Annotated in this window: 49 protein-coding genes (1 of these 49 running past the window's edge); 29 read left to right on the top strand and 20 right to left on the bottom strand. The window is 70.7% G+C overall.

The window, feature by feature from the left end:
- Positions 1–3958: the 5' portion of an ATP-dependent helicase gene (locus M2283_RS47490; RefSeq protein ID WP_280882838.1), read on the bottom strand. It extends 1064 nt beyond the left edge of the window; only the first 3958 of its 5022 coding nucleotides appear in the window; its start codon is at positions 3956–3958; its stop codon lies beyond the left edge, outside the window.
- A 132-nt stretch (positions 3959–4090) separates the two neighbouring features.
- On the opposite strand from M2283_RS47490, the gene M2283_RS47485 reads away from it, so the two are divergent.
- Genes M2283_RS47485 through M2283_RS47475 form a run of 3 tightly spaced genes read left to right on the top strand, consistent with a single transcriptional unit; the run spans position 4091 to position 6017 of the window.
- On the top strand, positions 4091–5080 hold the full coding sequence (locus tag M2283_RS47485; RefSeq protein WP_280882855.1) for an AraC family transcriptional regulator: 990 nt from the start codon (positions 4091–4093) through the stop codon (positions 5078–5080).
- A complete protein-coding gene (locus M2283_RS47480) occupies positions 4993–5712 on the top strand; it encodes an AzlC family ABC transporter permease (RefSeq protein WP_280882837.1) in 720 nt (239 codons plus the stop codon). Before M2283_RS47485 ends, M2283_RS47480 begins: the two co-directional genes overlap by 88 nt.
- Entirely contained in the window at positions 5709–6017 is a 309-nt protein-coding gene (locus M2283_RS47475; RefSeq protein ID WP_280882836.1) for an AzlD domain-containing protein, read from the top strand. The genes M2283_RS47480 and M2283_RS47475 overlap by 4 nt, the downstream gene beginning before the upstream one ends.
- A gap of 11 nt (positions 6018–6028) precedes the next feature.
- On the opposite strand, the gene M2283_RS47470 is transcribed toward M2283_RS47475, so the two are convergent.
- A complete protein-coding gene (locus M2283_RS47470) occupies positions 6029–6973 on the bottom strand; it encodes a hypothetical protein (RefSeq protein WP_280882835.1) in 945 nt (314 codons plus the stop codon).
- A gap of 80 nt (positions 6974–7053) precedes the next feature.
- On the opposite strand from M2283_RS47470, the gene M2283_RS47465 reads away from it, so the two are divergent.
- Complete coding sequence (locus tag M2283_RS47465; RefSeq protein ID WP_280882834.1) at positions 7054–7248, top strand: DUF3046 domain-containing protein; 195 nt, start codon at positions 7054–7056, stop codon at positions 7246–7248.
- A gap of 60 nt (positions 7249–7308) precedes the next feature.
- Positions 7309–8592: an AI-2E family transporter gene (locus M2283_RS47460; protein WP_280882833.1), complete on the top strand. Its 1284-nt coding sequence runs from the start codon at positions 7309–7311 to the stop codon at positions 8590–8592.
- Positions 8593–8646: 54 nt separating this feature from the next.
- Here M2283_RS47460 and M2283_RS47455 read toward each other — a convergent pair whose 3' ends face one another.
- Both M2283_RS47455 and M2283_RS47450 read right to left on the bottom strand, forming a co-directional pair.
- Positions 8647–9483, bottom strand: a complete 837-nt coding sequence (locus M2283_RS47455; protein WP_280882832.1) for a hypothetical protein — start codon at positions 9481–9483, stop codon at positions 8647–8649.
- Complete coding sequence (locus M2283_RS47450) at positions 9480–9869, bottom strand: hypothetical protein (RefSeq protein ID WP_280882831.1); 390 nt, start codon at positions 9867–9869, stop codon at positions 9480–9482. Before M2283_RS47450 ends, M2283_RS47455 begins: the two co-directional genes overlap by 4 nt.
- A 409-nt stretch (positions 9870–10278) precedes the next feature.
- Between M2283_RS47450 and recA the strand changes: the two genes are divergently transcribed.
- The 3 genes from recA (at position 10279) to M2283_RS47435 (ending at position 14153) form a co-directional block, all read left to right on the top strand.
- On the top strand, positions 10279–11412 hold the full coding sequence (recA, locus tag M2283_RS47445; RefSeq protein WP_280882830.1) for a recombinase RecA: 1134 nt from the start codon (positions 10279–10281) through the stop codon (positions 11410–11412).
- Positions 11413–11591: 179 nt separating this feature from the next.
- Entirely contained in the window at positions 11592–12512 is a 921-nt protein-coding gene (gene recX, locus M2283_RS47440; protein WP_432423243.1) for a recombination regulator RecX, read from the top strand.
- Positions 12513–13178: 666 nt separating this feature from the next.
- Positions 13179–14153: a sugar ABC transporter substrate-binding protein gene (locus tag M2283_RS47435; RefSeq protein ID WP_280882828.1), complete on the top strand. Its 975-nt coding sequence runs from the start codon at positions 13179–13181 to the stop codon at positions 14151–14153.
- A gap of 63 nt (positions 14154–14216) precedes the next feature.
- On the opposite strand, the gene M2283_RS47430 is transcribed toward M2283_RS47435, so the two are convergent.
- The 8 genes from M2283_RS47430 to M2283_RS47400 all read right to left on the bottom strand — a co-directional run bounded on the left by M2283_RS47430 (position 14217) and on the right by M2283_RS47400 (position 20597).
- Complete coding sequence (locus tag M2283_RS47430; protein ID WP_280882854.1) at positions 14217–14624, bottom strand: rhodanese-like domain-containing protein; 408 nt, start codon at positions 14622–14624, stop codon at positions 14217–14219.
- The gene (locus M2283_RS47425) at positions 14615–15142 is read right to left on the bottom strand and encodes a cysteine dioxygenase (protein ID WP_280882827.1); all 528 of its coding nucleotides are present in this window, start codon (positions 15140–15142) and stop codon (positions 14615–14617) included. Before M2283_RS47425 ends, M2283_RS47430 begins: the two co-directional genes overlap by 10 nt.
- A gap of 77 nt (positions 15143–15219) precedes the next feature.
- The gene (locus tag M2283_RS51830; RefSeq protein ID WP_342781581.1) at positions 15220–15267 is read right to left on the bottom strand and encodes a hypothetical protein; all 48 of its coding nucleotides are present in this window, start codon (positions 15265–15267) and stop codon (positions 15220–15222) included.
- A 145-nt stretch (positions 15268–15412) separates the two neighbouring features.
- Positions 15413–17032, bottom strand: coding sequence for an FAD-dependent monooxygenase (locus M2283_RS47420; protein ID WP_280882826.1), 1620 nt, complete (start codon positions 17030–17032; stop codon positions 15413–15415).
- A 175-nt stretch (positions 17033–17207) separates the two neighbouring features.
- Positions 17208–18119, bottom strand: a complete 912-nt coding sequence (locus tag M2283_RS47415; protein WP_280882825.1) for an amino acid ABC transporter permease — start codon at positions 18117–18119, stop codon at positions 17208–17210.
- Entirely contained in the window at positions 18116–18784 is a 669-nt protein-coding gene (locus M2283_RS47410) for an amino acid ABC transporter permease (protein ID WP_280882824.1), read from the bottom strand. Before M2283_RS47410 ends, M2283_RS47415 begins: the two co-directional genes overlap by 4 nt.
- Before the next feature lie 113 nt (positions 18785–18897).
- Entirely contained in the window at positions 18898–19749 is an 852-nt protein-coding gene (locus M2283_RS47405; RefSeq protein WP_280882823.1) for a glutamate ABC transporter substrate-binding protein, read from the bottom strand.
- A gap of 71 nt (positions 19750–19820) precedes the next feature.
- Positions 19821–20597, bottom strand: a complete 777-nt coding sequence (locus M2283_RS47400) for an amino acid ABC transporter ATP-binding protein (protein WP_280882822.1) — start codon at positions 20595–20597, stop codon at positions 19821–19823.
- 299 nt (positions 20598–20896) lie between these two features.
- Here M2283_RS47400 and M2283_RS47395 point away from each other — a divergent pair, with 299 nt between their 5' ends.
- Together M2283_RS47395 and M2283_RS47390 are read left to right on the top strand one after the other, a co-directional pair.
- The gene (locus M2283_RS47395; protein ID WP_280882821.1) at positions 20897–21583 is read left to right on the top strand and encodes a response regulator transcription factor; all 687 of its coding nucleotides are present in this window, start codon (positions 20897–20899) and stop codon (positions 21581–21583) included.
- Positions 21584–21592: 9 nt separating this feature from the next.
- Positions 21593–22996: a sensor histidine kinase gene (locus M2283_RS47390; RefSeq protein ID WP_280882820.1), complete on the top strand. Its 1404-nt coding sequence runs from the start codon at positions 21593–21595 to the stop codon at positions 22994–22996.
- A 17-nt stretch (positions 22997–23013) separates the two neighbouring features.
- On the opposite strand, the gene M2283_RS47385 is transcribed toward M2283_RS47390, so the two are convergent.
- Positions 23014–24012: a TAXI family TRAP transporter solute-binding subunit gene (locus tag M2283_RS47385; protein ID WP_280882819.1), complete on the bottom strand. Its 999-nt coding sequence runs from the start codon at positions 24010–24012 to the stop codon at positions 23014–23016.
- Between the two features lie 190 nt (positions 24013–24202).
- Here M2283_RS47385 and M2283_RS47380 point away from each other — a divergent pair, with 190 nt between their 5' ends.
- Positions 24203–24607 (top strand): MazG nucleotide pyrophosphohydrolase domain-containing protein, encoded by a 405-nt coding sequence (locus tag M2283_RS47380; protein WP_280882818.1) that lies wholly within the window; start codon positions 24203–24205, stop codon positions 24605–24607.
- 18 nt (positions 24608–24625) lie between these two features.
- On the opposite strand, the gene M2283_RS47375 is transcribed toward M2283_RS47380, so the two are convergent.
- Both M2283_RS47375 and M2283_RS47370 read right to left on the bottom strand, forming a co-directional pair.
- The gene (locus tag M2283_RS47375; RefSeq protein WP_280882817.1) at positions 24626–25840 is read right to left on the bottom strand and encodes a cation:proton antiporter; all 1215 of its coding nucleotides are present in this window, start codon (positions 25838–25840) and stop codon (positions 24626–24628) included.
- 4 nt (positions 25841–25844) lie between these two features.
- Positions 25845–26330, bottom strand: coding sequence for a cation:proton antiporter regulatory subunit (locus M2283_RS47370; RefSeq protein ID WP_280882816.1), 486 nt, complete (start codon positions 26328–26330; stop codon positions 25845–25847).
- A gap of 252 nt (positions 26331–26582) precedes the next feature.
- Between M2283_RS47370 and M2283_RS47365 the strand changes: the two genes are divergently transcribed.
- Positions 26583–27536, top strand: a complete 954-nt coding sequence (locus tag M2283_RS47365) for a sensor histidine kinase (RefSeq protein WP_280882815.1) — start codon at positions 26583–26585, stop codon at positions 27534–27536.
- Positions 27536–28189, top strand: a complete 654-nt coding sequence (locus tag M2283_RS47360; protein ID WP_280882814.1) for a response regulator transcription factor — start codon at positions 27536–27538, stop codon at positions 28187–28189. Before M2283_RS47365 ends, M2283_RS47360 begins: the two co-directional genes overlap by 1 nt.
- A gap of 19 nt (positions 28190–28208) precedes the next feature.
- Here M2283_RS47360 and M2283_RS47355 read toward each other — a convergent pair whose 3' ends face one another.
- On the bottom strand, positions 28209–30167 hold the full coding sequence (locus tag M2283_RS47355; RefSeq protein WP_280882813.1) for a serine/threonine-protein kinase: 1959 nt from the start codon (positions 30165–30167) through the stop codon (positions 28209–28211).
- A gap of 213 nt (positions 30168–30380) precedes the next feature.
- Here M2283_RS47355 and miaB point away from each other — a divergent pair, with 213 nt between their 5' ends.
- Both miaB and M2283_RS47345 read left to right on the top strand, forming a co-directional pair.
- Positions 30381–31910, top strand: a complete 1530-nt coding sequence (miaB, locus tag M2283_RS47350) for a tRNA (N6-isopentenyl adenosine(37)-C2)-methylthiotransferase MiaB (protein WP_280882812.1) — start codon at positions 30381–30383, stop codon at positions 31908–31910.
- Between the two features lie 108 nt (positions 31911–32018).
- Entirely contained in the window at positions 32019–32735 is a 717-nt protein-coding gene (locus M2283_RS47345) for a class III extradiol dioxygenase subunit B-like domain-containing protein (protein ID WP_280882811.1), read from the top strand.
- A 96-nt stretch (positions 32736–32831) separates the two neighbouring features.
- On the opposite strand, the gene M2283_RS47340 is transcribed toward M2283_RS47345, so the two are convergent.
- Entirely contained in the window at positions 32832–33149 is a 318-nt protein-coding gene (locus M2283_RS47340) for an antitoxin (protein ID WP_280882810.1), read from the bottom strand.
- 73 nt (positions 33150–33222) lie between these two features.
- A complete protein-coding gene (locus M2283_RS47335) occupies positions 33223–33537 on the bottom strand; it encodes a hypothetical protein (RefSeq protein WP_280882809.1) in 315 nt (104 codons plus the stop codon).
- A gap of 182 nt (positions 33538–33719) precedes the next feature.
- Here M2283_RS47335 and miaA point away from each other — a divergent pair, with 182 nt between their 5' ends.
- The 6 genes from miaA (at position 33720) to hflX (ending at position 42069) form a co-directional block, all read left to right on the top strand.
- The gene (miaA, locus tag M2283_RS47330) at positions 33720–34658 is read left to right on the top strand and encodes a tRNA (adenosine(37)-N6)-dimethylallyltransferase MiaA (RefSeq protein ID WP_280882808.1); all 939 of its coding nucleotides are present in this window, start codon (positions 33720–33722) and stop codon (positions 34656–34658) included.
- 104 nt (positions 34659–34762) lie between these two features.
- Positions 34763–35272 (top strand): hypothetical protein, encoded by a 510-nt coding sequence (locus tag M2283_RS47325; RefSeq protein WP_280882807.1) that lies wholly within the window; start codon positions 34763–34765, stop codon positions 35270–35272.
- 137 nt (positions 35273–35409) lie between these two features.
- On the top strand, positions 35410–36285 hold the full coding sequence (gene dapF / locus M2283_RS47320; protein ID WP_280882806.1) for a diaminopimelate epimerase: 876 nt from the start codon (positions 35410–35412) through the stop codon (positions 36283–36285).
- A 298-nt stretch (positions 36286–36583) separates the two neighbouring features.
- Positions 36584–38686, top strand: a complete 2103-nt coding sequence (locus tag M2283_RS47315; RefSeq protein ID WP_280882805.1) for a RelA/SpoT family protein — start codon at positions 36584–36586, stop codon at positions 38684–38686.
- A gap of 158 nt (positions 38687–38844) precedes the next feature.
- Entirely contained in the window at positions 38845–40377 is a 1533-nt protein-coding gene (locus M2283_RS47310) for a M1 family metallopeptidase (RefSeq protein WP_280882804.1), read from the top strand.
- Between the two features lie 198 nt (positions 40378–40575).
- Positions 40576–42069 (top strand): GTPase HflX, encoded by a 1494-nt coding sequence (hflX, locus tag M2283_RS47305; RefSeq protein ID WP_280882803.1) that lies wholly within the window; start codon positions 40576–40578, stop codon positions 42067–42069.
- Positions 42070–42168: 99 nt separating this feature from the next.
- Here hflX and M2283_RS47300 read toward each other — a convergent pair whose 3' ends face one another.
- Both M2283_RS47300 and M2283_RS47295 read right to left on the bottom strand, forming a co-directional pair.
- Positions 42169–43374: a trypsin-like serine peptidase gene (locus M2283_RS47300; RefSeq protein ID WP_280882802.1), complete on the bottom strand. Its 1206-nt coding sequence runs from the start codon at positions 43372–43374 to the stop codon at positions 42169–42171.
- A 233-nt stretch (positions 43375–43607) separates the two neighbouring features.
- Positions 43608–44831 (bottom strand): trypsin-like serine peptidase, encoded by a 1224-nt coding sequence (locus M2283_RS47295; protein ID WP_280882801.1) that lies wholly within the window; start codon positions 44829–44831, stop codon positions 43608–43610.
- 225 nt (positions 44832–45056) lie between these two features.
- Between M2283_RS47295 and M2283_RS47290 the strand changes: the two genes are divergently transcribed.
- The 8 genes from M2283_RS47290 to M2283_RS47260 all read left to right on the top strand — a co-directional run bounded on the left by M2283_RS47290 (position 45057) and on the right by M2283_RS47260 (position 57552).
- A complete protein-coding gene (locus M2283_RS47290) occupies positions 45057–45689 on the top strand; it encodes a DUF1345 domain-containing protein (RefSeq protein WP_280882800.1) in 633 nt (210 codons plus the stop codon).
- Positions 45690–45800: 111 nt separating this feature from the next.
- A complete protein-coding gene (locus M2283_RS47285; protein ID WP_280882799.1) occupies positions 45801–46736 on the top strand; it encodes a Dyp-type peroxidase in 936 nt (311 codons plus the stop codon).
- A gap of 212 nt (positions 46737–46948) precedes the next feature.
- Complete coding sequence (locus M2283_RS52205) at positions 46949–47026, top strand: 50S ribosomal protein bL37 (RefSeq protein ID WP_432423242.1); 78 nt, start codon at positions 46949–46951, stop codon at positions 47024–47026.
- Positions 47027–47159: 133 nt separating this feature from the next.
- A complete protein-coding gene (locus M2283_RS47280) occupies positions 47160–49430 on the top strand; it encodes an FdhF/YdeP family oxidoreductase (protein WP_280882853.1) in 2271 nt (756 codons plus the stop codon).
- Positions 49431–49733: 303 nt separating this feature from the next.
- On the top strand, positions 49734–51116 hold the full coding sequence (locus M2283_RS47275) for a diaminobutyrate--2-oxoglutarate transaminase family protein (protein WP_280882798.1): 1383 nt from the start codon (positions 49734–49736) through the stop codon (positions 51114–51116).
- A gap of 329 nt (positions 51117–51445) precedes the next feature.
- The gene (locus M2283_RS47270) at positions 51446–53770 is read left to right on the top strand and encodes an IucA/IucC family protein (RefSeq protein WP_432423241.1); all 2325 of its coding nucleotides are present in this window, start codon (positions 51446–51448) and stop codon (positions 53768–53770) included.
- Positions 53771–53985: 215 nt separating this feature from the next.
- A complete protein-coding gene (locus tag M2283_RS47265) occupies positions 53986–54870 on the top strand; it encodes a GNAT family N-acetyltransferase (protein WP_432423240.1) in 885 nt (294 codons plus the stop codon).
- Positions 54871–55503: 633 nt separating this feature from the next.
- Positions 55504–57552, top strand: coding sequence for an ATP-dependent DNA helicase (locus tag M2283_RS47260; protein ID WP_280882797.1), 2049 nt, complete (start codon positions 55504–55506; stop codon positions 57550–57552).
- Positions 57553–57671 lie beyond the last annotated feature (119 nt).

The raw sequence follows: 57671 nt of genomic DNA, 5'->3' as shown, positions 1-57671 counted from the left end.
GGCCGCTGCGGGAGGCCGGGCGGGCGGCGGCGGTCAGCGAGCCGTAACGGCCGCGCGGGACCGTGCGCTTGGCGCGGTGCGCCGTGGAGCCCGCGGTGCGGCCCGAGCCCAGCAGGGAGCGCATGGGCGCCAGCGTGTCGTTCGTGAGCCGTCCGGACCAGGCCAGGTCCCAGACGGCGTCCGCCAGTTGGGGATCGGTGACGTCCGGGTGGGTCGTCGCGCGGACCTGGTCGGTGATCTGGCGGAAGAACAGGCCGTAGCCCCCGGAGAGGATGTCCAGGACGGACTGGTGCAGCGCCGTCAGCTCCAGGGGGTGGGGCGGCGGGAGGAGCAGCGGGGCCGCGTCCGCCACGTACAGGGAGACCCAGCCGTCCTTGCCGGGGAGGGCGCCGGCGCCGGCCCAGACGACCTCGCCCGCGGCGGTCAGCTCGTCCAGCATCGCGGGCGCGTAGTTCGCGACGCGGGACGGGAGGACCAGCTTCTCCAGGGCCGAGGCCGGCACGGAGGCGCCCTGCAACTGCTCGATCGCGCGCACCAGTCCGTCGATGCCGCGCAGCCCGTGCCCCTTGCCGATGTGCTGCCACTGCGGAAGGAACTGGGCGAGCGCGGCCGGTGCCACCGGCTCCAGCTCGTGCCGCAGCGCGGCCAGCGAGCGGCGGCGCAGTCGGCGCAGCACGGTCGCGTCGCACCACTCCTGGCCGATGCCGGCCGGATGGAACTCGCCCTGGACGACCCGGCCGGACGCCGCGAGCCGCTGGAGGGCGCCGTCGGTGACCGCCACGCCCAGGCCGAAGCGGGCCGCCGCGGTGGCCGACGTGAACGGGCCGTGGGTGCGCGCGTGCCGGGCGAGGAGGTCGCCGAGGGGGTCCTTGACCGGTTCCATGAAGGCTTCCGGTACGCCGACCGGCAGCGCCGTGCCGAGGGCGTCGCGCAGGCGGCCCGCGTCCTCGATCGCCGCCCAGTGGTCGGTGCCGGCGATCCGGACCCGGATGACTCGGCGGGCGCCGGTCAGGTCCTGGGCCCACTGCGGCTCGGCGCCCCGCTCGGCCAGTTCGGCGTCGGTCAGCGGCCCGAGCATCCGGAGCAGGTCCGCGACGCCCTCGGCGTCCTTGATGCGCCTGTCCTCGGTGAGCCACTGGAGTTCGCGCTCCAGCTCGGTCAGTACCTCGGCGTCCAGCAGCTCGCGCAGCTCCGCCTGGCCCAGCAGCTCGGCCAGCAGCCGGGAGTCCAGGGACAGGGCGGCGGCGCGGCGCTCGGCGAGCGGCGAGTCCCCCTCGTACAGGAACTGGGCGACGTATCCGAAGAGGAGGGAACGCGCGAAGGGGGACGGCTCGGGGGTGGTGACCTCGACCAGGCGCACCTTGCGGGACTCCAGGTCGCCCATCAGCTCGACCAGACCGGGGACGTCGAAGACGTCCTGGAGGCACTCGCGGACCGCTTCCAGGACGATCGGGAACGAGCCGAACTCGCTCGCCACCTGGAGCAGTTGGGAGGCGCGCTGGCGCTGCTGCCACAGCGGGGTGCGCTTGCCGGGGCTGCGGCGCGGGAGCAGCAACGCGCGCGCGGCGCACTCGCGGAAGCGGGCCGCGAACAGGGCCGAGCCGCCGACCTGGTCGGTGACGATCTGGTCGACCTCGCCTTTGTCGAAGACGACGTCCGCCGCGCCGACGGGGGCCTGTTCGGCGTCGTATTCCGTGCCCGCCTTCATGGGCTCTTGGTCGAGGAGGTCCAGGCTCATCAGGTCGGCGTCCGGCAGGCGCAGGACGATGCCGTCGTCGGCGTGCATGACCTGGGCGTCCATGCCGTAGCGCTCGGAGAGCTTGGCGCCCAGGGCGAGGGCCCAGGGGGCGTGGACCTGGGCGCCGAAGGGGGAGTGCACGACGACGCGCCAGTCGCCCAGCTCGTCGCGGAAGCGCTCGACGACGATCGTGCGGTCGTCCGGGATGTGGCCGCAGGCCTCGCGCTGCTCGTCGAGGTACGACAGGACGTTGTCCGACGCCCAGGTGTCCAGGCCCGCGGCGAGGAGGCGGAGGCGGGCGTCCTCCTTGGGCAGGGAGCCGACCTCGCGCAGGAACTGGCCCACCGCGCGGCCCAGTTCGAGGGGGCGGCCGAGTTGGTCGCCCTTCCAGAAGGGGAGGCGGCCGGGTACGCCGGGTGCGGGGGAGACAAGGACGCGGTCGCGGGTGATGTCCTCGATGCGCCAGGAACTGGTGCCGAGGGTGAAGACGTCGCCCACGCGCGACTCGTAGACCATCTCCTCGTCCAGCTCGCCCACACGGCCGCCGCCCTTCTTGGGGTCCGAGCCGGCCAGGAAGACGCCGAACAGGCCGCGGTCCGGGATCGTGCCCCCGGAGGTCACCGCGAGGCGCTGGGCGCCGGGGCGGCCGGTGACCGTGCCGGCGACGCGATCCCACACCACGCGCGGGCGCAGCTCGGCGAACGCGTCGGACGGGTAGCGGCCCGCGAGCATGTCCAGGACGGCCGTGAAGGCGGACTCGGGGAGCGAGGCGAAGGGGGCGGCGCGGCGGACCGTGGCGAGCAGGTCGTCGACCTGCCAGGTGTCCAGGGCGGTCATCGCCACGAGCTGCTGGGCCAGGACGTCGAGGGGGTTGGCGGGGACCCTGAGGGACTCGATGGAGCCGGTGCGCATGCGTTCGGTGACGACGGCGGCTTGGACCAGGTCGCCGCGGTACTTCGGGAAGACCACGCCTGTCGAGACCGCGCCCACCTGGTGGCCCGCTCGGCCCACGCGCTGGAGGCCGGAGGCGACCGAGGGCGGGGACTCGACCTGGATCACGAGGTCTACCGCGCCCATGTCGATGCCTAGTTCGAGGCTGGAGGTGGCGACGACTGCCGGGAGGCGGCCTGCCTTGAGGTCCTCCTCTACCAAGGCGCGTTGCTCTTTGGAGACCGAGCCGTGGTGGGCGCGTGCGATGACCGGTGGGGCACCTTGGGCTGCGCCCGAGCCGCCCATCAGTTCGGCGGGGGAGTGGTGCTCGTCCAGGGGCTCGCCTGTGGCGCGCTCGTACGCGATCTCGTTGAGGCGGTTGCACAGGCGTTCCGCCAGGCGGCGGGAGTTCGCGAAGACGATCGTTGAGCGGTGGGCCTGGACCAGGTCGGTGATGCGTTCCTCTACGTGGGGCCAGATCGAGGGGCGTTCCGCTGCCGCGGAATTGTCGGAGGCGTCGGTTACCGGGGAGCCGGCCAGTTCGCCCAGGTCCTCTACCGGGACGACCACCGAGAGGTCGAACTCCTTGCCCGACTTCGGTTGGACGATCTCCACCTTGCGGCGGGGGGAGAGGTAGCGGGCCACCTCGTCCACCGGGCGGACCGTTGCCGAGAGGCCGATGCGGCGGGCCGGCTTCGGGAGGATCTCGTCCAGGCGCTCCAGGGTGAGGGCGAGGTGGGCGCCTCGCTTGGTGCCGGCCACTGCGTGGACTTCGTCCAGGATGACCGTCTCGATGCCCGTCAGCGCGTCGCGTGTGGCCGACGTCAGCATCAGGAACAGGGATTCCGGGGTGGTGATCAGGATGTCCGGGGGGCGGGTGGCCAGGGAGCGGCGCTCGGCGGGTGGGGTGTCGCCTGAGCGGATGCCGACCTTGACCTCCGGTTCGGGTAGGCCCAGGCGTACGGATTCCTGGCGGATGCCGGTCAGGGGGCTGCGGAGGTTGCGCTCTACGTCTACCGCCAGGGCCTTGAGCGGGGAGACGTACAGGACGCGGCAGCGTTTTCTGGGGTCGGCGGGTGGGGGTGTGGAGGTCAGTTGGTCCAGGGCGGCCAGGAAGGCGGCGAGGGTCTTGCCGGAGCCGGTGGGGGCTACTACCAGCACGTCCGAGCCTTCTTGGATGGCCTGCCACGCGCCTGACTGGGCCGCGGTGGGGGCGTTGAAGGCGCCCGTGAACCAGCCGCGGGTTGCGGGGGAGAAGCCGTCCAGGGCTCGGTGCGCGGAGCTGACCATGTGTCCATCCTGCACCCGGGGACTGACAATGGCTCTGACCAGGGGAAATGCGTCCGCGCTGTGCTGTGCTGGGGTGGAGGGTGGGTGGTGGTGCTCGGCTCGGGGCTTGGTGGTGGGGCGGAGAATGGGGGTATGGCGGGATCGGGTGAGGTGGCGCGGCATTGGCGGTACGGGGAGCTGCCCGGGGTTGATTTGCTGCGGGCTCGGTATGTGCGGAAGACGTTTGTGCGCCATACGCATGAGCACTTTGTGATCGCTGCCATCGCTGATGGGGTGGAGGTTTTTCATCACGGTGGGGGTGATGTGTCGGCGGGGGCCGGGGCGCTGGCGTTGGTCAATCCTGATACCGCGCATACCGGGCGGGCGGGGGTGCCTGAGGGGTGGCGGTACGGGGCTGTCTATCCGTCGCCGGAGGTGGTGGGCGCGATTGCTGCTGAGACCACTTCGCTGCGTGGTACGCCCGGGTTTGTTCGGCCTGTGCTCGATGATCCGTATGCCGTGGGGCTGGTGCATCAGGTGCTGCGGGCCGCTGATGAGGGCAATGCGCTTGCCGCCGATACGTTGTTGCGGGTTGCTGTGACGCGGTTGTTGCGGTTGAACGGTGGGGTGCTGCCGCAGCGGGAGGTGCGGTCGGCGGGGGATCGGGTTGCTGCACGTGCGCGTGCCGTGTTGGAGGAGCGGATGGCCGAGCCGCCGTCCTTGGAGGGGCTCGCGGGGGAGCTGGGGGTCGGGCCGTTCGCCTTGTTGCGGGCGTTTCGGGATGCGTATGGGATGCCGCCTCATGCCTGGCTGACGGATGCCAGGGTGCGTCGGGCGCGGCGGCTGTTGGATGCGGGGACGGTGCCCTCGGAGGCAGCTGTCGCGGTGGGGTTCACGGATCAGCCGCACTTGAATCGGCATTTCGCGCGGATCGTCGGGGTGCCGCCCGGTGCCTATCAGCGTGAGCGCAAGAACGTACAAGACGTGCGGGGGCCGCTGCTTCTACGGTCTGGGGTGTGGCAGAAAAGACAACTTCCGAAGACACACGTGCCGGAGTGGGCGGGAAATCCGACGCCGCCGTTGTCCGGGACGCCCTCGGCGTCGGCGTCGCCGTCGGGCTCTCCGGGTTCGCCTTTGGGGTGACCTCGGCAGGTAGCGGGCTCAGCGTGTTGCAGAGCTGTGCGCTGAGTCTGTTGGTCTTCACCGGTGCGTCGCAGTTTGCCTTGGTGGGGGCGCTCGCGGCCGGAGGGAATCCGCTTACGGCTGCTGCTGGTGCCTTCTTTTTGGGGGTGCGCAACGCCTTCTACGGGTTGCGTCTTTCGCAGTTGTTGGCTCTGCCGCGTGTGGTGCGGCCGTTTGCCGCTCAGTGGGTCATCGACGAGACGGCCGCCGTCGCGCTGGCGCAACCCACGCGGCGTGCTGTGCGGATCGGGTTCGGTGTCACCGGGCTCACCCTGTATGTGCTGTGGAATCTGACCACCTTGGTGGGCGCGCTGGGTGCCGAGGCCATTGGGGACACCGACGCGTGGGGGCTTGACGCTGCTGGGCCCGCCGTCTTTCTGGCGTTGCTCGCGCCGATGCTCACGTCCGCCATGGAGCGTGCCGTGGCCGGGATTGCTGTGCTGTTGGGGCTCGGGCTGCTGCCTGTGCTGCCGGCCGGGGTGCCCGTCCTGGTGGCCGCGCTCGCCGCGCCGGTTGCTCTGTTTGTGGAGGGACGCCGCCGTGGTCGTGCGCACCGGGGTGACGTGAACGACGTATCAGGGGAGGACCGTTGAACACCTGGATCGCGATCGGCGCGACCGCTCTTGGTTGCTACGTTGTCAAAGTCGCCGGGCTGCTCGTGCCCGCGGGTGTCCTGGAGCGGCCGCTCGTCAGGCGGCTGGCGGCGTTGTTGCCGGTGGCTCTGCTCGCCGCGCTCACGGCCCAGCAGACCTTCGCCGACGGGCACGCCCTGGTGCTCGACGCGCGGGCCGCGGGGTTGGCCGCGGCTGCCGTGGCGTTGGTCCTGCGTGCTCCGTTTCTGCTCGTCGTGGCGGCGGCCGTCGTGGTGACGGCCGGTGTGCGGGCGGTGGGTGGGTGAGAGGCCCCGGGTCAGCCGATGGGGCGGCCGTGTGCCCTCAGGGTGCGTAGTGCCTCGATCGTCACCATGGGGCGGGCCTCGAAGGCGACCACCGGTGTCCACTGGCGCCAGCGGACGGGCCAGCCGCCGTCCTCCTGCTGGGTGGCGGCAAGGTAGTCCAGGGAGCGGGTCATCTCATCGTCCGTGAACCACGCGCGCGCCAGAGAGCTCGGCGTCTTCGCGTAGTCGTGCGGGAAGTGGTGCTCCCCGGGGGCGTAGCCGGGCGCGACCGGATACGCGTCGAGGTGGTCCGGGTCCAGCGCCGCGAGCCGGTGTTCGCGCACCAGGCGGCCGAGCCGGTCGGCGGCGGCCTCCGCGCGCGGGCGGTCGGGAGCGGAGTCCAGGAAGGCCACGGCGGCCTCGATCTCGTAGGGATGGGACTCCTCCAAGGACTCGACCGCCTGCCAGCAGAAGTCCGTGGCCCGGAACAGCCAGGCGTGCCACACCTCGTTGCGGTGCAGCAGGCCCACCACCGGTCCCGTGGCGAGGAGTTCGCTCGGCGGGTCGTCCACGATCGGCACGAAGGGGGCCGCGGGATAGCCGCGCTGGCTGGGATGGACCGCAGGCAGCGCCCCGTCCGCCGTGGAGACGGAGGTCAGATAGCGGCACACGCGCTCCACCCGCTGGCCGCCGCAGCGCCCGACGCAGTCCAGGACGCGCAGCGCGTGAGCGGTGTGCAGCGGCTGGCTGACCGGACCGCGCAGATCGGGCTCCAGCGCGTGACCGTAGCCGCCGTCCTCGTTGCGGTAGGCGTCCAGCGCGGTCTCCACCGGATCCGCGCCGCCGTTGAGGAAGTCGTGCGCGAAGAGGCGCTGTTCCAGCACGCGCGCGGTGAGCCACACGAAGTGCTCGGCGCGGAAGAGCGGGGAGCGCGCCGGGGGCGTGGCAGGGAGTGGGGAAGCTCCTGTTTCGGACATGTGTCAGACCGTAGGACGGAAAGCGGTCTCGGCAAGGGGTCCCGGCGCAGGCCCACCCTCAGGGGCGGGATACTGGAGTCATGCGGTTGACGGTCTTCTGGCAGCGGATGGCGGATCACTTCGGTCCGGGATACGCCGACACCTTCGCGCGCGACCACGTGATGACGGAGCTCGGCGAGCGCACGGTGAACGAGGCGCTGGACTCGGGCTGGGCGGCCAAGGACGTGTGGCGTGTGGTCTGCACGGTCATGGACGTTCCGGGAGAAAAGCGCTGACCTGTTACGAAGATCGCAGGACGGCAGCCGATTGTCAGTCCCGTGGGCGAGACTGGCACCGTGGCACCCACTGACGAGACCGGGCAGGTCGCCCAGCACCCATCACCGTTCGGCACGACGCCGCCCGAGCGGCCCCCTGCCGACGGGCCAGGCACCCGCATGCCGCGCTGGCTGCCGCGCGCCGTGGTGCTCGTGCTCACCCTCTACGCCACCTTCCAGCTGGGTACTTGGGCCTTCCATCAGCTCACCGGCCTGCTGATCAACATCCTCATCGCGTTCTTCCTGGCCCTCGCCATCGAGCCCGCGGTGAGCTGGATGGCCTCGCGCGGCATGCGCCGCGGGCTGGCCACCGGTCTCGTCTTCCTCGGCGTGATGATCGTGGCGGCCGGTTTCGTCACCCTGCTCGGATCGATGCTCGCGGGCCAGATCATCAAGATCGTCGAGGACTTCCCGGACTACCTCGACTCCGTCATCAACTGGGTCAACACCCACTTCAACACCGACCTGAAGCGGGTCGACGTCCAGGAGGGCCTGCTCCGCTCCGACTGGCTGCGCAACTACGTGCAGAACAGCGCCACCGGCGTGCTCGACGTCTCCGCCCAGGTCCTCGGCGGCCTCTTCCAGTTGCTGACGATCACGCTGTTCTCGTTCTACTTCGCCGCGGACGGGCCGCGACTGCGCCGCGCGATCTGCTCCGTGCTGCCGCCCGCCCGCCAGGCCGAGGTGCTGCGCGCCTGGGAGATCGCCGTCGACAAGACCGGCGGCTACATCTACTCGCGCGGTCTGATGGCACTCATCTCCGGCATCGCGCACTACATCCTGCTGGAGGCCCTGGGCGTGCCCTACGCGCCCGTGCTCGCCGTCTGGGTGGGCCTGGTGTCGCAGTTCATCCCCACCATCGGCACGTATCTGGCGGGCGCCCTGCCGATGCTGATCGCCTTCACCGTCGATCCCTGGTACGCGCTGTGGGTGCTCGTCTTCGTCGTGATCTACCAGCAGTTCGAGAACTACGTGCTGCAGCCGAAGCTGACGTCCAAGACGGTCGACATCCACCCCGCCGTCGCCTTCGGCTCGGTCATCGCCGGCACCGCGCTCCTCGGCGCGGTCGGCGCGCTGATCGCCATCCCGGCGGTCGCCACGCTGCAGGCCTTCCTCGGGGCATACGTGAAGCGGTACGCCGTCACGGACGACCCCCGTGTCCAGGGACACCGGCGAGGCGGCTCGCGCGGGCCGGGGCCCGGCCTGTTCACGCGCGCGCGACGGCTGTGGGAACGGCGGCCGGGGGAGCAGGAACCGAGCGGGGAGAGCTCCTCCAGAGAAGGCGAGGGCAGGGGATCCTCATGAGGGGCTTGCGGGTTCTGAGGTCCTGAGGGGCGAGCCGATCGGTGGGTGGCGACGTCAGTACGTGAGTACGGCCCACACCGCGGCGCCGGCGACCGCCGCCACGTAGCAGCCGGTCGCCGTGGCCACGATCCGTCGCCGTGTCGTCTCGCTCCAGGACGTGTACGACAGCAGCCAGGCCAGTGCCGGCAGGACCAGGACGGCGTGCAGGCTGACTCCGTGCAGGGGCTTGAGCGGGGCCGTGGAGTGGTAGGCGGCCTCCTGATGGCCGGTACGGGTGAGCACGACCCCGCGCGCGATCATCGCGGCCCCCGAGGCGAGTCCGACGAGCAGGATCGCGAAGCCGGAACGTATGGCGAGCGGCATCCCGGCGGGGCCGGTGGGGCGGTGCCGGAACGAGGCGACCGCGAACACGGCCAGCAGTACGACGAGGACGCCGCCGCCCACCGCGAGCGTCATCGACACCACGGTGTCGAAGGGCGTCTCCATGTCGAGGTGCGAGGGCACCCGGCGCCACGCCTGCAGGGTGATGCCCCCGACCTCCACGACGCAGTCGGCGGCGAACACGGTGAGCAGCAGGGCGCGCAGCCGTGGTCCGACGCGCAGATACGACGTGACCCAGGTGATCGCGATCAGGGTCGCCCCGAAGGACAGTCCGAACGTCACCGGCTTGCGCCAGGAGACGGGTCCGTCCCAGGGGCCTCCGTCGACGGCGAACACCCCGAGGTGCACGAGCCCGGAGAGGATGAGTACGAGACCGGTCGCGTGGCAGAGGCGCTCGGCGGGGTGCGTTCCGGGGAGCCGTCCTCTCGCGGCCGACAGCCTTGATCCGGCCGCCGACAGTCGTGCCCTGGCGGCCGACGGCTGTGCCGGGGCGGTGGACGACGCCGTCATCGTGCCCGCGCTCGCGTCCGCAGCGTGGCCATGGCTCCGGCGACGACCAGGCCGGCGAGGGCCACGAGTTCGGCGACGGTCGAGACGATGAGCAGGGTGTCCCCCGACGAGAGATGGTCACCGGTGTCCGGGGTCAGGAACGCGCCCGTGCCGATGAACACGCCGATCGCGAGGGCGAGCCCGGTCGTCCAGCGGTTCGTGCGCCACAGCAGCAGGCCCGCCGCCACGAGCGGGATGACGAGGCCAGGCGGCACGGTGGGATAGTCCGCGCCGGCGGCGATCTGGACGACGATGGACACGGCCAGCAGAAGCAGCGCGGCCAGGGTCGCGGCGACCGCGGGGGAACGCGTCGTGTCGCCCGCTCGGGTGATGTTCTCGGTCTCCATGCCCTCAGCCTCGCGGGACGGCCCCGCCCGGTCGTCGTCCCGCCGAAGACACCCGTCGTACGCCGACGGAAGTAGCCGCACGCCTTGCAGGAGCGGCTGCACGCCTCGCGGAAGTGGCCGCACGTCCAGGCGAAGCAGCCGGGCCGGGCGGGCGTCCGCCGGGTCGTGGGACCGCGAAACCGGTGACTGGGGTGCCGCGTGGTGCGCTTGACACGAAAATCGAACATCCATTCTCATGGGAGTTCCGGCGAGGTCCTCGACAGGGATCCCGACGGGGGTTTCGACACGTTTTCGACGCAGAAGTCCCGGAGTTATCCACATGCTGGACGGGCGTCGGGGCCCATTGTCAGTGGCAGGCGTTAGCGTCTTCGACGTGAAGCGATCGACTCAAGCAAATCGGGTGGAACCCATGGCAGGAACCGACCGCGAGAAGGCACTGGACGCCGCGCTCGCACAAATTGAACGGCAATTCGGCAAGGGCGCGGTGATGCGCCTCGGCGAGCGGCCGAACGAGCCCATCGAGGTCATCCCCACCGGGTCGACCGCGCTCGACGTCGCCCTCGGTGTCGGCGGTCTGCCGCGCGGCCGAGTGGTGGAGGTCTACGGCCCGGAGTCCTCCGGCAAGACGACCCTGACCCTGCACGCGGTGGCGAACGCACAGCGGGCCGGTGGCCAGGTCGCGTTCGTGGACGCGGAGCACGCCCTCGACCCCGAGTACGCGAAGAAGCTCGGCGTCGACATCGACAACCTGATCCTCTCCCAGCCGGACAACGGTGAGCAGGCCCTGGAGATCGTGGACATGCTGGTCCGCTCCGGCGCCCTCGACCTCATCGTCATCGACTCCGTCGCCGCCCTCGTGCCGCGCGCGGAGATCGAGGGAGAGATGGGCGACTCGCACGTGGGTCTGCAGGCCCGTCTGATGAGCCAGGCGCTCCGCAAGATCACCGGCGCGCTGAGCCAGTCCGGGACCACCGCGATCTTCATCAACCAGCTCCGCGAGAAGATCGGCGTGATGTTCGGCTCCCCGGAGACCACGACCGGTGGCCGGGCGCTGAAGTTCTACGCCTCGGTGCGGCTCGACATCCGTCGTATCGAGACGCTGAAGGACGGCACCGACGCGGTTGGCAACCGCACCCGCGTGAAGGTCGTCAAGAACAAGGTCGCGCCGCCCTTCAAGCAGGCCGAGTTCGACATCCTCTACGGCCACGGCATCAGCCGCGAGGGCGGCCTGATCGACATGGGCGTGGACAACGGCTTCGTCCGCAAGGCCGGCGCCTGGTACACGTACGAGGGCGACCAGCTCGGCCAGGGCAAGGAGAACGCGCGCAACTTCCTGAAGGACAACCCCGACCTGGCCAACGAGATCGAGAAGAAGATCCTCGAGAAGCTGGGCGTCGGTGTGCGGCCGGAGGAGCCGACCGCGGCGCCGGGTGCGGACGCCGCCACCGTCACCGCCGGAGCCACCGCCGACGACGCCGCGAAGGTGCCCGCTCCGGCGGCTGCCAAGGCGACGAAGGCCAAGGCCCCGGCTGCCAAGAGCTGACCCGTACTGTGCGTGACGCAGAAGCATGGCTGGCCGAGTTGGCCGAGCGCGCCGACCCCGACGCTCCGCGTGAGCGGGGACCAGGAGGGGGCGGCGACGGGGGCTCTGCCGAGCCGGACGGCGATGCGTACGGGGACGGTGATGGTTCGGGGCGCGACGCGGACGGGGGACACGGCCGCGTGGCGAGGGACGGTACGGGTGGGCCGGGCGGCACGGGGAGGTCCGGCGGCGGGGGTAAGGCGTACGGCGCGGGCAGGTGGTCGTACGGCAGCGGCGGATCCCACGGCGACGAGCCGGGCTCCGGCGCGGATGAGGGCTACGGCCGCGCTGACAGGCACGGCTCCAAGGCCTCGCACGGCACCGGGATCTCGTCCGGCTCCGGACCCTCGTACGGCAGTGACGGGCCGTACGAGGGTGACGGGTCGGACGGCGAAGGCGGGGAGGCCGGGGACGCTGGCTCGGCGCGTGGGTCCCGGGCGTCTCGTGGTGGATTCCGCGGTGGCGCCAACCGCGGGCGTCGGCAGCGGCGTCGTGGTGAACGCGCCGGTGAAGACGGAGGCTCTCCTTCCTCGTCGAGGGCCGAGCAGGAGGGGCCTTCAGGGGACCCGGTCGAGCGGGCGCGGGCGATCTGTCTCCGCCTGCTCACCGGGACCCCGCGCACGCGCAAGCAACTCGCGGACGCCCTGCGCAAACGCGAGATCCCGGATGAGGCGGCGGAGGAGGTGCTGTCGCGGTTCGAGGAGGTCGGACTGATCAACGACGGTGCGTTCGCGAACGCGTGGGTGGAGTCCCGGCACCACGGCAGGGGTCTTGCCCGGCGTGCGCTCTCCCGGGAGCTGCGGACCAAGGGAGTCGACTCCACGCTGATCGACGAGGCCGTCGGACAGCTCGACTCCGAGCAGGAAGAGGAGACCGCGCGCGAACTCGTCGCCCGCAAACTGCGCGCCACGCGTGGTCTCGACCGCGACAAGCGGCTGCGCCGCCTCGCCGGGATACTCGCCCGCAAGGGCTACCCCGAGGGCATGGCCCTGCGGGTGGTCCGGCAGGCGCTGGAGGAAGAGGGCGAGGACACGGAGTCCTTGGGGGACGAAGGGTTCTGAGCCCGGCGGGATGATCCGTGTGGCCGAGGTGATCGGTCACGTCGGTGTGTCCCGGACCGGGGTCAGGGACGTGCCCGGCCCCGGACACGGTGGACGCGCGGGGGCGCCCATCGCGTTCAAGGGCCGGGCGGGAACGCGTACTTCGGGGCGCGGGCTTCGTGCGCACGGCGTTCGGCCTCGGCATGACGGGGTGGCAGTGCCGCTCCCTCGGTGGCAGCCCCTGGTGTACGTCGTAGTCGTCGCCGGCGCGGGTCTACTCGCCCTCGTCGCCACCGCCGTGCTCGGTCGCGCCGCCCCGCGTTCACACCGCGCTCGGCGACGATGGCCGCCACAGAACCTGACGACTCGTCAACCAAGGCCTGTCTTCCGGTCGTTGAGCGGCACCGCCTCGGACGGCTCCGGAAGACAGGCCTTGGGCTCTCCCCCCGAGTTGTCCGACGCTAGGGTCTCGCGGCCGGGTTTGAGCATGCTGCGGTGTGCAGCATTAGGTTGCGCTCCTTGATGGGTTGAGAGATGCCGGTCACGGGTACCGTCTGCTGCCGTCGCGGGACCGTCCGACCTCATGTCGCCCCGTGCCATCGCGAGTGTTCGCCCGTCCCACCTGGACACGGGCCGTTTCGTCGCAGCCGCACGCACCCTCCGTACGCCACGAAAGGCGGCCCCGCCGTGTCCGAACCCGCCCGCTTCCGAAGAACGCCCGCGGCGACGGCCCTGAGCATGGTCCTGCTGCTGAGCGGGTGCGGGCTGGTGTCCGGCGACGGGGATACCGGTGCGGCGGTGCAGGGCACCCTCACGCTCGGTTTCGTCAACGGAGGGACCACCAAGTTCCACACGTGTCTGGAGGAGTCCGTCGAGCAGGCGACGAGGAGCAACTTCGCCCGGATCCGTACCGCCAACTCCCATCAGAAGGCGGGTACGGAGCTGACCAACATCGACGACATGATCGCCGCCAAGGTGAGCGCGCTGATCGTGCAGACGGTCGATGTGAAGGCGCTCGCGGACGACATCGCGCGGGCCAGGAGCGCGGACATTCCGATCTTCCTCATCTCGGTCGTGCCGGCCGACACCTCCCACATCCTGGGCGCCGTCGTCGTCGACCTGAAGAAGGTCGGCGGACTGGACGCCGACTGGATCGAGCAGGACGCGGGCGGCAAGGACGTGCAGGTCGGGGTCGTCGCAGGTGCTCCCGGTGCCGCGTCCGACCTCCTGGTCGGCGGTTTCACGGCCGAGTTACCCACCTCCGCGAAGGTGGTCGCGAACCAGCCCGGCATGTTCGATCCGGTGAAGGCGGGCCTGGTCGCCGAGGGCATGATCGAGGCCCATCCCGATCTGGACTACGCCTTCGTCGCCAACGAGGAGATGGGCTTCGCCGTCCGCAAGGCCTTCGACACGGCCGGCGCCAAGAGCGTGAAGATCGTGACCGTCAACGGCACGGACGAGGGGCTGAAGGCCCTCAAGGACGGCCGGTTCGCGGCGACGGTCTCCAACTCGGTGGCCGACACCGGGGAGTTGGCGGTGTCCAACGCCATCGACCTGTTGCGCGGCCGTAAGGCGGAGAAGATCGCCAAGACCCCCGCCGAGCTGATCACCAAGGACAACGCGGACACCGCCCCGCTGTACTGCCCTCCGGACCTTTACTGACGGACCTCCGCCGACCTGGTCTCCGCCGACCCGACCTCCGCTGACCCGGCCGCCACCGAGCCGCTACGCCGTCACCGGCAGTCCCGCCGCCTTCCACGCCTGGAACCCCCCGACCAGATCGGTGGCCCGGCGCAGTCCCAGCTGGTGCAGCGACGCGGCGGCCAGGCTCGACGCGTAACCCTCGTTGCAGATCACCACGACCCGCAGGTCATGGCCGGTGGCCTCGGGGAGGCGATGGCTGCCGCGCGGGTCGAGCCGCCACTCCAGTTCGTTGCGCTCGACGACCACGGCACCGGGGATCACGCCGTCCCGCTCGCGCAGGGCGGCGTACCGGATGTCGACCAGGAGTGCCTCGTCGGCGCGGGCGGCCTCGTACGCCCGCGCCGGTTCGATCCGCTCGTACCCCTCGCGCACCCGCTCCAGCAACTCGTCGATCCCGACGGGCTGTTCGGCCGTGTCGCTCACTGCCAGTCCTCCGGGCGCTCCACGTGCTCCAGACGCAGGATCTGGCCCGTGCGGCTGTAGCGGCGGATCTGGGGGAGGGGCGGGTAGTAGGCGTGGACGGAGATCGCGTGCTGCTCGGTCGACTCGTTGAGGACCTCGTGGACGTGGTGGTGGCCGAAGGCGCGGCCCTTGCCGGCGGGCAGTTCGCGCTCGCGGTCCACGTCGTCGCTGAGTTCCAGGGTCTTCCAGCCGTCGGCGGGCAGCCGGGCGGCGAGCGCGTGCTCCTTGAGCTCACCGGCCGCCGTCAGGAACGCGCCGACCGACTCGGCGTGGTCGTGCCAGCCGGTGCCCGTGCCGGGCGGCCAGCCGATCAGCCAGGCCTCGCTGCCGCCGGGGCCTTCGAGCCGGATCCAGGTGCGGCCCTCCGGGTCGAGCGGGAGGGAGGAGATCAGCTCGGCGTCGGCGGCGGTGCGCCGTACGAAGTCGAGGAGGTCGGCCTGCGTCGGCGCGGCGACGGCAGGGGACGCGGAGGGAGAGACAGACACGGGAACCGTCCTGAAGTGCGTTCGCGGAGCGCGCGCGGCGTACGAGGGCGGCGCGCGAAGGAGAAAGGGATGCGAATTCAGCAGGACGGGCGACACACGCAGCCCGCATAGCGGATCAGGTCCATATGGACCCTCCGCCACAGGCGCACACAGGTGTCGGTCACGATCCGGAGTACACCATGGCGGTGCGGGCCGGTCAACTCACTGTCACTATGTGGACCGCACAGTGACAGTGAGTATGACGATCTCAGTGACAGCGAGCACGAGATATCAGCGGGATCCGGCCGCCGCGCCCGCCCCCGCCGTCGAGGACTCCGCCTTGGCCGGGCCGCCCAGCGCCGCTTCCGCGGCCGCGTACAGGTCGGCCGGGCGCACCCCGTTGAGCGAGGTCACGAGGTGGCCGTCGGGCCGGACCAGCAGCACGGTGTGCGCGGCGGCGCCCGGGTAGCTCTCGGCGACCAGCAGCTCGGCGGGGTGCGGCAGCGCGGCCACCGCGGCCGCGAGGCGGGGCATGATCCCGGCGGTCACCCAGTGCTTGCGGTCCCACACGCCGGTGCCCGGCGCGACCAGGACGACCAGCAGCGCACCGCGCCCGAGCCGCTCCCGCAGCCCCACGAACGCGCCGTCCTCGGCGGTCACCCGCACATCGTCGACCGGCGCCCCTGGCGGCGTGTCCACCGGCACCTCGCCTTCGAGGTGGCGGGGTGCGAGCGGCGAGGCATCGTACGCCCCCGGCGCGCCGAGCGCCCCGTGCCCCAGGTGACCGTCCGTGAGCAGCGCGTCGTTCCCGCGGGCGGCGCCCGGAACGTACGCGCGCAGCCCGCCGCCCCCGCGCAGCAGCGGCAGCACCTGGTCGGCGGCGCGCAGCCGGGCGGCGACCGCCCCGCGCCGCTCCGCCTGGTAGCTGTCGAGCAGCGCCTCGTGCGGCCCGTGGTGCCAGGCAAGCGCCAGCTTCCAGGCGAGGTTGTCGGCGTCCCTCAGCCCCTCGTCGAGCCCCTGCGTGCCAAACGCGCCGAGCAGGTGCGCCGCGTCCCCGGCCAGGAAGATCCGGCCCCTGCGCCAACGCCGGGCCAGCCGGTGGTGGACCGTGTGGACGCCGGTGTCGAGGAGTTCGTACGACGGTGTCCCGCCGCCCGTCCAGCCGGACAGGGTCTCGCGGATGCGGGCCAGCAGCAGCTCGGGTGTGACCAGGTCCTTGCCCGGCGGCAGCAGCCAGTCCAGGCGCCACACCCCGTCCGGGAGCGGGCGTCCGGTCACCTCCCCGCCCGAGGGGCCCGACGTCCGCCACGGCGGCATCCGATGGAGCAACGCCTCACCGCCCCACGGAAGTTCCGTGCGCAGCGCGGCCACGGCGTGTCGCTCCACGGCCGTACGGCCCGGGAAGCGGATGTCCTGGAGTTTGCGGACCGTCGAGCGCGGGCCGTCGCAGCCGACCAGGTGGCTGCCGCGCCACCAGGTGCCCTTCGGGCCGCGGGTGTGGGCGGTGATGCCCGAGGGCTCCTGCTCGATGGTGTCGAGGCGGCTGTCCACGGCGACCTTGACCAGCCGCTCACCGGCCAGTGCCTGGCGCAGGGCGCCGGTCAGTACGTGCTGGGCGATGTGCAGGGGGGCGGGTTCGTCGGGGGTGCCGAACGTGACCTCGCGCATCACCTGCTTGCGTCGCAGCGACCGCCATCCGGCCCAGTGAACGCCCAGGTCGGCGAGGCGGATGCCGGTCAGCCGCTCGACGAGGGCGGTGGTGTCCTCCCGCAGGACGACGGTGCGCGCGGGGCGCGGTTCGTCCTTGCCGGGACCCTCGTCGAGCACGACCGAGGGGACTTCCTGACGCGCCAGGGCAAGGGCCAGGGTGAGCCCGACGGGCCCCGCCCCGACGATGATCACCGGGTCCACGGCGCGGCGCCCCCTGCCCGCGACGGTGTCCTGAGGGACGCATGTGAACAGGAAGGTGGGGCAGGGTGCACGATCACAGAACGTATGCAACCCATTGCCGGTGCTTGCGTCAAGTGACGGAGGCAGTGGCGATCATGCCACTGCCTCCGTGTGGGTCAAGCGAGTTGACCGATCATCAGATCCCGCCGCCGCCGGTTCCGGTACCGAAGGAGCCGGACACTCCCGCGGGGTTGAGGTCCTCCACCTTCTCGGCGCCCAGGACCGCGCCGGTGCTGCGCTTGCTGCGGCGCAGCCGGCCCTCCAGCCAGCTCGCGAAGCTGGTGAGGAGGAAGTTGACGGCGATGAAGATGATCGCGACCACGATGAAGCTCGGGATGACGTTGGCGTAGTTGGCCGCCAGCGTGCTGCGCGCGGTGAGCAGCTCGGCGTAGCCGATCATCACGCCGCCGAGCGCGGTGTCCTTCACGATGACCACGAGCTGGCTGACGATGGCCGGGAGCATGGCCGTGACGGACTGTGGCAGCAGGATGCTGGTCATCGTCTGGCCCTTGCGCAGGCCGATCGCGTAGGCCGCCTCCGTCTGTCCCCGGGGCAGCGCGAGGATGCCGGCCCGGACGATCTCGGCGAGCACCGAGGCGTTGTAGAGCACCAGGCCCGTCACGACCGCGTACATCGGCCGGTCCTCGCTGCTCACGCCGGAGGAGCGGGCGTAGACCTCGTTGGCGAACAGCATCAGCAGCAGGACCGGGATCGAGCGGAAGAACTCGACCACCACGCCGGCCGGCACCCGCACCCACCGGTGTTCGGACATGCGCGAGATGCCGAAGAACGCACCCAGAGGGAGCGCGATGACCATGGCGAGCGCGGCGGCCTTCAGGGTGTTGCCGAGGCCCGGCAGCAGATACGTCGTCCAGGCTTCCGAGGTGGTGAAGGGCTCCCACAGGGGCCACCTCAGCTGGTTCTTGTCGTCCATCTTCTGCCAGACCCACCACAGGGCCAGGGCGAGCAGGACGAGGAAGACCACCGAGAGGACGACGTTGCGCCGTCTGGCACGGGGGCCGGGGGAGTCGTAGAGAACGGAGCTCATCGCTTCACCGCCAGTCGCTTGCCGAGCCAGCCCAGGATGAGGCCGGTGGGCAGGGTCAGAACCACGAACCCGAAGGCGAACACCACACCGATGAGCAGCGTCTGCGCCTCGTTCTCGATCATCTTCTTCATCAGATAGGCCGCCTCGGCCACGCCGATCGCGGCCGCCACGGTGGTGTTCTTGGTGAGTGCGATCAGTACGTTGGCCAGCGGGCCGATGACCGAACGGAACGCCTGCGGCAGTACGACGAGCCGGAGCGTCTGACTGAAGCTCAGTCCGATGGCGCGGGCCGCCTCGGCCTGTCCCATGGGCACCGTGTTGATGCCGGAGCGGATCGCCTCGCAGACGAAGGCCGCGTGGTAGGCGGCGAGGCCGAGGATCGCGAGACGGAAGCCCTGGGCCGCGAAGTCGTCGGACGCGCCCAGCGTCATGCCGAAGACGTCGGCGAGGCCGAGCGAGGAGAAGACGATGATGACCGTCAGGGGGATGTTGCGGACGATGTTGACGTAGGCGGTGCCGAACCCGCGCATCAGCGGGACCGGGCTGACCCGCATCGCGGCCAGCAGGGTGCCCCAGACCAGGGAGCCGAGGGCGGACAGAGCGGTGAGTTTCACCGTCATCCAGAACGCCCCGAGGACGTCGTAACCTTCAAGAAAGTCGAACACGATCTCCCGCGCTTCCGGGTGTGTGGCGTACGAAGAGGGCGGGGCGCGCCGCCGCCGTCAGCGCGGCGGCGGCACGCCCCGGGAACCCTGCGGTGCCCGGCCTCGGCCGGGGACTACTTGACGATGTCGCCGATCTTCGGGGCGGGGTCGTTCTTGTAGTTGGCCGGGCCGAAGTTGGCGTCGACCGCCTTCTGCCAGGAGCCGTCGCTGACCATCTTCGTCAGGGCGTCGTTGATCTTGCCGAGGGTCGCGGAGTCGCCCTTCTTCAGGCCGATGCCGTAGTTCTCGTTGCTGAGCTTGAGCCCGGCGAGCTTGAACTGGCCCTTGTACTTGTCCTGCGCGGCGAAGCCCGCGAGGATCGAGTCGTCCGTGGTCACGGCGTCCACGGCGCCGTTCTGCAGGGCGGCGATGCACTCCGAGTAGCCGCTGTACTCCTTCAGCTGGGCCTTCGGAGCGATCGTGTCGTGGATGTTCTGCGCCGAGGTGGACCCGGTCACGGAACACAGCTTCTTGCCGTTGAGGTCCGTGCCCTTGGAGATGTCCGAGTCGGTCTTGACCAGCAGGTCCTGGTGGGCCAGCAGGTACGGGCCGGCGAAGTCGACCTTCGCCTTGCGCTCGTCGTTGATCGAGTAGCTGGCCGCGATGAACTTGACGTCGCCGCGGGAGATCGCGGTCTCACGGTCGGCGCTCTTGGTCTCGACCCAATCGATCTGGTTGGGCTCGTAGCCGAGCTGCTTGGCCACGTACGTCGCCACGTCCACGTCGAAGCCGGAGAAGGAGCCGTCCGGCTCCTTGAGGCCGATGCCCGGCTGGTCGTACTTGATGCCGACCTTGATCTTGCCGCCGCCTCCGCTGCTGGCGGAGGAGCCGCTGTCGCTGTCGTCGTCGCTGGAACCGCACGCCGTGGCGGCCAGGCCGAGGGCGAGCACTGCGGCCGTGGCGGCGGTGATCTTGCGGAGCTTCATGGAGAACATCCTTTGGCTGGTGAGGAGAAAGGCTGAGGGCCGTCCGGGACGGTGCGGCAGGTGACGGTGCGTCAGTGGTGCAGGATCTTCGACAGGAAGTCCTTGGCGCGGTCACTGCGCGGGTTGCTGAAGAACTGGTCGGGCGCAGCTTCCTCGACGATCCGGCCGTCGGCCATGAAGACCACGCGGTTCGCCGCCGATCGGGCGAATCCCATCTCGTGGGTGACGACGATCATGGTCATGCCGTCGCGGGCGAGCTGCTGCATGACCTCCAGGACCTCGTTGATCATCTCCGGGTCGAGCGCGGAGGTCGGCTCGTCGAAGAGCATCACCTTCGGGTCCATGGCCAGGGCGCGCGCGATGGCGACGCGCTGCTGCTGGCCGCCGGAGAGCTGTGCGGGGTACTTGTCGGCCTGCGTGCTCACGCCGACCCGGTCGAGCAGCGTCCGGGCCTTCTCCTCGGCCTTCTTGCGGTCCGCCTTGCGGACCTTGATCTGGCCCAGCACCACGTTCTCGAGCACTGTCTTGTGCGCGAAGAGGTTGAAGGACTGGAAGACCATCCCGACGTCGGCGCGCAGCCGGGCCAGCTCCTTGCCCTCCTGGGGCAGGGGCTTGCCGTCGATCGCGATCGAACCGGAGTCGACGGTCTCCAGTCGGTTGATGGTGCGGCACAGGGTGGACTTACCGGACCCGGAGGGCCCGATCACGACGACGACCTCGCCGCGGGCGATCGTCAGGTCGATGTCCTGGAGTACGTGCAACGCGCCGAAGTGCTTGTTGACGCTCTTCAGGACGACCAGTTCGCCGGTTGGGACCAGGTCTTCCTTGGCCACCGATACTTCGGTCATCGCTATCGGGCTCCGTCCTCCTCGGTTGCGGAGGACAGTAATGAGGAGGTAATGCCAGCGTCTGTAGATCTGAGCGGAATCTGAGCATCACGATCCGATAGCAATCGGACACGTGTCGTAGCACTTGTCCCGCACTTGCCCTCGTGGCTCGTATCGGCCGGGTAACGGAAGGGCCCTGCAACCGGAACCGGCTTGACGGCGTCCTCGTCCATCAGCGTGACTGCGGTGGTGCACGCGCGCGTACGCACGTGTTTTGTACCCATCCTGTTCGCATGGCTGGTGAACCGAAGGGGGCCCGGATGAGACTGCTCCTCGTCGAGGACGACAACCATGTCGCTGCCGCTCTGTCCGCGGTCCTCGCGCGGCACGGCTTCGACGTCACGCACGCGCGCAGTGGCGAGGAGGCCCTGCAGGCACTCGTCCCCGAGGGGGACGGCTTCGGGGTCGTCCTGCTCGACCTCGGGCTGCCCGACCAGGACGGCTACGAGGTCTGCGGCAAGATCCGCAAACGCACCAGCACCCCGGTGATCATGGTCACCGCGCGCGCCGACGTCCGCTCCCGCATCCACGGCCTCAACCTCGGCGCCGACGACTACGTGGTGAAGCCCTACGACACCGGGGAACTGCTCGCCCGGATCCACGCCGTCAGCCGGCGCACCGTCCACGAGGACGCGGCCGGGGGCGCCGACACCTCGCTGCGCCTGGGCCCCGTACTCATCGAACTGCCCACCCGCCAGGTCAGCGTGGACGGTTCGGTTGTCCAACTCACCCGCAAGGAGTTCGATCTGCTGGCGTTGCTCGCGCAGCGCCCCGGAGTCGTCTTCCGCCGGGAGCAGATCATCAGCGAGGTGTGGCGCACGAGTTGGGAAGGGACCGGACGCACCCTGGAGGTGCACGTCGCGTCCCTGCGCGCCAAGTTGCGCATGCCCGCGCTGATCGAGACCGTGCGCGGGGTCGGCTACCGGCTCGTCGCGCCGGGCGTGTAGCGGGCACGGGTGCGTACACGGCTTCTTCCGCTGCTCATCGTCCTGATGGCGGCCATGCTGCTCGCGCTCGGCATTCCGCTCGCCGTGAGCGTGGCCGCCGCCGAGCAGCAGGACGTGGTCGTCGACCGGATCGACGACACCGCGCGCTTCGCCTCGCTCGCCCAGTTCGTCACCGACGCGTGCAGCTCCACCGCCACGTCCACGGACGAACGCCTGCGCACGCTCAGCAGCGAACTCGACAGCTACTACGGCGTCTACGGCATCCGGGCGGGGGTGTTCTGCCGCACCGACATCCCTATGGCGCAGGCTCCGGCGACGTTCTTCCTGCCTGACGAGGGTGTGGTGCGCGACGCGTTCGCCGAGGCGAGGCTCAGCCGGCGCAGCCACGACCCGAAGCAGGTGTGGCCCTGGCAGCGGAACCGTCTCGTCGTGGCCTCACCGGTGATCCGGGACGGCGACGTCGTCGCGGTCGTCGTCACCGACTCGCCCACGGGGCACATGCGTTCGCGGATCCTCCACGGCTGGCTGGTCATCGGGGCGGGCGAGATCGCCGCGATGCTGCTGGCCGTCGGCGCCGCGCTTCGGCTGACCGGGTGGGTGCTTCGGCCCGTGCGGGTTCTCGATGCCACGACGCACGCGATCGCGAGTGGGCGGTTGAAGTCGAGGGTCGCGGCGGCGGGCGGGCCGCCGGAACTTCAGCGGCTGGCCGGGGCGTTCAACGAGATGGCGGACAACGTGGAGGAGGTGCTGGAGCAGCAGCGGGCGTTCGTCGCCGATGCCTCGCACCAGTTGCGCAACCCGCTCGCGGCGCTGCTGTTGCGTATCGAGCTGCTCGCCCTCGAACTGCCCGAGGGCAACGAGGAGATCGCGTCGGTCCGTACCGAGGGCAAGCGGCTTGCCGAGGTTCTTGACGACCTGCTCGATCTCGCGTTGGCCGAGCACACCGAGGCGGATCTGAGGATCACGGACATCGGTGCGTTGACCGCGGAGCGGGTTGCCGCCTGGACGCCGACCGCTGAGGCGAAGGGGGTGCGGCTGGTGGCGGACTGCCCGGCCACCACCGCGTGGGCCGATCCGATCACCCTTTCCAGCGCACTGGACGCGGTGATCGACAACGCGATCAAGTTCACGCCGGAGGACGAGGCCGTGGAGGTCGTGGTCCTGGTCGACGGGGCCGTCTCGAAGGTCGTGGTCACCGACGACGGGCCTGGTCTGACGGATGAGGAACTTGCCCGGGTGGGGGACCGTTTCTGGCGTAGTGGGCGGCATCAGAACGTCAAAGGGTCGGGGCTCGGGCTGTCCATCTCCCGCGCGTTGCTCGCGGCGGGCGGGGGCGACATCTCGTACGGCCCGCATGAGCCGCACGGATTGACGGTGACGGTGTCGGTGCCCAGGAGCGGGCCTACGGCTTGACCGATGCGTAAGCAGGTCTACGGCTTGACCGATTCGTAGTAGCGGCGGGCGCCGTCGTGCAGGGTCAGAGGATCCGTGTAGATCGCCGTGCGCAGGTCCACCAACTGCGCGGAGTGGACGCTCCTGCCGATCTCGTCCCGGCTCTTGATCACGGCGCGGGTCACCCACTCGGCGAGCCGCGCGTCGACGTCCGCGCGGGTCATCAGCAGGTTGGACACCGCGATCGTCGGTACGGCGACGCCGTTCTGGATGCTGGGGTAGGCCGACTCCGGCATGTTGGTGGCGCGGTAGTAGCGGGTGGCGCCGCCCTGCTCGTGCAGCTTGGCCACGAGGGTGGCCGGGATCGGCACGAAGCGGAAGCTGAAGCTGTCGGCGAGGATCGCCAGGCCCTGGGTCGGCAGGCCGCCCGACCAGAAGAACGCGTCGATGTCGCCCCTCTTCAGGCGCTCTGGGCCTTTGTCGATGCCGTCGGCGAACGGTGTGATGTCGTGCTTCGCGTCGAGGCCCGCGGCCTTGAGGACCCGGTTGGCGATCAGGCGCACGCCCGAGCGGGGGCGGCCGATGGCCACGCGCTTGCCCCGAAGGTCCGCGACGGAGCGGATGTCCGAGTCTCGCGGGACGATGAGCTGTACGTAGTCGTCGTACAGGCGGGCTACTCCGCGCAGTTGGTCGGCGCCGGGCTGGTTCGCGAGTTCGTAGGTGTCGACGGCGTCCGCTGCGGCGATGGTGAAGTCGGCTCCGTCGGTCGCCACGAGGCGGACGTTCTCCTGGGAGCCGTCGCTGGTCTTGAGCGTGACGCGCAGGTTCGGCATGTCCGTGTCGAACTGCTTGCGCAGGAGTTTGCCGTACTGCTGGTACACGCCGGCCTTTGTGCCTGTGCTGAACGTGATCGTTCCGCTCGGTGGGGGTTCGCCCAGGGAGAGCAGCCACCACAGGAGCAGGCCGAAGGCCACGAAGCCGGCGGTCGCGGCTTGCAGGGCCCGGCGGCTGCTGATCCGGGGGAACGTGGTGGGCATGCGGGCGATCCTGCCAGGCGGGCGGGGTGCTGACCAGGGCACTGGGCTGCGCTGGGCTGGGGCGGGGCCCAGGCGCAGCGAGGTGTCGGCGCCCCCGGCGGCGTCCTCGTGGACGGTGCGTCGGCGGCCACAGGTGTGTGGGGTGCGGCCGTCCTCTGGAGGTGTCAGTGGTGGTCGGTAGGGTCGGGGGATGAGTTCTTCGCCTGCTGAGCTGGTTCGCGCGTTTCATCTCGCCGTTGGGCTTGATGCCCGGTCCAGGCCTACTGAGGTCACGCCTGGACTGGCTGCGCATCGGCGGGAGTTGCTTGTCGAGGAGGCCGCGGAGGTTGCCGAGGTTTCGGTGAAAGGGCCCCTCGACAAGCTTGCGCACGAGTTGGCCGATGTTGTGTATGTGGCTTATGGCACCGCTCTTGTGCACGGCATCGATCTGGATGCGGTCATTGCCGAGATTCATCGCTCCAACATGACCAAGTTGGGGCCCGACGGGAGCGTGGTTCGGCGGGCCGACGGCAAGGTGCTCAAGGGTGAGCACTACGAGGCGCCGGATGTGTCGGCCGTACTGCGCCGCCAGGGGTGGGTGCCCAGCGGCGCGTGACGGGGGTGGAGCGAGTCGTCAGTCCCCTACCGACACCTCCGTCGCCTCCACCGGTTCGGCCGGGCGCCTGTGGGCGGACCTGCGGTCTGTGAAGTGGCGGGCCAGGGGTTCTGTGTAGCGGGCGGTGAGAGGGCCCACTACGACCAGGATCAGGACGTATGCCGTGGCCAGGGGGCCCAGGGACGGTTCGATTCCGGCGGTGACCGCCAGGCCCGCGATGACGATGGAGAACTCGCCTCGTGCCACCAAGGCGCCGCCCGCGCGCCAGCGGCCCTTCACGGAGATGCCGGCTCGGCGGGCCGCCCAGTAGCCCGTGGCGATCTTTGTCGCGGCGGTTACCAGGGCCAGGGCCAGGGCGGGGAGGAGTACTGGTGGGATGCTCGCCGGGTCCGTGTGCAGGCCGAAGAAGACGAAGAAGACCGCGGCGAAGAGGTCGCGCAGGGGGCTGAGGAGGGTGTGGGCGCCCTCGGCCACTTCGCCGGACAGTGCTATGCCGACCAGGAATGCGCCCACGGCTGCCGAGACCTGGAGTTGTTGGGCCACGCCCGCTACCAGGATCGTCAGGCCGAGGACTACGAGGAGGAGTTTCTCCGGGTCGTCGCTGGAGACGAAGCGGGAGATGACCCTGCCGTAGCGGACTGCCACGAAGAGGACCAGGCCCGCGGCGCCCAGTGCGATCGCGAGGGTGAGGCTGCCCGCCATCAGGCCGGCGCCCGCCACCAGGGCGGTCACGATGGGCAGGTACACCGCCATCGCCAGGTCCTCCAGGACCAGGACGCTGAGGATTACCGGCGTCTCTCGGTTGCCCACGCGGCCCAGGTCGCCCAGGACCTTCGCGATCACGCCGGACGAGGAGATCCAGGTGACGCCGGCCAGGACTACCGCCGCCACCGGGCCCCAGCCGAGGAGCAGGGCCGCGGCGGCGCCTGGCAGGGCGTTGAGCGCGCCGTCGACCAGGCCCGCGGGGTAGTGCGACTTGAGGTTGGTGACCAGGTCACCGGCCGAGTACTCCAGGCCGAGCATCAGGAGCAGGAGGATTACGCCGATCTCGGCGCCCGTGGCCACGAACTCCTCGCTCGCCCCGAGGGGGAGCAGGCCGCCCTCGCCGAAGGCCAGGCCCGCGAGGAGGTAGAGGGGGATGGGGGAGAGCCGGAAACGGCCGGCGAACCGGCCGAGCAGGCCCAGGGCCAGGAGGATGGAGCCGAACTCGATCAGCAGGACCGCGGAGTGCACCGGTTCACTCCCGCCCGAGTATCGCCGCGGCGGCGTCTACGCCTTCGCGGGTGCCGACGACGATCAGGATGTCACCGCCCGCCAGCCGGAAGTCCGGCGTCGGGGAGGGGATGGCCTCCGCCCGGCGCAGCGCCGCCACGATCGAGGCGCCCGTGGCGGTGCGCATCTTGGTGTCGCCCAGCACGCGTCCGTTCCAGTGCGACGTCGCCCGGACCTCGATCCGTTCGGCGACCAGGCCCAGGTCCGAGGTGTAGAGCAGGCTCGCACTGTGGTGGGACGGCTTCAGCGCGTCGATCAGCGCGCCCGCCTCGGAGCCGGTCAGGCGCAGCGATTGGGCGCAGGAGTCGGGGTCGTCGGTCCGGTAGACGTTCACCGTGCGGGCGCCGTCGCGGTGCGCGACCACGGACAGATGGCGCTGGTCGCGGGTGACCAGGTCGTACTGGACTCCGATGCCCGGCAGAGGCGTCGCCCTCAGACGTGGCGCAGACACGTTTCTCCCCTTGAATCGGCAGCTGTGTGAGTTGGCAGTTGGGTGGTGACCGGGTGGCCGCTTGATCGGCCGTTGAGCCGTGTTGTCGGGCGGGCCGTGACCGGCGGTGATCATGCCGCCCCCTCGCATGCTGTCATCCCGCCGTACCGTGGCGACATGGGTGACGTCACGGATATACACGGGCCGGCGGCTCGGGAGAGGCTGGTCGCTTCGGGGTCGGACGCCAGAAGAAGGGCAGGGAGAGGGAGCACCGTGTCGTTGTTCTGGCGGATCTTCTCGTTCAACGCGGTTGGGCTGGTGCTTGCCGCTGCCCTGTTGCTGGGGCCCGTCACCGTGTCGACTCCGGTTGCCCCTGCGGAGGCTCTGGTTGTCGTGATCGGCCTTGCTCTGCTGCTGGTCGGCAACGCGATCGTGCTGCGCCTCGGGCTCGCCCCGCTGCGTCGGCTGGGGCGGGCCATGGCCACCGCCGATCTGCTGCGGCCAGGCGCCCGCGCGGTCGTGGCCGGTCCCGCGGAGGCGGCCGAACTGATCATGACGTACAACACGATGCTCGACCGGCTGGAGGGCGAGCGTGCGGCGGGGGCGGGGCGGGCGCTGTCCGCTCAGGAGCGGGAGCGGCATCGGATCGCTCGCGAGCTGCATGACGAGGTGGGGCAGACGTTGACCGCCGTGCTGCTTCAGCTGAAGCGGGTTGCCGACCGGGCTCCGGAGGGGTTGCGGGAGGAGGTCGGGCAGGCCCAGGAGGCCACTCGGGCCGGGCTTGACGAGATTCGCCGTATTGCTCGGCGGCTGCGGCCCGGGGTGCTTGAGGAGCTTGGTCTGTCCAGTGCGCTGCGTTCGCTCGCCGCCGAGTTCACCACCCATGGACTCACGGTGCGCCATGACGTCTCCGGCGAACTGCCGCCGCTGACCGAGGAGTCGGAGCTCGTGGTCTACCGCGTGGCCCAGGAAGGGCTCACCAACACCGCACGGCACGCGTCCGCCGACCGCGCCGAGGTCCGCCTCCGGCCCGTCGCCGACGGTCTCGAACTCCTCGTACGGGACAACGGCAAAGGCATCGGTACGGCGGTGGACGGGGCCGGTATCAGTGGGATGCGGGAGCGGGCGCTGCTGATCGGAGCCCGGTTCTCGCTCGCGCCCGCTCCCGGGCGGGGTACGGACGTGCGTCTGCTCATTCCGGTCGCCGTCGCCGAGGGAGGCCGCTGATGGGGCTCCCCGTGCGCGTGCTGCTCGCCGACGACCATGCGCTCGTACGGCAGGGTGTGCGGCTCATCCTCGACGGTGAGCCGGATCTGACGGTGGTCGCCGAGGCCGGGGACGGCGCCGAGGCTGTTGAGCGGGCCCGTGCGGGTGACATCGACCTCGCGGTCCTGGACATCGCCATGCCTCGTATGACCGGGCTGCAGGCGGCCCGTGAGCTGTCTCGCAGGCTGCCCGACCTGCGCATCCTGATCCTCACGATGTACGACAACGAGCAGTACTTCTTCGAGGCCCTCAAGGCGGGGGCCAGCGGGTACGTCCTCAAGTCCGTCGCCGATCGCGATCTGGTCGCGGCCTGCCGGGCGGCCGTACGCGACGAACCCTTCGTCTACCCGGGCGCCGAACGCGCCCTCGTCCGCTCCTACGTCGACCGCCTCCACCGCGGCGACGACCTGCCCACGCGCGCCGTCACCGAGCGCGAGGAGGAGATCCTCAAGCTCGTCGCCGAGGGGCACACCTCCAAGGAGATCGGCGAACTCCTCTTCATCAGTACGAAGACCGTCGAACGCCATCGGGCGAATCTGCTGCAGAAGCTCGGGCTGCGGGATCGGCTGGAACTCACCCGCTATGCGATCCGGGTGGGCCTGATCGATCCCTGAGGTCGTAGTGCGTAGGGTTCTAGGCCGCGTTGCGCCAGACCTTGACGTCCAGGACCGTGTACGTCGTCCCGGATGAGGTGCGGTACGTCACCAGGCCCACGTGGCCCGTGCCGCTGATCACGCACATCTGCTGGCCGGCCGTCAGGTCCTTCACCCAGACGTAGCTCTTGTAGCCCGTCGCCGCCTTGCATGCCTCCAGGCTGCCCGGTCGGCTCGCCGGCAGCACGGCCAGGGAGCTGCCCGAGTCGGTGCCGGGGGCCAGGACCGCGCCGGAGGAGTAGACGGCGTAGGTCAGGTCCTCGTCGGAGGTACCGGTGTCCGCCTTGGCCCGTACCGGGGTGTCGGCCAGGTAGATGTCGTGGCTCTTGGTCATCTGGATTCCCGTGTACGTCACCGGGAGGGGTGCCGTCGGAGCCGCGGGGCCGCTGGACGCGGCGGTCGGGGTGGCCGGGGCCGCGCTCCGCGTGGGCGTCGGGGGGCCCGAAGGAGCGGACGGTACGGGGGAGTTGGACGCCTTCGGCTTCTTCGACTTGGAGGGGGAGGGCGAGGGCGAGTGGGGGGACGAGGACTCGGTGGGTGTCGCGGACTGGGACGCGGCTACGTCCTGGGTCTGGTCGTCGCCCTTGTCGCCGGGGGCGAGGAGCAGGGCCGTGCCGGCTCCGCAGGCGACGAGGGCGACTGCCGCCGCCGCGAGGATCCAGGTCCGGTTCTTGCGCTTCTTCTCGTCGGTGCCGACCGAGGAGGTCTGTGCGGCCGACGGGTCCTGGGGGTTGGGTTGCTGCCAGGCGGGTGGGGTGTACGCGCCTGGGGGTGGGGCCTGACCCAGGAGGACGGGGTCGGGGAGGGAAGCGGGGGCAGGGGAGTAGGCGGGTGAGGGGGTGGGTGCGGCCGGGGTGGAGGGGCCGTACGGGGTGGGGATCGGGGGGCCGAAGGCTCCGGGGGGTGGCGGTGGGCCGTAACCGGTGGGGGCGGCGGGGGTGGGTGCTGCGGGGCCGTAGGCGGCGGGTGTCGCGCCGGTGGAGTGGTGCGCGCCGGGTGTTGATCCGGCCCTAGCGGCGCGGTCCGAGTCCTCGACGCGAGCCGCTATGCCCGCCGCCAGTTCGCCGGGCAGCCAGGCTCCGGAGGCGTGGTGGGCCTCGTCGCCGCGGTGGGTCTGGAGGGTCTGGACGGCGCGGATGACCTCCTCCACGGAGGGGCGTTCGGCGGCGGGCTTGCGCAGGCAGCGGGCCACCAAGTCGCGTATCTCGTCCGGTACTTGGGTGAGGTCGGGTTCCTCGTGCACCACTCGGTACAGCACCGCGTGCGGGTCCCCGGTGCCGAAGGCCGAGCCGCCCGTCGACGCGAAGACGGCGGTCTGGCCGAGTGCGAAGACGTCGGCCGAGGCGGTGGCCTCCGCGCCGAGCACCTGCTCCGGTGCCATGTAGGCGATCGTGCCGAGGGCCGTGCCGCTCTGTGTCACCGAGGTGGCGTCGGCGGCGCGTGCGACGCCGAAGTCGATGACGCGGGGGCCGTCGGCGGCGAGCAGGACGTTGGAGGGCTTGAGGTCGCGGTGCACGATGCCTTCGCGGTGCACCGCCTGCAGCGCCTCCGCGACTCCGGCGATCAGGCGCAGCAGGGTGTCGACGGGCAGCGGCCCGTGCTCGCGCACCGCTTCTTCGAGGGACGGGCCCGGTACGTACGCGGTCGCGCACCACGGCACGGTTCCCTCGGTGTCGCTGTCCACGACCGGGGCCGTGTAGAGGCCGTGCACGCGGCCGGCCGCCGCCACCTCGGCGCGGAACCGTCTGCGGAACTCGGGGTTCTCGGCCAGCTCCGGCCGGATCACCTTGACCGCGACGGCCCGCCCGCCCGGCGTGTGCGACAGGTAGACCCGCCCCATCCCGCCGGACCCGAGCCGTGCCGCCAGCCGATAACCGCCCACGACCTGCGGATCGCCGTCCTCCAGCGGCTGCAGACCGCCCCCACCGTTGCCCAACACGCCTACTCCACCCCGTGACCACTGTGTGTGGCCCATTGCATCACGGGGCCCTGTGGACCCGTGGGTCACTCCCGGCTCTCGGCTTGCGACATGCGGCAGGCGGCTTGCTATCGGACCACGCTGGCCTCGGGACACCCGGCCGCCGCCGTCACCCAAGTGGCCGACGGCACCTGCCGCGCCTCTTCCGTTCCGGCGAGCACCTACCCTTGAGGAATGACCAGCAGCAGCGACCGGAGCCTCGCAGTGGACGTCCAAGCCCCCAAGAGCTATGAAATCCGCACCTACGGGTGCCAGATGAACGTCCACGACTCCGAGCGATTGTCCGGACTGCTGGAGGAGGCGGGCTACGTCCGCGCCCCCGAGGGCTCCGACGGCGACGCGGATGTCGTCGTCTTCAACACGTGCGCCGTGCGGGAGAACGCCGACAACCGGCTGTACGGCAACCTCGGGCGTCTCGCGCCGCGGAAGGTCTCGCGGCCCGGGATGCAGATCGCGGTCGGCGGCTGCCTCGCGCAGAAGGACCGCGACACCATCGTGAAGAGGGCGCCCTGGGTGGACGTCGTCTTCGGTACGCACAACATCGGCAAGCTGCCGGTCCTGCTGGAACGCGCGCGCGTGCAGGAGGAGGCGCAGGTCGAGATCGCCGAGTCGCTGGAGGCGTTCCCCTCGACGCTGCCGACCCGGCGCGAGAGCGCGTACGCGGCGTGGGTGTCGATCTCCGTCGGCTGCAACAACACGTGCACGTTCTGCATCGTCCCTGCCCTGCGCGGCAAGGAGAAGGACCGCCGTACCGGCGACATCCTCGCCGAGATCGAGGCCCTGGTCGACGAGGGCGTCTCCGAGATCACGCTGCTCGGGCAGAACGTCAACGCGTACGGCTCCGACATCGGCGACCGTGAGGCGTTCAGCAAGCTGCTGCGGGCCTGCGGGAAGATCGACGGCCTGGAGCGCGTCCGCTTCACCTCCCCGCACCCGCGCGACTTCACCGACGACGTCATCGCCGCCATGGCCGAGACGCCGAACGTGATGCCGCAGCTGCACATGCCGATGCAGTCCGGCTCGGACACGGTCCTGAAGGCGATGCGCCGCTCGTACCGCCAGGAGCGCTACCTGGGGATCATCGAGAAGGTGCGCGCCTCGATCCCGCACGCGGCGATCACCACCGACATCATCGTGGGCTTCCCCGGCGAGACCGAGGAGGACTTCGAGCAGACGCTGCACGCGACGCGCGAGGCGCGGTTCGCGCAGGCGTTCACCTTCCAGTACTCCAAGCGGCCCGGCACCCCCGCCGCCACCATGGAGGGACAGATCCCCAAGGAGGTCGTCCAGGAGCGCTACATGCGTCTCGTCGCCCTCCAGGAGGAGATCTCCTGGGACGAGAACAAGAAGCAGGTCGGCCGCACCCTAGAGTTGATGGTCGCCGAGGGCGAGGGCCGCAAGGACGGCGCCACCCACCGCCTCTCCGGCCGCGCCCCCGACAACCGCCTCGTCCACTTCACCAAGCCGGACCAGGAGGTCCGCCCCGGTGACGTGGTGACGGTCGAGATCACCTACGCCGCCCCGCACCACCTCCTCGCCGAGGGCCCCACCCTCGACGTGCGCCGCACGCGCGCGGGTGACGCGTGGGAGAAGCGCAACACCGAGGCGGCCGCCAAGCCGGTGGGCGTGATGCTGGGCCTGCCGAAGATCGGCGCCCCCGAGCCGCTGCCGGTGGCGACGGGGAGCGGCTGCGGCTGCGACTGACCTCGCTGGTCATTGCCCTCACGGTCATCGGCCTCATGGCCAGCGGCATCACCGACGTGCTGATCGGGGACTGACGCCCGTCCGCCCCGCAGGGTTACGCTGCCGATCATGCTTGTAGCCGCCGCAATCTGTCCCTGCCCGCCGCTCCTGGTGCCCGAGGTCGCCGCCGGTGCCGCTCCCGAGCTGGACGCCGCGCGTGCCGCGTGCACGGACGCGCTCGGTGTACTGGCCGCCGCCCGGCCCGACCGGCTCGTGGTCCTCGGACCGGCCGAGCAGAACGGGCGAGGTACGCATCCGGAGGGCACGCCGGGGTCCTTCCGGGGATTCGGCGTCGACGTCGACGTCCGGCTGGGCGGCCGGGGGCCGGACGCCCCGTCCGAGGGGCGGCTGCCGCCCTCGCTGGCCGTCGCCGCGTGGCTGCTGGAGCGGACCGGCTGGTCCGACGCCTCGATCGAGGGACTCGGCGTGGGGGAACCGCTCGCCGCCGAGCGGTGTATCCAAGTCGGGAGGGACATCGCGACCAGGGACGAGCGGGTGGCACTGCTGGTGATGGGCGACGCCAGCGCGTGCCGCACGCTCAAGGCGCCCGGTTACTTCGACGAGCGGGCGGCGCCGTTCGACGCGGAGGTCGCACGGGCGCTGGGGACGGCCGACGTGGCGGCCGTCAAGGCGCTGGACAGCGAGTTGGCGTACGAACTGAAGGCCTCGGGCCGCGCCCCGTGGCAGGTCCTCGCGGGGGCGGCCGAGGGCGCGGACCTCGTCGGCACGCTGCTGTACGAGGACGCGCCGTACGGGGTGGGGTACGTGGTCGCGACCTGGTCTTAGGGCGGGCTGTCCGCGAGCTGGTTGTGGAGGTGCAGGACACGGCGGACGGCCGGGAGCCCCAAGGCCCCGCGGCCGTCCGTCGATGTGCCGTGCCGGTCAGGTGGTCGGCGGAGTCGGAGTGTCCGGCGGCGGTGTCGTGCCGCCGACCGGGCCCGTGCCGCCTACTGGGCCCGTGCCTCCGGTCGGCCCCGTGCCCTTCGGGTCGTCCTTGTGGGCGAGGCGGTCCATGGCGCCCTTGGCCTTGCCCGATCCCGTCTGGATCCGGTCGCTGTACTTGCCCTTGGTCTTCTCGTCGACGGCCTTCGCGGCCTTGTCGATACCGGTCGAGATCTTGCCCCCGTGCTGCTGCGCGAGGCCAGAGACCTTGTCCTTGGCCGGAGAGAGCTTGGCCTTCAAATTGTCCAGGAGACCCATGGTCCACCTTCCGTGTGTCCCGGCCCCCGTGCGCCGGACGGGTACCCCGTCGGCGCACGCGTATGCCGGGCGGCTACGTGCGGGCGCCCTCGCCGGCCTCACTGTCGGCCGTCGCCTCGGCGGACTGCTGCTTGGGGATGTCGACGCCCTCGCCGGAGCCGGACTCGACCGTCTCGGCCGGGGTTTCCGCCTGCGCCGCCGTCGGCTCGACCTCGGCCGCACCGGCGTCCTCGGACTGGTCCTCGGACGTCTTGGCCGACCCCTTCGCCTCTGCCGCCTCCTCCGCCACCGACTCCGCAGGCGCCGTCACAGCGCCGTCCTGAGCCTCGGCGGTCGACGCCTCCTCCGTGGCCTTCGACCTCCGGAGAAGTCGTGCGAAAACACCCATATCCACTCCATACGTTACTCGTGCGGGCGAAATCCCGCGTCGTCCGGTGCGCCCGTTCGCGTCACCCGGCCCGCCGCCTCCTTCGAACCGGCGGCAGGGACCTCGACCGGGCAACGACCCCGTCCCGGTGCCGTCACGTAACTCGTTCGAGGAGTGCCCGTCGGGTTTGCGAGACTGGTCCGGTGAGCACCGCACCCCCCGCCCCCCGAGTCATCGCCGTCGTCGGACCCACCGCCGCGGGAAAGTCCGATCTGGGCGTCTTCCTCGCCCGGCAACTCGGGGGCGAGGTCGTCAACGCAGACTCCATGCAGCTCTACCGGGGGATGGACATCGGCACCGCCAAGCTGACGCCCGAGGAGCGCGACGGCGTCCCGCACCACCTCCTGGACATCTGGGACGTCACCGTCACGGCCTCCGTCGCCGAGTACCAGCGGCTCGCCCGTGAGCGGATCGACGCCCTGCTCGCCGAGGGCCGCTGGCCGATCCTCGTCGGCGGTTCGGGCCTGTACGTCCGGGGGGCCGTCGACAACCTGGAGTTCCCCGGCACCGACCCCGAGGTCAGGGCCCGGCTGGAGGAAGAGCTCACCCTGCGCGGCTCGGGCGCGCTGCACGCCCGCCTCGCCGCCGCCGACCCCGAGGCGGCGCACGCGATCCTGCCGAGCAACGGCCGCCGTATCGTCCGCGCGCTCGAGGTGATCGAGATCACCGGGCGGCCCTTCACCGCCAACCTCCCCGGCCACGACTCGGTCTACGACACCGTCCAGATCGGCGTCGACGTGGCCCGCCCGGAACTCGACGAGCGCATCGCCCGCCGTGTCGACCGGATGTGGGACGCGGGGCTCGTGGCGGAGGTGCGCGCGCTGCAGGCGCAGGGCCTGCGCGAGGGGCGTACGGCCTCGCGCGCGCTGGGCTACCAGCAGGTCCTGGCGGCGCTCGCGGGGGAGTGCACCCTCGACGAGGCGCGCACCGAGACCGTCCGTGCCACCAAGCGCTTCGCGCGCCGTCAGGATTCGTGGTTCAGGCGCGATCCGCGGGTGCACTGGTTGAGTGGGGCTGCGGCGGATCTCACAGAACTTCCGCACCTCGCACTGGCGTTGGTCGACCGACCGGTCACAGCCTGATCACGTCATGGCATCGGGACGCTCCGGCCGTCATCCCGGCCTCCGGTGCCGTGCCATCATCGAGCTTCGATCGACCAAGTTCCTAGTTGGGAGGGCGCGTGGTGATGGAGGCCGGCCCTCGCGACACCGCACACGGCACCGAGCCCCTGACCGCCGAGAGCGGTGAGCCGGAGCTGGGGCTGGACGAGGACCGTCTGAGCCCCGACGGGCCCGACGACACCCAGGGCGGAGTGACCGCGGACGGTCCCGAGCCCGAGGAGATGTTCGCGAGCGGCCCCGAGGTCGAGGTCGAACTTCGCCCGCAGCGTCGACTGCGCATCTGGCAGCTCGCCCCCATCGTCGCCCTGGCCGCGGTCGGCTCCCTGATGTTCGCCTTCCCGCTCGCCTTCGACTTCGGCGACAGCGGCGCCGTGATCGCCATGCTGGGGCTGCTGATCTGCTCCTGCGCGGCCGGCTGGGGCATGATGGCCGCCCGCCGGGTCGGCTACACGGGCCCGGGCCTCCCGCAGCGCGGCTCAGGGTCCAGGCCGGACTGGCGGGTCGTGCTGGCGTACGTCGTGGTCGTGGCCGCGGTGGTCGTGCTGGCGGTATGGCGCGTAGCTAGGCTCCGCTGAGGTTTTCAGGGGCGCGTGAGGTTTTTCCGGGGCGCGGGGCTGTATCGATGTGCGGCTTCGCCGCGTGGGCGCACCCGGCCACGATGGCGCCGCACCGGCCCACCGGCCGACACCACCCCATCACTTACGATCGAGGAATGAGCTCCCGCGCGCGGATCCCCTTCCTCAAGGGCCACGGCACCGAGAACGACTTCGTGATCGTCCCGGACCCCGAGAACACTCTCGACCTGCCCGTGGCAACCGTCGCCGCCCTGTGCGACCGTCGCGCCGGCATCGGCGGTGACGGACTGCTGCACGTGGTGCGGTCCGCCGCGCACCCCGAGGCGCGGGAGATGGCGGCCGAGGCGGAGTGGTTCATGGACTACCGCAACGGCGACGGCTCGATCGCGGAGATGTGCGGCAACGGCGTGCGGGTCTTCGCGCGCTACCTCCAGCGCGCGGGACACATCGGCGAGGGCGACCTCGCGGTGGCCACGCGCGGGGGCGTGAAGAAGGTGCACATCGCCAAGGACGGTGACGTCACCGTCGGCATGGGCCGGGCGCGCCTGCCCGAAGGGGACGTCACGGTGAGCGTCGGCGAGCGCAGCTGGTCCGCGCGGAACGTGAACATGGGCAACCCGCACGCGGTGGCCTTCGTCGACGACCTCGCGCACGCGGGCAACCTGTACTCCGCGCCGCCGTTCAGCCCGGCCGCCGCCTACCCGGACGGGGTCAACGTGGAGTTCGTCGTCGACCGCGGTCCCGGGCACGTGGCGCTGCGCGTGCACGAGCGCGGGGCCGGCGAGACCCGGTCGTGCGGCACGGGCGCGTGCGCGGTCGCCGTGGCCGCCGCTCGCAGGGACGGCGCCGACCCGGCCGTCACCGGCGCCCCGGCGACGTACACCGTCGATGTGCCCGGCGGGACGCTGGTCATCACCGAACGGCCCGACGGCGAGATCGAGATGACCGGCCCCGCGGTGATCGTCGCCGAAGGCGAGATCGACGCGGAGTGGCTGGAAAAGGCCGCTAGTTGAAGTTGGCGGTGGCTTGGCATCCGAGGCGTACACGCGTGCGTGGTGCATGAGTCGTCACCAAGGGAGCGGTTCCGGGTTCGAAAGCACGGCCGGCCCTCTGTCACTTGGCGCGAAACCGTAAACCTACGAACCTTCGCTCGAATGGGTGATCCGTTTCACGCTCGACGAGAGGCGGTCAGTCGCACGTGGTGGGCTCGGTAGCATCAAGCACCGGCCCGGACGGGGGAGTGTTGCCGCCCCCTGAGCCGTGTCCGCCCTGGGGCACCCCGTCCGCCGGTCCACGCAGCCGGAGGTGCCCATGAGTGCGGAGGCCACGAACCCCGCGACCCCAGGTCCGATGACCGGGTCCGCGGCTCGCTGGCGGGCGCGGATCGACCTGCGCCGACTGGGCCGTGCGGCCCTGCTCGGCCCGACGGCCCGCGACCGGCTGCCCGACGCCATCGGCCATGTCGCCGAGGCCCACCGCGCCCACTACCCCGACGCCGACCTCGAACCCCTGCGCCGCGCCTACGTGTTGGCCGAGTCCTCGCACCGCGGCCAGATGCGCAAGAGCGGCGAGCCGTACATCACCCACCCCCTCGCGGTGACTCTGATCCTCGCCGAACTCGGCGCCGAGACCACGACGTTGACGGCCTCCCTGCTCCACGACACCGTCGAGGACACCGACGTGACGCTGGACCAGGTCGGCGAGGAGTTCGGCGCCGACGTCCGCTATCTCGTCGACGGCGTCACGAAGTTGGAGAAGGTCGACTACGGCGCCGCCGCCGAGCCCGAGACCTTCCGCAAGATGCTCGTCGCCACCGGCAGCGACGTACGCGTGATGTCGATCAAACTCGCCGACCGGCTGCACAACATGCGCACCCTCGGCGTCATGCGCCCCGAGAAGCAGGCGCGCATCGCCAAGGTGACCCGCGATGTCCTCATCCCGCTCGCCGAACGGCTCGGTGTGCAGGCGCTCAAGACCGAGCTGGAGGACCTGGTCTTCGCGATCATCCATCCCGAGGAGTACGAGCACACCCGGGAGTTGATCGTCGACAACGCCTCCCGCGCGGACGATCCGCTGGCCGAGACGGCCGAGGAGATGCGCGTGGTGCTGCGCGACGCCGACATCCCGGCCGAAGTCCTCATCCGGCCACGGCACTTCGTCTCCGTCCACCGCGTCGCCCGCAAACGCGGCGAGCTGCGCGGCGCCGACTTCGGGCGGCTGCTCGTGCTCGTCAACGAGGACGCGGACTGTTACGGCGTCCTGGGCGAGCTGCACACCTGTATGACGCCCGTCGTCTCGGAGTTCAAGGACTTCATCGCCGTCCCCAAGTTCAACCTGTACCAGTCGCTGCACACCGCGGTGGCCCGCGGGGACGGCCAGGTCGTCGAAGTCCTCATCCGCACCCCCCAGATGCACAAGGTCGCCGAGGCCGGCGTCGTGGCGCTCGGCAATCCGTACGCGCCCGCGCCCGAGGACCCCGTCGACGGCGAGCGCGTCGACCCCACCCGGCCCGGCTGGCTCTCCCGCCTTCTCGACTGGCAGGAGGCGGCGCCCGACCCGGACACCTTCTGGTCGACCCTGCGCGAGGACCTCGCCCAGGACCGCGAGATCACCGTCTACCGCCCCGACGGCGGCACCCTGGGCCTGCCCGACGGCGCCACCTGCGTCGACGCCGCTTACGCACAGTACGGCGAGGACGCGCACGCGTGCATCGGCGCCCGCGTCAACGGCCGCCTGGCGACGCTCAGCACGGCCCTGCGCGACGGGGACACCGTCCAGCTCCTCATGGGCCAGGACCCCGCCTCGGAGCCCTCCAGGGAGTGGCTGGAGCACGCCCACACGCCCGCCGCCCGGATCGCCATCCAGCGCTGGATCACGACCCACCCCTCGCAGGACGCCGCCGAGGAGGCCGAGGGCCCCGCCGTCGCCCTCCGGCCCACCGCGGAGGCGCCGACCACCAGCCCCGCCACCGATCACGTCACCGTCGACCAGCCCGGCGCGACCGTGCGCCTGGCCGGCTGCTGCACGCCCGTACCGCCCGACGACGTGACCGGCTTCGCCGTGCGCGGGGGCGTGGTGACCGTCCACCGCGTCGAGTGCGCCGGGGTGGCGCGGATGAAGACCGTGGGGCGCCCGGAGGTCGGCGTGCGCTGGGGCGACACCGCCGAGTGCCGCGTCACCCTGGTCGCCGAATCGTTCGTCCGCCCCCACCTCCTGGCCGACCTCACCGAAGCCATGGCCCTCGAAGGCGCGGAGATCGTCTCCGCGACGGTCGAACCCCCGACCCAGCAGCGCGTACGCCACACGTACACCCTCCAACTCCCGGACGCGGCCCACCTCCCCGCCCTGATGCGGGCCATGCGGAACGTACCCGGGGTGTACGACGTGAGCCGGGGCCAGACGACGGGACTGTGAGGGGCCCCAGGCCTCTTCAGCTACCTCCTGCGAGGGGCGTGCGCGGTGGGTGATGCGCCGGTGGGTCACGCCGTGCGCCCCCGCCCGACCTACCCGTTCGGGTGGGCCGGACGCGCGCCGTCGCCGTAGCGCACGCGCGCGCTGGTAGGCCGTGGTGCATGCTGCTCACCCCCCGCGCCCAGGCGGCCCGCCCCCAGGCCGCCGCCCCCCACACCGCAAGCCCTCGCACGAGGAGCCCCCGACGCCTTCGGGCGACCGCGCTGCTCGCCTCCGCCGTCTCCGTCTGCCTCCTCGCCGCGAGCGCCCCGGCGGCCCCGCTGGGCGTCGGCGACCGCCTCTTCCCGTACCTCGGCAACCCCGGGTACGACGTGGCGTCGTACGACCTCTCCTTCACCTATCCCGGCTCCAACAGCAAGCCCCTCCAGGCGGTCACGACGATCGACGCCTGGACGACGACCAACCTCGACCGCCTCAACCTCGACTTCGCGCACGGCAAGGTCGAGTCGGTCGAGGTCGACGGTGAGTCGGCGTCGTACACCAAGGCCGGTGACGATCTCGTCGTCACGCCGCGGGAGCCGCTGGTCGAGGGGAGCTGGACGCGGATCACCGTGCGGCACACCAGCGACCCCGTGTCCGCCGACGGCCAGGACGGCGGCTGGGTGCGCACCAAGGACGGGCTCGCGATGGCCAACCAGGCCGACGCCGCGCACCTGGTGTTCCCGTGCAACGACCACCCTTCCGACAAGGCGATGTTCACCATCAGGGTCACCGCCCCGGACGGCTACACCGCCGTCGCCAACGGCCTCCCGGCGGGCGTGGACCGCGTCGGCAGGGCCACCACCTGGACGTACCGCACCCAGCACCCCATGGCCACCGAGCTCACCCAGGTCTCCATCGGCCGCTCCAGCGTGGTGCATCGCGACGGACCCAACGGCCTGCCGGTACGCGATGTCGTGCCCACCAAGGACCGCAAGGTGCTCGAACCTTGGCTCGCCAAGACGCCCGACCAGATCGCCTGGATGGAGAGCAAGGTCGGCCCGTACCCCTTCGAGACGTACGGCGTGCTCATGGCGGAGGCCACTACGGGCTTCGAGCTGGAGACGCAGACGCTCTCCCTCTTTGAGAAAGACCTCTTCACCGAGCCCGCCTACCCGAAGTGGTACGTCGAGTCGATCATGGTGCACGAGCTGTCCCACCAGTGGTTCGGCGACAGCGTCAGCCCGCGCGCGTGGTCCGACCTGTGGCTCAACGAAGGACACGCCACCTGGTACGAGGCCCTGTACGCGCAGGAGAAGGCGGGCCGGTCGATGGAGACGCGGATGAAGGCCGCGTACGGCGCCTCGGACAGCTGGCGCGCCGCTGGCGGACCGCCCGCCCGGCCCAAGGCGCCCGCCCCCGGCCAGAAGATCAGCATCTTCCGCCCCAACGTCTACGACGGCGCCGCGCTCGCCCTCTACGCCCTGCGCGAGGAGATCGGCCGCTCCGACTTCGAGCGCCTGGAACGCACCTGGGTCGAACTCCACCGCGACGGCACCGCGACGACCGCCGACTTCGAACAGCTCGCCGCCGAGATCTCCGGACGCGACCTCGGCGACTTCTTCAAGGCCTGGCTGTACGGCGAGAAGACCCCGCCGATGCCCGGTCACCCGGATTGGAAGTCCGTCGACCCGGGCAAGAAGGCCGGGAAATAGAACGGTGAAGGCCGGAAAACAAGGCGCTGAGGCCAGGAAAGAGGGCCTTGAGACCGGCAAATAAGGCGGTGACGAGACGAGGCGTCCCGTGCGACCATCTTCGGGTCGGCGCGGGACGGGACACGGGAATCTCCCGGGGTACTCGGACGTTGAGATTGATGAGCGCCGTATCGCAATCCCTATCTACGTAAGGATCCAATGACCTCCTCTTCTTCCCCTTCCCAGGACGCCAAGCGCTTCGCCAGCGACTACCCCGACGGTCTTCGGGCCAATGCCCTGATGGAAGAGGACGTCGCCTGGAGCCACGAGATCGACGGAGACCGGGACGGCGATCAGTTCGACCGCTCCGAGCGCGCGGCCCTGCGCCGCGTGGCCGGCCTCTCCACCGAACTCGAGGACGTCACCGAGGTCGAGTACCGCCAGCTCCGCCTGGAGCGGGTCGTCCTCGTCGGTGTCTGGACCACGGGGACCGCACAGGACGCGGACAACTCCCTCGCGGAGCTGGCCGCCCTCGCGGAGACCGCCGGCGCGCTCGTGCTCGACGGCGTCATCCAGCGCCGCGACAAGCCCGACGCGGCCACCTACATCGGCTCCGGCAAGGCGACCGAGCTCAGGGACATCGTCCTGGAGACCGGCGCCGACACCGTGATCTGTGACGGTGAGCTCAGCCCGGGCCAGCTCATCCATCTCGAAGACGTCGTCAAGGTCAAGGTCATCGACCGTACGGCCCTGATCCTCGACATCTTCGCCCAGCACGCCAAGTCCCGAGAGGGCAAGGCCCAGGTCGCGCTCGCGCAGATGCAGTACATGCTGCCGAGGCTGCGCGGCTGGGGTCAGTCGCTGTCCCGCCAGATGGGCGGCGGCTCGGGCGGCGGCCTCGCCACCCGTGGTCCCGGTGAGACCAAGATCGAGACCGACCGGCGACGGATCCGCGAGAAGATGGCGAAGATGCGCCGGGAGATCGCGGACATGAAGACCGGCCGCGACATCAAGCGTCAGGAGCGCAAGCGCCACCGGGTGCCGTCGGTCGCCATCGCGGGCTACACCAACGCCGGCAAGTCGTCCCTGCTCAACCGCCTCACGGGCGCGGGAGTCCTGGTCGAGAACTCGCTGTTCGCGACCCTGGACCCGACCGTCCGCCGGGCGGAGACCCCGAGCGGGCGGCTGTACACGCTGGCCGACACCGTCGGATTCGTCCGGCACCTGCCGCACCACCTGGTCGAGGCGTTCCGCTCCACCATGGAGGAGGTCGGCGAGTCCGACCTGATCCTGCACGTGGTGGACGGCTCGCACCCCAACCCGGAGGAGCAGCTGGCCGCCGTGCGCGAGGTGGTCAGGGACGTCGGCGCCACGAAGGTGCCCGAGATCGTCGTGATCAACAAGGCGGACGCGGCCGACCCGTTGACGCTGCAGCGGCTGATGCGGATCGAGAAGCGTTCCATCGCGGTCTCGGCGCGCACTGGCCAGGGCATCGCGGAGCTGCTCGCGCTCATCGACAACGAGCTGCCGAGGCCGTCCGTCGAGATCGAGGCGCTCGTGCCGTACACCCACGGCAAGCTGGTCGCCCGCGCGCACGACGAGGGCGAGGTGATCTCCGAGGAGCACACCCCGGAGGGCACGCTGCTCAAGGTGCGGGTACATGAGGAACTGGCGGCGGAGCTCATGCCGTACGTTCCCGCGCCGCTGGTCTGAGTGCCGTAGACCGGCTCGGTCGTAGAACGGCCCGAAGGCCCGCCCCTGTTGTTCGGGGGCGGGCCTTCAGCATTGCTTGAGGTGTCGGTTCCTCCGGCGTCACCGACCGCCGTACGTCTTGCTCATGTTCTCGTAGAGCGACTCGGCCGTCCGTCCCAACTGCGGGCCGGCCAGCCAGGTGTTGTCGGACGGGCCGATCGACGTGTTCGAGACCAGCTTCGTCTGACCGTCGACCACGCGGAACCAGCCGCCGCCGGAGGAGCCGCCGGTCATGGTGCAGCCGATGCGGTACATCGTCGGCAGGGACGGATCCAGCGAGAGCCGGCCGGGCCTGTCGAGGCACTTGAACATCTGCAGACCGTCGTAGGGCGGTGCCGCCGGGTAGCCCCATGCGCCCATCTCGGAGACCTGGGGCGCGGACGGGGATGAGAAGTCGACGTCGAGCGCCGCGCCGACCGTCTCCTCAAGGGACTTGGCGCCCTGCTCGGGCTTCACGTGCAGCACGGCGAAGTCGTACGCGGCACCCGCGCCGCCGGTCTCCGAGCCGCCCTGGATCCACTGGCCGGAGGTCGACGCCCAGTCCGCCCACCAGTTGCCGTACGGGGCGATCTCCGAGGCGTTCGCGTTGCTCAGCTGCGACGCCGACTCGCCGAGGTCGTTGTAGGCCGGGACGAAGGCGATGTTGCGGTACCAGCCGCCGCCCGCGCCCGCGTGCACGCAGTGGCCGGCCGTCCAGACCAGGTTCGACTTGCCCGGGTGGTTCACGTCCTTGACGACCGTGCCCGAGCAGACCATGGAGCCCTCGGGGGAGTCGAAGAACACCTTGCCGACCGGGGCCGCGTTCTCGTGGTACGGCGTCTTCTCGGCCGTGGCCTCAACGGGCGCCGGCACCGGGTCACTGACGCCCTGATCGGCGGTGGCGTCCTTCGTCGAGACCGTCTTGTTGGCCTCCTTGGCGGACTTCATCCGCTCGGGCTTCCAGAGGCCGTCGATCACCGGGTTGACGAAGTCCTTGGCCGCGCTGAGCCACTTGTCCTTGTCCCAGTCCTTCCAGCCGCCCTTGGCCCATTCGTCGACATCGAACCCGTGGTCCTTCAGCTTGCTCGCGATGTCGGCCGGGACGTGCAGCCTGCCGTCGCCCGTGCCGGACGACTGCGAAGCGGTGTCCGGCTTGTCGCTCGCGCTGTCGTCGTCCGAGCCGTTGCACGCGGTCGCGGTGAGGGCGAGAGCGGCGAGGAGACCGGTGGCGGCAAGTGCCGCGCGCCGGCGGCGGTTTGGCGAAGTGGGCGTGCGTGTGGAACGCATGGTGCGGTAACCCCCGTTGAAACGTGTGGTGTTGGTGCGGATCGCGGTGCGCCGATCGCGAGGAGCGGCGTCGCGGGATGTCGCGGCACATGTGATCCGTCCGCGACACCTCACTATGCCCGCGGAGTTGCGGGCGAACGGGGATGGGGCGGTGAATGTTTCTGTGCGGTACCCCATCGCCCGCTGTGCCTACGGCATCCACCGACCGCCGTGTCCACCGCACCCGCCGCGCCTCACTGACCGGCGAACTTCTCGCTCACCGAGTCGTACACGCCCTTCGCCACGTCGCCAAGACGCGGACCGGCCAGCCAACCCGCGGTCACCGGGCCGATCGAGGTGTTGGACACCAGCGCCGGCTTGCCGTCCGAGCCCGTGGCGACCCAACCCCCGCCGGACGAACCGCCGGTCATGGTGCAGCCGATCCGGTACATCGTCGGGTCCGCGGTACTGATCGACAGCCGCCCCGGCTTGTCCTGGCACTGGTACAGCAGTTGGCCGTCGAACGGCGCCGCCGCCGGATAGCCGGTCGCCGTGATGCCGGCGACCTTCGGCACGGCCGGTGCCTTGAAGTTCACCGGCAGCGCCGAACCGACCGTCTCCTCAAGGGACTTGCCGTTACTGCCCTTCTCGGGCGTCACATGAATGACGGCGTAGTCGTACGAGGCCCCGTCGCCGCCCGTCTCGCCGCCCTGCTCGATCCACTGCTGGGAGGTCTGCGCCCAGTCACCCCAGTACACGCCGTAAGGAGCGGCCTCCTCCCGGGTGGCGTTCTCCAACTCGGCGGCCGACTTGCCCGCGTCGTTGTACGACGGAACGAAGGCGATGTTGCGGTACCAGCCGCCCTTCTTGCCGGCGTGCACGCAATGGCCCGCCGTCCAGACCAGGTTGGACTTGCCCGGGTGCGCCGGGTCCTCCACGACCGTCGCCGAGCAGACCATCGTGCCCTCGGGGGCGTCGAAGAACACCTTCCCGGCCGTCGCCGCGTTGGCGTGGTACGTAGGCGGCACGGCCTTCGCGTCCACCGGCTCGGGCGCCGGGTCGGTCACGCCCTGGTCGCCCGAGAGGTCGCTGTCGTCGACACCCTTGTCCGGGTCGTCGGCGTCACGCATCCGCTCCGGGTCCCACAGGCCCTTGATGATCGGGTTGACGAAGTCGTCGGCCTCGCGCAGCCAGTCGTCCTTGTCCCAGTTCTTCCAGGCGCCGTCCTTCCACTTGTCGATGTCGATCCCGTGCTCTTTGAGCTTGTCCCTGATGTCGTCCGGGATCTTGATCCTGCCGTCGTCCGACGCGGCGGCGGCGGCCGAGGCCCGGTCGTCCGCCTTGGTGTCGTCGGAGCCGCAGGCGGTGGCGGTGAGCGCCACCGCGGAGGCGAGGGCGACGGCGGTCAGCACGGGGGAGACTCTGCGGCGCGCACTCCTCCCGGGGCGGGTGGTGAAGGACGGCCGGATGGGTCGCATGGTCTGACTCCCCCTGGGTTCAACGGAATTCGGCGGAACGGCATCACAGACTATGGGTCCGCTGTGGGTGACGTCCCACGGAACGGCAACGGTTCGGCTACAAGCGGTCTGACCTGGGTGTCGAGGGTTCCGACCTGGTCAGTGAGGGTGCGGGCGCGGCCCGTTCGGGCGGCCCGGCGGGCCCCGCCGAGCCGGACGGTGCCGATGGGGCTACCGTGTTCACTCATGGGGACTCGTCAGCCGCTGAACGCCCTGTCCAGGCTCGCCGGCGCGACGGTCCTCGGAGCCGTCGTCGGGGTGGCCGTCGGACTGCCGACCGATCTGGTCCTGGGCATGCTGGCCGGCATCGCCGCCACGGAACTCATCTTCGTCGTGACGGGCTGGGTGGTGCTGTGGCCGATGGACGCCACCGACACCCACCGCAACGCCCAACGGGAGGACTTCCGGCCCCTCGTCGAGGAACTCCTGGTCGTCGCGGTGGCCCTGTGTGGACTGATCGCCATCGTGCTGCTTCTCGTGCGCGGCAGATCCGACCCCGGCCACGCCGCGGCCACGACCGCACTGTGCGGGGTCTTCATGGCCTGGGCCGCGCTGCACCTGATGTACGCCACCCGCTACGCGTACGTGTACTACGAGACCGGCAAGGGCATCGACTTCAACTCCGACCAGCCGCCGGCGTACCGGGACTTCTTCTACTTCAGCTACAACCTCGGCATGACCTACCAGGTCTCCGACACCGACGTCTCCAGTCCGGAGATCCGCGCGATCGTGCTGCGGCACTCGCTGCTGTCCTACGTCTTCGGCACCAGCATCCTCGCCACCGCCATCAACCTCGTCGTGGGTCTCGTCGGCGGCTGAGTCACCGTGTCCTCGTGCGGATTTCCCGGGGACACAGCAGGATGGCGGGGAACGGACCCGTCTCGTACAGGAGCTCGTACCCGATCTCGCACAGGTTGAGGAGGCCGACCCGTGGTCGAGCCGCAGGCAGTGATCGTCCCTCCGGCCAGGGCCGCGGTGTTTCTCGTGGTCACCATCGTGCCGGGGCAGGAAGAGACGGTCCGCGATCTGCTGGAGGACGTCTCGGGCCTGCGCCGCTCGGTCGCCTTCCGCGCCCCCGACGACGAACTCACCTGTGTCGTCGGCATCGGATCGGCGGCCTGGGACCGGCTGTTCAGCGGACCGCGCCCCCAACAACTGCATCCGTTCGTCGAGTTGGCCGGTGACCGGCACCGGGCCCCGGCCACGCCGGGGGACCTCCTGTTCCATGTGCGGGCCCGTCGTATGGACCTCTGTTTCGAACTGACCCGGCTGTTCGTGGAGCGGCTGACCGGCGCGGTCACGGTCGTCGACGAGGTGCACGGCTTCAAGTACTTCGACGAGCGCGACCTGCTCGGCTTCGTCGACGGCAGCGAGAACCCCGAGGGCCGGCTCGCGTCCGACGCCGTGCTCATCGGCGACGAGGACCACGCCTTCAAGGGCGGCAGCTACGTGATCGTCCAGAAGTACCTGCACGACATGACGGAGTGGAACGCCCTGCCGTCCGACGAGCAGGAGAACGCCATCGGACGCACCAAGCTGACCAACCTCGAACTCCCCGACGACATCAAACCCGCCGACTCCCACGTGGCCCTCAACGTCATCACCGACGAGGACGGCAACGAGCTCAAGATCGTGCGGGAGAACATGCCGTTCGGGACCGTGGGAGCCGGCGAGTTCGGCACGTACTTCATCGGCTACGCCCGTACGCCCGACGTGACCGAGCGGATGCTCAGGAACATGTTCCTCGGCGACGGCCGGGCCAAGCACGACCGCATCCTCGACTTCTCGACGGCGATCACGGGATGCCTGTTCCACGTGCCGACGGTCGGCTTCCTGGACGACTTGCCCGCCGCGCCGGCGGGCTGACCTGCGTCGATCGGCTGACCTGCGCTGACCGGAGGGGCGGGCCGGAAGGGTCGGGCAGCCCGGGCGGTCTGGGTGGTGCGAACGGTCAGGGTGGCCCGGGCTGTCCTGGCGGGAGCCTGCCGTGCCGAATCGCGCTGCCACGGGCCGTGTGGAATCGTGGATGTCCGGAAAAGGGCATTTCGCCTGACATCTCATGCGTACGGGAGGCAGCCATGTCCTCGAAGCGACGCCGCAAGAAGAGGAGCCGCCGCAAGCACGCCGCAAACCATGGGCGGCGGCCGCAGTCCTAGGCGTTCGGGGCTGCGGGGTGCCCGTCCGGACGGTGAGAGGGTGAGACTCTTGACCACCACACATGACGGCCGGGACGGGCCTCCGCAGCGCGCGGGAAGCGATCCGACGGGCGAGGGGACGGATCCTCCGCACGTGGGGCCCGATCCGCAGGGTGAACCGCATTTCCACCCCTACCACCACCCCGCCGCCGGCTGGGGCGCGGCCAAGAGCGTGGGCAAGGTGCTGGTGCGCGAGGGCGCGCTCGTGGACGGGCCGCGGGCGATCATGCGGATGAACCATGAGAACGGCGGATTCGACTGCCCCGGGTGCGCCTGGCCGGACGACACCAAGGGCCTGCACCTGGACATCTGCGAGAACGGCATCAAGCACGTCACCTGGGAGATGACCCCCAAGCGGGTCGGCCGTGACTTCTTCGCCGCCCACTCGGTCACCGAACTGTCCGGCTGGAGCGACTTCGACCTGGAGGACCAGGGCCGGCTCACCGAACCGATGGTCTACGACCCGGAGTCCGACCACTACGCCCCGGTCAACTGGCACGACGCGTTCGAGACGGTCGGCCGTGCCCTGCGCGGACTCGACAGCCCGAACCAGGCGGCGTTCTACACCTCCGGCCGACTCGGCAACGAGGCCACCTTCCTCTACCAGTTGATGGCTCGCGAATTGGGCACGAACAACCTGCCCGACTGCTCCAACATGTGCCACGAGGCCAGCGGCCGCGCGCTGACGGCGTCCCTGGGCACCGGCAAGGGGACCGTCGACCTCAAGGACTGGGAGGCCACCGACGCCCTGTTCATCATGGGCGTCAACGCCGCCTCCAACGCGCCCAGGATGCTGACGGCCCTGGCCGAGGCATACCGGCGCGGCGCGCAGATCGTGCACATCAACCCGCTGGTCGAGGCAGCCGCCACCCGGACCATCGTGCCGCACGACTTCACGGACATGGCCCTCCTCAAGTCGACGCCGACCAGCACCCTGAACCTGCAACCACGCATCGGCGGCGACATGGCGCTTCTGCGGGGCGTCGCCAAGGCGGTCCTGGACCAGTCCGGGACCGACCCCAAGGCGCTGGACCGGGAGTTCCTCGACCGTCACACCACGGGCTTCGACGCCTACCGGGCCCTGTGCGAGGAGACCTCCTGGGCGGAGATCGAGCGGCAGTCCGGGGTCGACCGCGACGACATCCTCAAGACGGCACGCGTCTACCGCGACGCCGACCGCAGCATCGTCAGCTGGTGCCTCGGCGTCAGCCAGCACGAACACGGCGTCGACACCGTCCGTGAGATCGTCAACCTCCTTCTGCTGCGCGGCAATCTGGGCCGCGAGGGCGCGGGACCGTCCCCCGTCCGCGGCCACAGCAACGTGCAGGGCAACCGCACCTGCGGAATCGACCACCGGCCCACCGAGACGTTCCTTGAGCGTCTCGCCGAGGCCTGCGAGATCGACCCGCCGCACGAGCACGGTCTGGACACCGTCGGCACCGTCCAGGCCATGCACCGCGGCGATGTGAAGGTGTTCGTCGGCATGGGCGGCAACTTCGCCCTCGCCGCCCCCGACACCCCGTACACCTACGAGGCCCTGCGCACCTGCGACCTCACCGTCCAGGTCAGCACCAAGCTCAACCGCAGCCATCTCGTCCACGGTCGGCGGGCGTTGATCCTGCCGTGCCTGGGCCGCACCGAGAAGGACCAGCAGCGCCACGGCGTCCAGAGCACCTCGGTCGAGGACTCGATGAGCATGGTCCACCTCTCCCTCGGCATGAAGCGCCCAGCCTCGCCGCACCTGCTGTCCGAGCCCGCCGTCATCGCCGGGATAGCCCGCGCCGCCCTGCCCGACAGCTCCACTCCCTGGGAGTGGTACGTCGAGGACTACGACCGCATCCGCGACACCATGGCCCAAGTCCTGGACGGCTTCGAGGACTTCAACCGCCGGGTACGGCTGCCGCTGGGCTTCCGCATCAAGCAGCCCGCCCGCGAACTGGTCTTCCTCACCCCATCGGGCCGCGCCGAGTTCTCCACCGCACCCCTGCCCGACGTGGTCCCCGCCCCCGGCACCCTGGCGCTGGGCACGATGCGCTCCCACGACCAGTGGAACACCACCATCTACTCCGACAACGACCGCTACCGCGGCATCGAGAACCTCCGCACCCTCGTCTTCATGAACAAGGACGACATGCGCGAGCGCGGCCTCGCCGAATTCGATCCGGTCGACATCACCAGCACCGCCAAGGACGGCAGCCGCCGCCACCTCGACGGCTACCTGGCCATCCCGTACGACATCCCGCGCGGCTGTGCGGCCGGCTACATGCCGGAGATGAACGTCCTGTGCGCGATCGGCGACTTCAGCACCCAGAGCGACCAGCCGCTGATGAAGCACGTCAAGGTCACCATCGAACCGGCCGCCTGAGGACGCGGCTTGGGGCGCGACGGCGTGAACGGCCCCGTCCCGACAAGGATCTTGAGGCAACCCGTAACCCCGTGAGCGATGCGGGGTTGGTAGCGGTGGGGGGCCTGCTGTCCGTGTCCGGTCCCCGTGGTGGCGAAGCCCCTTTGCGCGGCGGGAGGACGGGGAGCCTTGGCCGAGTCCGCAGATGGCGAGCCGGCGGCTGGCGAGAACGCGTCCGAGTGCGGTGCGGCCGAGCGAGTCGGCGCCCAGCGAGTCGGGGCGGGCGTAAGTGGCAGGGTGGCTGCGCCACCTGCGACCGGGGGAGTGGCCGGCGTTTCGACCGCCCGTGCGGCACGCGTGGCCCGTGAGGCCGGTTCGGCACACGAAGGCATCCTGCGGCGGCAGCCGGCGCGCGAGTCGGCGGCACGCACCTACGCCCGCGCCCTGCCGATCGTGCCGGTGCGGGCCCGCGGGCTGACCATCGAGGGCGTCGACGGCCGCCGCTACCTCGACTGTCTCTCCGGCGCCGGAACCCTCGCCCTCGGCCACAACCATCCCGTCGTCCTGGAGGCGATCCGGAAGGTCCTCGACTCGGGCGCCCCGCTCCACGTCCTCGACCTCGCGACCCCCGTCAAGGACGCCTTCGTCACCGAGCTGTTCCACACCCTGCCGCCCGGCCTCGCCGACCACGCGCGCGTGCAGTTCTGCGGACCGGCCGGAACCGATGCCGTCGAGGCCGCACTCAAACTCGTCCGTGCCGCGACCGGCCGCACCGTACTCCTCGCCTTCACCGGCGCCTACCACGGGATGACCGCCGGAGCGCCGGCAGCCTCCGGGGACGCCTCCGACATACGGGTCGCCCGCCTGCCCTACCCCCAGGACTACCGCTGCCCCTTCGGCGTCGGCGGCACCCGCGGCGCCCAACTCGCCGCCCGCTGGACCGAGTCCGTCCTCGACGACCCCAAGTCCGGGGTACCGCACCCCGCCGGGATGATCCTCGAACCCGTCCAGGGAGAGGGCGGTGTACTCCCCGCCCCCGAGGCCTGGCTGCGCGGCATGCGGCAGATCACCGCCGCCCGCTCCATCCCGCTGATCGCCGACGAGATCCAGACGGGCGTCGGCCGCACCGGCGCCTTCTGGGCGGTCGAGCACAGCGGCATCACCCCCGACGTCATGGTCCTCTCCAAGGCCATCGGCGGCAGCCTCCCGCTCGCCGTCCTCGTCTACCGCGACGACCTCGACATCTGGGAACCGGGCGCCCACGCGGGCACCTTCCGCGGCAACCAACTCGCCATGGCCGCCGGCACGGCCACCCTCGCCTACGTCCGCGACAACCACCTCGCCGAACGAGCGGCCACCCTCGGCACCCGAATCCTCACCCAACTCCGCGCCCTGGCCCAGGAGTTCCCGTGCATCGGGGATGTGCGCGGGCGTGGGCTGATGATCGGCGTCGAGTTGGTGGACACGGAGGCGGACGACAGCCCTCCTCCGGCCGCCCCCGAACTGGCCGCCGCCGTCCAACGAGAGTGCCTGAAACGCGGGTTGATCATCGAACTCGGCGGCCGCCACACCAGCGTCGTACGACTCCTTCCCCCACTGACGATCACCGACGAGCAGGTGTCCGCGGTGCTTGATCGCTTGGCTGACGCGATCGAGGCCGTGGCCTGCGGGCAGGCCGGGCGACTGACTTCCATACATGAGCGATAACCCCCTAACCCCTTGCATGCAGCGCGATCACCAGACGAGAAAACGAAACGCGAGACCAGGCAAAACACCAGGCAAAACACCAGGACGAACCGCTAGCGCGAGCCAACAGCACGGCCCAGAACCACCCGTGAGGAACCGCCTTGAACACCACCCCCGCACCCGAACACGACTCCGCCCACGCACTGACCGACCCGACGTCCGCCCCATTGCCTCGCCAGCAGGGAGGCACCTCGGAGCGCGAACGGCTGTCCGGCGGAGCCAGAAGCCCGGGGGAATCGAGGGAGCCGGGGGCAGCGAGGACGGGCACCGGGCTGGGATCGGGCTCGGCCGTGGGGACGCAGCAAGAGGAGAGCCGGGCGTCGGCGGACTACGCCTCGGTGCGAACTCGGGTTCCAGAGCAGGGCAAGGCGCCGGAGGTCTCGTTCCCGGCGCAGAGCCGAACCCCGTGCGTCGAGCCGCCGCGACCGCATCGCACCCTCGCCGACCCACTGGAACACGTCGACCCGGTCACCGCAGCTGACGCCGCCGCCGTCGAAAACCTCCTCCGTTGCTGGGTACGCGAGGTCGGCCTCCCGGCCCCCGATGACACCACTCTCCGCATCCCCCTCCCTGCCAGCGGTGCGACCCTGCACGTCCCGATCCGCTACTGGTCCCCGACTGGCTGGCACCGCTTCGGCACCCCGTACTTCGCCGGCGCCCCCGACCCCGAACGGTCCCCACCGGCCGACGCGGTCACGGTCGCGGCATTGCTCGCCCGCGAGACGCCGGTCGGTGCCGACGACTTCGACTACCTCGGCCTCGACGGTTCCGACCGTAGGGATGGTCCTGACCGTAGGGGCGGTCCTGACGGCTGCGACGTCGGCGAACCGCTGGGAAGCCCCGCAGGCAAGCCCGCGTCGGCCACGCACCGGTCAGCCTCAGCCGTCCTCACCACGCCTCCTGTCACCCCTGCGCCCATGACTGGCCCCACGTCCACGGCCAGCCCCGTGCCCACGACCGGCCGCGCGCCCGTAACGAACCCCACGTCCACGGCCAGCCTCACCCCTGCGATGGACCTAGCCCCCGCCACGGACCTTGGCCTCACGTCCACGGCCGGCGCCGCGTCCACGACGAACCCCGCGTCCACGACGAACCCCGCGTCCACGACGAACCCCGCGTCCACGACGAACCCCGCGTCCACGACGAACCCCGCGTCCACACCCGGCCCCGACCTAGTCGCCCGCGTCATCGACTCCCTCCGCCATACCGCCACCTTCCTCACCCACCGCCGCCGGCATCCTTCCGACGGCCCCGACCTCTTCCTCGCCGCCGAACAGGCCCTCCTGCTCGGACACCCCCTGCACCCGACCCCCAAGAGCCGTGAAGGCCTCACCGAGTCCGAAACGCAGCTGTACTCACCGGAATTGCGCGGCTCCTTCCCCTTGCACTGGCTTGCTGTCGCCCCGTCCGTACTCGCCACCGACTCCTCCTGGACCGAGCGTGGCCGTCTCGTCCCCGCGCCCCAGCTCGCGGCTCGACTCGCCGGAGACGAGGGCCCGTTGTCGCTGCCCGATGGCTACACGGCCCTGCCGATGCACCCCTGGCAACTGTGCGAGGTCCGCCAGCGCGCCGAGACGGCGGCCCTGCTCGATGCCGGACTGCTCCGTGACCTCGGAGCACACGGCCATCCGTGGCACCCCACCTCCTCCGTGCGAACCGTCCACCGGTCCGGCGCCCCCGCCATGCTCAAGCTGTCTCTGGGTCTCCGCATCACCAACTCCCGTCGTGAGAACCTCCGCAAGGAACTGCACCGAGGCGTCGAAGTCCACCGCCTGCTGCGCAGCGGCCTCGCCGAGCAGTGGCACGCAGCCCACCCGGGGTTCGACATCATCCGCGACCCGGCCTGGCTCGCCGTCGACGGTCCGAACGGTGTCCCAGTGGCCGGCCTAGACGTGGTGATCCGGCACAACCCGTTCAGCCCGTCGGACGACGTCTCCTGCATCGCCGGCCTCGTCTCGCCCCGGCCGCACTCCCCAGATGCGGGCCAGCCGGCCATGCGATCCCGACTCGCCGACCTCGTCACGAGCTTGGCTCGCCGAACCGGCCGTCCGCGCGGGGCCGTTGCCGCCGAGTGGTTCCTGCGCTACCTCGAACAAGTCGTCCGGCCCGTGCTGTGGCTGGACGCGGAGGCGGGGATCGCGCTGGAGGCACACCAGCAGAACACGCTGCTCCTGCTGGACGCCGACGGTTGGCCCGCCGGTGGTCGTTACCGCGACAACCAGGGCTACTACTTCCGCGAGTCCCGTCGCGCGGAACTCGACGCCCGGTTGCCCGGTATCGGCGAGCACAGCGACACCTTCGTCTCCGACGAGGTCACCGACGAGCGGTTCGCCTACTACCTCGCTATCAACAACGTGCTCGGTCTCGTCGGCGCGTTCGGCTCCCAGCGTCTGGCCGACGAACGTGTGCTGCTCGCCGCTTTCCGTCGCTTCCTCGGTGGCGTCGCCTCCGGTCCCGGCCGGCTGCGCACCTCCCTGCCCGCCCGCCTGCTCGACTCACCTGTGCTGCGCTGCAAGGCCAACCTCCTGACCCGACTGCACGGCCTCGACGAACTCGTCGGTCCGGTCGACACCCAATCCGTCTACGTCACCATCGCCAACCCTCTCCATTCCTGACAGCCGCCGCCGACCATCCCCAACTCCCTTCATCCCGCCGTCCCTTCGTCCCGCCGTCTCTTCACCCTGTCGTCTCCTCATCCCTGAGCGCCTGAGCGCCTGAGCGCCTGAGCGCCTGAGCGCCTGAGCGCCTGAGCGCCTGAGCGCCTGAGCGCCTGAGTCCCTGAGGAACATGTCCCACCCCGTCTACTGAGACCTCTGAGAGGAGCGTCACCGTGTCTCCCACCGACGCCGGAGCGAACGCAGCCCCAGCCTCCGTCCCTGCCTCCGCCACCGCCCCTACCTCAGCTGTCACCGACCTCGGCATCGGCGTCGGCATCGGCCCCGACACAAGCTCCCGCCTGTCCGAGAGCAGTGCCCGCATTGGCACCGACTGCGAGGACACGCTGGACCTACGTCTGCCCGACGAGTTGATCGCGCTCTTCGCTCAGGACACCGATGCCGCTACTGACGCCCACGGCGACCTCTGTGACCGGTCCTCCCTCGACTCGTCGTCTTTCGACCGCTTCTCTATCGCCCCGTCCTCCGACGATCTCCTTGACCAGATCGCCGACTGGGGCCCGGCCCTCTCGCCCGCGGGCGTGTTCCAACTCGTCCCCGTCCACGTCGAGCGGGACCTACCGCTGATCAGCCGCTGGATGAACGACCCTGCTGTCGCGGAGTTCTGGGAGTTGGCCGGCTCCCAGACCGTGACCGAGGATCACCTGCGGGCTCAGCTCACCGGCGACGGACGCAGCCTTCCCTGCCTCGGTGTGCTGGAGGGCACGCCAATGAGCTACTGGGAGATCTACCGGGCGGACCTGGACCCGTTGGCCCGCCACTACCCCGCTCGACCTCATGACACCGGAATCCACCTCCTCATCGGCGGCGTCGCCGATCGTGGGCGAGGGCTCGGCAGCACGCTGATCCGAACCGTCTCCGACCTGGCCCTGGACAAGCGGCCCGCCTGCGCACGAGTCATCGCGGAACCCGACCTTCGCAACACCCCTTCCGTAGCTGCCTTCCTGCGCGCCGGATTCCGCTTCTCCGCCGAGGTCGACCTGCCCGCCAAGCGAGCCGCCCTCATGATCCGAGACCGGTCCCTGCGCGACCTGCTGTAACGCCATGCCGCGACATCGTCACTTTTGGTACACCGCTCGTGCCGATCCGGTTCCCACTTCCGCCGAACCGATTTCCGAGCCGGCGGATCGACTGTCGGCCGCGCCGATTGACCGGCGAGTGCCCGGCGCCGAGCCCCGCTCCCGGACGCCGTGCTTTCGGACTCGCGTCTCGCGCTCCCCACTCGCGACCGCGTCCCGCACGACTCCAATTGCGACCGCGCCGCTCGCGCGCACCCGCACACAGGCGCCCCTTGCACCACCCGACCCGCGACGCCACAACTCCCCAACACACCGCCCCAACACACCGACCCGACCCAACGCGTCTGCGAACGCCGAGAACCCAGCATCACGCCCCCGCACACCCCTCCCCTCCCCGCCCCACGCCTCACAACCACCCGCCCTCGCCCCACCGCCCGAACCCACCCCGGCGACGAGGCCTCACCGATCGGATCCGATGCCACCCCAACCACAGCCGATCCCCACTCGGCTCCCATCCGATCCGCCTCCGATCGAACTCCGACACCACTCCGCACCAACCCGGCCACCGGCCGAGACGGCCAAGGCCTTGATCCCGTCGCCCCCACCTGCCTTGATCGCCCGTTTGTCAGTCCCGGGCCGTAGGGTGGTCGCCCTATGACGAAGTCCTCACTCCCCGAACTCCTGCATGCTGCCGTCACTGCTGTCGGCGGTTCGGAGCGCCCTGGCCAGGTGACCATGGCCGAAGCCGTCGCGGAGGCATTCGACGGCGGTTCCCATCTGCTGGTCCAGGCCGGCACCGGTACCGGAAAGTCGCTGGGCTATCTGGTGCCCGCGCTCGCGCACGGGGAGCGGGTCGTCGTGGCGACGGCCACCCTCGCCCTGCAGCGCCAGCTCGTCGAGCGCGACCTGCCGCGCACGGTCGACGCACTGCATCCCTTGCTGCGCCGCCGCCCGGAGTTCGCGATGCTCAAGGGCAGGTCGAACTACCTGTGCCTGCACCGTCTGCACGAGGGAGTTCCGCAGGACGAGGAGGAGGGCCTCTTCGACCAGTTCGAGGCGGCCGCGCCGACCAGCAAGCTGGGCCAGGACCTGCTGCGCATGCGCGACTGGGCGGACGAGACGGAGACCGGCGACCGCGACGACCTCACGCCCGGTGTCTCCGACCGTGCCTGGGCTCAGATCTCGGTCTCCTCCCGCGAGTGCCTGGGCGCGTCCAAGTGTGCGTACGGTGCCGAGTGCTTCGCCGAGATGGCCCGCGAGCGCGCCAAGCTCTCCGACGTGATCGTCACCAACCACGCACTCCTCGCGATCGATGCCATCGAGGGTGCACCGGTCCTCCCGCCGCACGAGGTGCTGATCGTCGACGAGGCGCACGAACTGGTCTCCCGGGTCACCGGAGTTGCCACCGGCGAACTCACGCCCGGCCAGGTCAACCGCGCTGTGCGCCGCGCCGCGAAGCTGGCCAACGAGAAGGCCGCCGACCAGCTCCAGACCGCCGCCGAGGGCTTCGAGCGGCTGATGGAGCTGGCGCTGCCTGGCCGTCTCGAGGAGATTCCGGAAGATCTCGGTTACGCGCTCATGGCACTGCGCGACGCCTGCCGTACGGTGATCTCCGCGATCGGCGCCACCCGTGACAAGTCGGTCCAGGACGAGGACGCGGTCCGCAAGCAGGCGCTGGCGTCCGTGGAGAGCGTCCACGACGTGGCGGAGCGGATCACCAACGGTTCCGAGTGGGACGTCGTCTGGTATGAGCGCCACGACCGCTTCGGCGCCTCCCTCCGCGTAGCCCCGATGTCCGTGTCGGGCCTGCTCAGGGAGAAGCTGTTCACGGACCGCTCCGTGGTCCTGACCTCGGCCACGCTGAAGCTCGGCGGCGACTTCAACGGCGTAGGCGCCTCCCTCGGGCTGGCCCCGGAGGGCACCGAGGGCGAGGACATCCCGCAGTGGAAGGGCGTCGACGTCGGTTCGCCCTTCGACTACCGCAAGCAGGGCATCCTGTACGTCGCCAAGCACCTCTCGCGCCCGGCGCGCGACGGTGACCGCGGGGACATGCTGGACGAGCTGACGGACCTGATCCAGGCCGCCGGTGGACGCACGCTCGGCCTCTTCTCCTCGATGCGGGCGGCCCAACTCGCCGCCGAGGAACTGCGCTCCCGGATCCCGGAGTTCCCGATCCTGCTGCAGGGCGAGGAGACGCTCGGCGAGTTGATCAAGAACTTCGCGGCCGATCCGAAGACCTGCCTCTTCGGCACTCTCTCGCTCTGGCAGGGCGTCGATGTCCCGGGGACCAGCTGCCAGTTGGTCGTCATGGACAAGATCCCGTTCCCGCGCCCGGACGACCCGCTCATGAGCGCCCGCCAGAAGGCGGTGGAGGACGCCGGGGGCAACGGCTTCATGGCTGTCGCCGCCACACACGCGGCGCTGCTCATGGCCCAGGGCGCCGGCCGCCTCGTACGGGCGTCGGGGGACCGTGGTGTGGTCGCCGTACTGGATCAGCGCCTTGCCACGGCTCGGTACGGCAACTATCTGAAGGCGTCACTGCCCGACTTCTGGTTCACGACGGACCGTAACCAGGTCCGGAAATCCCTCGCCGCGATCGACGCGACCGCGAAGAAGGCCGAGGAGCAGGCGGAGGCCGAAGGGCAGGCGCAGGCGGAAGAGCAGAGTCCCACCGAGGCCGAGACTCAGACGGAAGACGAGTGATCGGGGGTGGGGGGGGGGGGCCGGCCCCCCCCCCCCCCCCCCGCCCCCCCCCCCCACCCCCCCCCCCCCGGCGCCCCCCCCCCCCCCCGGGCGCCCCCCCCGGGGCCCCCCCCCCCCCC

It is taken from the genome of Streptomyces pseudovenezuelae (assembly GCF_029892565.1).
Classification (GTDB): Bacteria; Actinomycetota; Actinomycetes; order Streptomycetales; family Streptomycetaceae; genus Streptomyces; species Streptomyces pseudovenezuelae_A.
This window is presented reverse-complemented; position numbering and strand designations above follow the sequence as displayed.

Coding starts and splice junctions, on each gene's coding strand:
- M2283_RS47290 (WP_280882800.1), top strand. CDS start 45,057: ATGGGGACTCGTCAGCCGCTGAACGCCCTGTCCAGGCTCGCCGGCGCG.
- M2283_RS47260 (WP_280882797.1), top strand. CDS start 55,504: ATGACGAAGTCCTCACTCCCCGAACTCCTGCATGCTGCCGTCACTGCT.
- recA (WP_280882830.1), top strand. CDS start 10,279: ATGGCAGGAACCGACCGCGAGAAGGCACTGGACGCCGCGCTCGCACAA.
- M2283_RS52205 (WP_432423242.1), top strand. CDS start 46,949: ATGTCCTCGAAGCGACGCCGCAAGAAGAGGAGCCGCCGCAAGCACGCC.
- M2283_RS47395 (WP_280882821.1), top strand. CDS start 20,897: ATGAGACTGCTCCTCGTCGAGGACGACAACCATGTCGCTGCCGCTCTG.
- M2283_RS47450 (WP_280882831.1), bottom strand. CDS start 9,869: ATGGAGACCGAGAACATCACCCGAGCGGGCGACACGACGCGTTCCCCC.
- M2283_RS47340 (WP_280882810.1), bottom strand. CDS start 33,149: ATGGGTCTCCTGGACAATTTGAAGGCCAAGCTCTCTCCGGCCAAGGAC.
- miaB (WP_280882812.1), top strand. CDS start 30,381: ATGACCAGCAGCAGCGACCGGAGCCTCGCAGTGGACGTCCAAGCCCCC.
- M2283_RS47455 (WP_280882832.1), bottom strand. CDS start 9,483: ATGACGGCGTCGTCCACCGCCCCGGCACAGCCGTCGGCCGCCAGGGCA.
- M2283_RS47300 (WP_280882802.1), bottom strand. CDS start 43,374: ATGCGTTCCACACGCACGCCCACTTCGCCAAACCGCCGCCGGCGCGCG.
- M2283_RS47415 (WP_280882825.1), bottom strand. CDS start 18,119: ATGAGCTCCGTTCTCTACGACTCCCCCGGCCCCCGTGCCAGACGGCGC.
- M2283_RS47295 (WP_280882801.1), bottom strand. CDS start 44,831: ATGCGACCCATCCGGCCGTCCTTCACCACCCGCCCCGGGAGGAGTGCG.
- M2283_RS47405 (WP_280882823.1), bottom strand. CDS start 19,749: ATGAAGCTCCGCAAGATCACCGCCGCCACGGCCGCAGTGCTCGCCCTC.
- M2283_RS47315 (WP_280882805.1), top strand. CDS start 36,584: ATGAGTGCGGAGGCCACGAACCCCGCGACCCCAGGTCCGATGACCGGG.
- M2283_RS47465 (WP_280882834.1), top strand. CDS start 7,054: ATGCGGTTGACGGTCTTCTGGCAGCGGATGGCGGATCACTTCGGTCCG.
- M2283_RS47360 (WP_280882814.1), top strand. CDS start 27,536: ATGGGGCTCCCCGTGCGCGTGCTGCTCGCCGACGACCATGCGCTCGTA.
- M2283_RS47385 (WP_280882819.1), bottom strand. CDS start 24,012: ATGCCCACCACGTTCCCCCGGATCAGCAGCCGCCGGGCCCTGCAAGCC.
- M2283_RS47485 (WP_280882855.1), top strand. CDS start 4,091: ATGGCGGGATCGGGTGAGGTGGCGCGGCATTGGCGGTACGGGGAGCTG.
- hflX (WP_280882803.1), top strand. CDS start 40,576: ATGACCTCCTCTTCTTCCCCTTCCCAGGACGCCAAGCGCTTCGCCAGC.
- dapF (WP_280882806.1), top strand. CDS start 35,410: ATGAGCTCCCGCGCGCGGATCCCCTTCCTCAAGGGCCACGGCACCGAG.
- M2283_RS47335 (WP_280882809.1), bottom strand. CDS start 33,537: ATGGGTGTTTTCGCACGACTTCTCCGGAGGTCGAAGGCCACGGAGGAG.
- M2283_RS47380 (WP_280882818.1), top strand. CDS start 24,203: ATGAGTTCTTCGCCTGCTGAGCTGGTTCGCGCGTTTCATCTCGCCGTT.
- M2283_RS47400 (WP_280882822.1), bottom strand. CDS start 20,597: ATGACCGAAGTATCGGTGGCCAAGGAAGACCTGGTCCCAACCGGCGAA.
- M2283_RS47470 (WP_280882835.1), bottom strand. CDS start 6,973: ATGTCCGAAACAGGAGCTTCCCCACTCCCTGCCACGCCCCCGGCGCGC.
- M2283_RS47310 (WP_280882804.1), top strand. CDS start 38,845: ATGCTGCTCACCCCCCGCGCCCAGGCGGCCCGCCCCCAGGCCGCCGCC.
- M2283_RS47345 (WP_280882811.1), top strand. CDS start 32,019: ATGCTTGTAGCCGCCGCAATCTGTCCCTGCCCGCCGCTCCTGGTGCCC.
- M2283_RS47325 (WP_280882807.1), top strand. CDS start 34,763: ATGGAGGCCGGCCCTCGCGACACCGCACACGGCACCGAGCCCCTGACC.